Genomic DNA, 57671 nt, shown 5'->3' on the forward strand with positions numbered 1-57671 from the left:
TTTATCAAAAAGCGTTTGATGCAGCTATGACTATTTTTGAAGTATCTACACAGTTTCCCATAGAAGAAAGATATTCTCTCACTGATCAAATTCGACGATCCAGCAAGAGCCGTGTGCGCTAATTTAGCGGAAGCGTGGAGAAAGAGGAGGTATCAGGCATCATTTCTAGCTAAGTTGAATGACTTAGAATCCTCTTGAGTAAAGGTGCAAAGCATTGGCTGACATCTAACTCTCTTCTCTTTTCTCGTTTCTTTCCTTTTCTATCTTGATACCATTCTTTCTGTCTTTGTCTGACTGTATTGCTTTTTTCTCCTTTGATTTTAGCGATAAATTCTGAAACTCGGGTCAGACTACTTGAACCTGTCATCACCATGCCAAAGCTCCAAGTGGCTAAACCGATTACTTCAGGCAAAGATAAATGAGAAAAATGAGAGGAGACAATTTTTGACCAGTCTTTTAAATGTTTATTTCTTAACATAGCTCAACCAATTAACCAATTTTCTGGATGATTAATCATCTTGACTAATCCGCTTAAAATTTGATTATATGTATGATATATTTTTCTCCCTTGCTCCGTTGATATATACTCACATTTAACAGCAAATTTCAGCCAAACCTGCGTTTCAGCACTTTCGGCTTCACAATCATTTAACTTAGCCAGAAACGATGCTTTATACCTTCTTTTTCTCCACGCTTCTGCTAAGTTAGCACACACAGCACGAGATGAACGTCTAATTTGGTCAGTTAGAGAATATCTTTCTTCTAGGGGAAATTGTTTTGATATTTCAAAAATAGTCATGGCTGCATCAAACGCTTTTTGATAGATAATAAGATCTTCATGAGTTTTTATGTTTTTTTTGTCTTCTTCCTTGTCCACTTTCCCTCCAGGTCTTCCAAGTCTTACCCCCATTATACCGTCAAGGTAAAAAACCTACCCTTGTGAGTTGGGGGAGAGGGGGTTGTGGCTTAAGTTGACACGACAGGTGCAGGGACAATAATATAACCCGTACTGACATCACCCAATACCCAATTCCGCTCAATCCCCCAATACCACCAGTACGCCGCAATATAGGCACAGATTAAACTATCCAGTTTATCTTCTAGTTCCTTCAGCGTCGCCCCCGTAAATCGTTCCAAAAAACTACCATTTAAACCATCAATCCCATCAAGTTTTGGTTCTAAACTCGGCAATACCTCCCGAATTAAATGATAAAGTTTTAATAATTCCCCTTGACGTTCTGCCAGTTTTCCTTTCTTATATTTCAGAATCCGATTTAATCCAAATAAATGAACGATCGCGGGATGGGGAAAGACCTCAATTTGATAGCGTCCCAGGGTTTGAGGCGTTATCTGGGGGGCGTGAATAAATCCCCGTGCTTCCAAACTCAGACCAAACTCTATTGTGCGTTGAGCAAAAGGGCGCTGGCGATTGGCGGGATAACAACCCGCGTGGTAGCGGTGAAAATACCGATGACTAAGTTTATCCGGGAGGCGCATTCCCGTGGCATTGGGAATCAGCGTGGGGGCGTCTACGGCGATGAGGGCGGGTTCAGTGGCGGCTGTCCAATTGTCAATCCAATTCAGGATATCAACTGTGGCTTGTTGACGGTTTAATTCTAATAGCTGAAGCTGTCCATCTGACCAATTTAAGCAACATAAACCACTTGCACCCGACGTCCAACCGAGGTCAATTCCGATAAATTTCATGGGGATTGACACTGGTAATTTAACCATTCATACCAACCCTCTAGCCCAACACCTGTTTTTGCCGAAACCTGAAACACCTGCATCTGAGGATTAACCGTTCGCGCATACTCAATACAGCGTTCCACATCAAAGTCTACATAAGGCAACAGGTCAATTTTCGTCAGAATCATCACTTGGCTAGCACGGAACATATGAGGATATTTAATCGGCTTATCATCGCCCTCAGTTACCGATAAAATCGCCACCTTTGCCTGTTCCCCCAAATCAAATAAGGCGGGACAAACAAGATTTCCCACATTCTCAATCATCACCACAGAATTGAGGGGAGGATTGAGTTGAGTGCAACCCCGTTCCACCATCGCCGCTTCCAAATGACACCCGGTTCCGGTATTAATTTGGACAACCTTACACCCAGTTTGTTGAATCTTCTGGGCATCATTCGCCGTAGCTTGATCCCCTTCAATCACATTAATCGGCAATTGTGCCTGTAAATCCTGAATCGTGCGCGTCAATAACGTCGTTTTACCCGCCCCCGGAGAACTCACTAGATTTAGCGCCAAAATATTACGCCCTTTAAACCATCCCCGGTTTTGGGCAGCAATTAGATCATTTTTTCCCAGGATATCCGCTTCCAGGGAGATTTTTGTACCGTGAACCTGGGCGTGAACTTGAGAGGCTTCATCGTGGTGATTCCCCGACGAATCGTGAGTGTGAGTGTGGGTGATGACTCGACCATCGGGCAAAGTGTGAGTATGGGAGTGGCTAGATGAGGAGGAGTGCGTGACAACAGTCCCATCAGGTAATGTATGGGTATGATTTGGGTCATGATTGGAGTTAGCCATGGTAAAAACCTCCCCCGTTTCCGGATTAGTAAGCGTGGTGTCAGCACCATCAGAACAGCCGCAGGTTACACACATGGTTCGACCTCCATTTCCTTAATTTTCAGTTCTTGACCCGATATTATATCCAGTTCTACACTACCGCATTCACAGAGACCAAAAGGTTGATCGAGGGGAATTTGGGCATTACAGTGACGACAGCGACCAATACCTGGAATTTCAATGATATCGAGAGTTGCCCCTTCTAAGGGAGTGTCTTTGCTACAAACATCAAAACAAAATAGCACCGCATCCGGCATTATCGCCGCTAACTGACCAATTTCCAGGCAAACTCGTCGCACTTTTGCCCCTTTAGCATGTTCGGCAACGATATCAACGATATTTTGTGTGATTCCCAGTTCGTGCAATGGTCTATTCCGTTACAGAGGATCTCCGATTTAATTTTATCTCGTTTTTAGGTAAGAGCGTAGGTGATCAAGGGAAAGCTTCCCGAAGCCTAATTCAGATGCTCTTAGCCTGGGGAATACGTTAGGACATCAGTTAGTTCAAGAGGGAACTCTTAACAGGGAAGAGGGAACATTAAAGAATGTCCTAACCTGTCTTAGTACCGCTATACCTAATCCCTTTAAATGTACAGAAATACCTTGGTATCACTCCTCCAAAACCTGGGGCCAGTTCTGATTAGCTTGAGCAATATGTCCCGGAACATCTTTTTCCCAACGTTGCTGAATACGTCGATTGAAATTTAGGTAAAGTTTACCGTCCACAATTTTCCAAGCATTCGGATCAATCGGAGCCGTGTAGCCTTGGCTTACCGCCCAAGCACAATATCCCCCATATTGAGGAGCATATTGCTCAGGATTATTGGCAAACAAGTCACGATTTTCTGCACTGGCAAATCGCCAGGTGGCTCCTTGCCATTCATATTCAAATTCGGCACGACCGGGAAGGGGTTGTCCTTGGGTAAAGTATGCCACAGGATCGGTACCTTTTATCGCCACCCCATCCTCTACATAAAAGCTGACTAGAGTTGTCTGCTTGTTAGCAGGATTAGCCACAGGGCTAGGATTGCTTTGTTGAGTTTGGCTTTCCACGTTAGCAGAGGGAGTTGTATTGGCATTATTGCAAGCGGTTAAGCCCAGCAAGACAATAGAGGCGAAGGTTAAGTAGGTAATTTTCATTGATGCTGGTGTTTCTGGAACTGATTTTCTCACTTAATGACTAGAATACTACTGGGTTCTGAAACGGTGGTGAAAGTTAGATGAGTTAAGACTGAGTTATCCTGAGGAAGCCCTTAAGTGAAATGGTACTCAATTAAGGCGGGTGGGCAATGCCCACCCTACTGGCGTGACCCAGCTAAAATGGTGAAATAGATTTGGTTCGTAGTGAGGGCTAAAGCCCTCTCCAGCTAGGCGTTAAAGCACGCTTTGTGCTTACTACAAACAAAGTCCTATTTTAACCCGGTTACGCCACTACTGGCGTGGCACACCTTATTTGATGAATTAGAATTACGCCCCGAAACCGTAGGGGCGCAAAGACTTGCGCCCGATTCAATGATAAAATCTATTCCACAATTTTAGTTGAAACTGTTGCCTGTTGCCTGTTCCCTGTTGCCTCTCCCCACCACAACACTTATTCAGCCGCCTCTAAGTTAGTCCATTTTAATGGACTTGAGCTTTTAGCCCGGAGTTTGAACTCCGGGCTACTCCAGGTTCCGGGCGGGTTTTCTGACTTACTCACACCCTTGCTCAGAGGTTTCGCCATCGGGCATAATCACACCGCAAAGGTTTGCCCGTTTCAGGTTCACATCAGTCAAATTCGTTAATCTCAAATAAGTCCCCCTCAAATCAGCCCCTTTGAGATTCGCATCGGTCAAATCTGCCCGTCTCAAATCGGCTTCCCTGAGATCAGCCCCTCTCAAATCCGCATCTCTCAAATCAGTATCTCTCAAATCAGCGAGTCTCAAGTCTGCATCTCTCAAATTTGCTCCTTCTAAAGCACATCGGCGACAGGCTCCAGTGTCCAATAATTGGCGAACCTGATCCGCATTTTCTGCCCGGATAGGAGTCGCTAATCCTAATCCAGTCAGTAAAAAAACCATTACCAAGATTTTTGGATACATTTTTCCTTTCTTTGTCAAGTGCCCATAGATGTATTGTGCCAAACTCTACGGTAGAGATTTCTTTATATAGTCCCGAATCATCCAATCAATTCAACCTAACTGGTGAACTCTCTAGCAACTGAGTTCGTTACCCTGAAAGATAGTGACATACAGAAGCTTAACCATGAACGAACCCATTCGCACAGAAGAAAGCGTCGAAGAGATTAACGCTAACACCGTTCCTCTAGAAAATGAGTTACAGTCTATTGAACCCGACGTTGATACCACAACCCAAGTCAATGTCGAAGAATTCACCATTAGTGGCGATGACTTAGTGGGTAAAGTGAGGGAACTGATCCATCAGGGTAACATTCGCCGGATTATCGTCAAGAACGAAGAAGATCAAATCTTAATCGAAATTCCCCTAACCGTTGGCGTCGTGGGTGGAGTCGTTGGGGTGACGCTGTTTCCCGTCATCGCGGCTGTCGGTGCGATCGGGGCGCTGGTTGCTCGTTTGAAACTCGTGATTGAGCGACGAGAGTAGGCAAAGCCAATCGTTTTAAGTGTAGGGGCGGGTTTTACTACTATCATTTATTTCGCACCCATAAGTAACTAAACCCGCCCTGACTTAGTTTCCTGTCTCGCCCATCAGCGCAAAAATTCTGAAGGCAAAAGCGGTTGATTTGTTTGTTCAGTTTTCAATGTCGGCGGACGTACATTCCCAGGCGTTGGGGGTTTTGATGGAAGTTCATAGCGCTGCGTTCCCCAACCCCAATTCCTATCTTCCGGTTTAACCACAGGGGGAGTTTTTCGACCCGTTGGCAGAGGAATCCGTTGGCTTTGAGTGACTTTAACATAAGGCTGACCTTCGTTCGTAAAGCGAACCAGTTGACCTTCAAGTTCGGGTGTTTGGATGGTTTGATTTTCTACAGTCGGCAGTTGACCCTGTGGATCAAATAATGCCACAAATGATACATCAGCAGAGGGTTGCAAGGAGTCACCAATGGGCGATTGATCCAGTTGCCATGCTTCCCGGAAATGTCCATCGGGCGCTACTTGCCATAAATTTAGCGTGGCTTGCCATTTTCCGTCCTCAACTCTGACCACTTGACGATCCAGAATGGAATAAGGAGAATACGATTCATCCCGATAAACCGCCTGATCCGGAAACCGTAAATCGCGAATTGCGGCTACGGTTATTTGACTTTGATCAGGGAGATTCGTTGTGCCACTCAAGCTGTAGAGCCCAGGACGACCTGCGGCTTGGGCGTTGAGTGTTAAATTAATATCTTCTGAGTCTTGAAATGAACAGCTTGTACACCAAAGTAATAGTAGGACTATAATCGTCCAATTCCGAAAAAAAGATAGGCGGCGCATTTTATTTGTCATTTGTCATTTGTCATTTGTCATTTGTCTTCGGAGCCAAGTATTCCCCTGTAGGGGCGGGTTTAGGGACTAAAGTCAGCTATTGCTGAAATAACGGAAAAACAAAACCCGCCCTCCTCACCGATAACGGAAAAACAAAACCCGCCCTTTCTCATCGATAACTGATCAGCAAAACCCGCCCTTATTCAATTGTCGGGGTTCTGTAGAGGCGTACATAAGTTATAAATTCTAGGGGACACAATGCTTCCACGACCAATAATTGTGCTGAATTGAGATGCTTCCCTAACCGACTACGTCTGGAACAGCATCGGATTTGACGACTGATCCAATGTTATAGTAGTCCCATCGACTGACTATCATAGCAATTTTCTTTGCATACTGTGTAGGTATGTACGATCAAATCTTGGAGCTGGGATGAACGAAGGTATACTAGCTTATTTTTACGGGTTTCGATAATTGAAAAATAAAAAATAGTAATGCTTGACCTAGCCAAAATAAAACTTATAGCTCAATCCTATTCTCCTCAAGAATTATTCGCTGCCCTAGTTTGGCAACGCCGCTTCAATGAGTTTGACGGTGAGGAAGTGATTACGGATCTTGCAAAAAACTCGTCTTTATGGGCAAGTTTTATGTTCACAAAACCGATTTTTGCTCCCGACGAAAATGGTTTGAGCTTTAGCGGTGTGATTGATACGCTTCTGGCAATGGCAAACTATCGTCCAATGCCTGAAAACTGATGGCTCGATTAGAAGCTGGGGTTTCGGATCAGGAAATGCAACGCGATCGCGACGCGGTGGTGATTTCCTATTGGTGGGATTGAAAATTAACCAAAGCTGTCCTTATCCCCTACTGTACAATAATTGAACAAGCAGACCTGATAGGAATAACGCGCTGGCAGAATGCTGGCTTAGATCATGGCTGATCCAAACTGGGAAACGCTGAAGACGTTTCTCCACCAATTGTTGTTGATTACTTTACCCAGCAACGAAGATGTATCTGTGGTGCATACGTTCCTGGCAGAGAACTCTGATAAGCTGAATGAGACGTTTGCCCTGGTGCTACAGGAATGGGCGATCGCAAGGTTGGCTGAATTGGATGATCGTCACAAGCCGGATCTGGCGAGACGCCTGCGGGGAATTAGTCAATTCATTAACCAGTTTCCTGGCGGCGATCGCACGGATAATCTGGAAATTGTCCGCATTGGCTACGAAATTGCCGCTCAGGTTTTCACTCAGGCTGATGATCCCCAGGATTGGGCGCAAACTCACTATTATTTGGGGTTAATTTATTTAGAGCGGAATAAAGGCGATCGCATTCAGAACCTACGCCAAGCCATTCAACGATTGGAAGCCGCTTTAACCGTCTACACCGCCGCCTTTCCCGATCAACGAGCCGAGATAGAAACCCATCTGGAATGCGCCTACCTAGAAATTCGACAGCATGATTTAATTGAACCCAGCCATCCTCGATTATCCTCAACCCCTGCATCGTCTCCGTCAGCAACTCCCCAAGTCAGTGAAGCCGACATCGCCGCGATTCAACCCCCTGCATTTCGGGCGATCGCTCAAAGCCTACTCGACGGGGAAAAGTTAACCGCTGTAGAAATTACTCCCGCTTCCCAGGAAAAGGCGGAACCCTTACCCCAGGATTTACCCAAAGTTCTCCACTACGCCTTAAATACCATTGGCATCCACTCTCTATGGTCTCATCAGTACGCCTCATTACAGGCGTTGCGTCAAGGAGGAGATATTTTACTCTCAACCCCAACAGCCAGTGGCAAAACTCTAGCGTTTCTCCTTCCGATTCTGGAAACCTGTCTGATCGATCCCCACGCCACCGCCCTATTTATTTTTCCCTTAAAGGCGTTGGCGGTGGATCAGTTGCGGCAAATTCACGACATTATTGACCTAATCCCGAAGTTTCAGCAGATTAATGTCGTGATGCTGACGGGAGATGTTCCCATGGCGGAACGGATTAAATTATTAGAACAATCGCCGCAAATTGTTTGTATCACCCCTGACTTACTCCACCATCAACTTTTTAAAGTTTTTAAACCGCAATGGCAATCGTGGCAAGGGTTTCTGAGAAATCTGCGTTATTTGGTAATTGATGAAGCCCATACTTATCGCGGTAGTTTTGGTGCCCACTTTGCCAATCTAATGCGACGATTACGATTAGCGATCGATCAAAGTGGTGGAGATTCCACTCAATTACAACATATCTTTGCCACGGCTACGATTGGCAATCCAGAGGAATTAGCCGAAACCTTTAGTGGAAGACAGGGAAATTTATCGCTAATCGAGAACAGTGGTGCAGCAACGGCGGCGCGGACAACCCTCTGTTTAGCACCATCTAAGTATGCCAATATTGAATCTTGTGCGATTGTCTTAGCTTGGTTAGAGCAAGGATTAAAGGGGATTGTTTTTTGTAATAGTCGCATTTCCCTCAAATCTCTCTTAAATCAAATCCAAGAACATCTAGAGCAACGGGGACAAGGTTATCTTAAATCCCAAGTGAGGATATTTTATGGTTCCCTTAAATCTCATCATCGTCGCCAAATCATTCAGCAACTGAGTGCGGGAGAAATTAGTATTATTCTGGCAACCTCAGCCTTAGAAGCAGGGATTGATATTCCGGAATTGGATTGTTGCTTACTGCGCGGTTATCCCGGTTCACTGATGCAGTTACGTCAACGTCAAGGAAGGGCGGGACGGAAAAGCCCTGGTTTAGTGATTTTTCTGCCCATTGCCCAAAACGCCTTGGATTATTTTTATGGGAATAACCCGGACTTATTGTTAAGAGGTGAAGTTGAAAGTGCGGTATGTAATCCCGATTATCAAGTCTTCCTCAAACAGCATTTACTTTGTGGGGCTTGTGAGAGTGGGATTCCGTTGGAGAAATTCTATCAATATTTTGGTCAGTCCGCCGCAGACATTGCTATTCAGTTGATGAATCAACATCAGTTATCCCTTTCTCGCCACCAGCACTTGTGGACGAAACCTTATCCCCATAAAGACGTGCAAATGCGAGGAACGAACCATTTTACGGTGACATTGGTGGATCAACAGACGGGGGAAGAATTTGAGGAATTGGATGAAAAACACGCCCAGCGAGAAGTCTTTCCTGAGGCAATTTATCAGCATCAGTCACCTTGGGGCGATCGGGTTTGGTATTCTTGTCAAAGTCTGGATTTGCAGAATCAACAGGCAATTTTAAAACCTCTAGCTGAAGATCCCCAGCAGTTAACTCGTGCGGAGCAAGAAACTGAGATTGAACTCAAATCTAACTTAGCTGAACCGAAGATTTTGCCAACAAGAATTCCGGAAGGACGAATACGCCTAATTCTGGGTTGGGGAGAAATTACCGATTACGTTAATGGATATACACTCTACAGTCTAGAATACGACAAAACCTGCCAAAATTTTCAATGTCGGCGATACCATACACCTGTCAAAGAAGCTCAATGTCCAGACTGTCGGCGCAGAACACGGTTTGCTGAAATCCAGAAACGGATTAAAACGGTGAATTTTGAGCAGCCTTATTTAACTCGACTGGAAGCACCTGTACTGCAAATTGAAGTTAATCAACCGATTCAGGACTATTTGACTCAACAGGTTAAAGGAATCAAACAAAAATTGGTTCAGCAGTATGGGAAGACTATTCCTAGTGACTATACCTGTCTTTGGTCTTGTCCGCCAGAACGGATTGCGTTACATTCTATTACTCACCAAATTAATTTGGCTGTACCCTTATTAATTCTAAGTGAGACTCAGGAGGTAAATAGTCTAATCGTGAACAAACCCAACCGTCAACACACCTTACCCACAATTGGGTATTGGTTTGATACAACCCCAGGGGGAAATGGGGTATCTGAGGCTATTTTTCATCGCTTCTGGGACTTTGCGTTCAAAGCTAAGGTGTTAGCAGAAGGGTGTGACTGTGATCAGGGTTGTCCTCGCTGTTTAATGCAGCACAGTTGTCCTGAAAGTAATGCGGCGTTGAACAAGAGTTTGGGACTGTCACTATTGGAAATTATCAGTCAGATGGAGACGTTACCTCTACCTTCTGAACGTTAGGATAAAAAGGCAGAAGATTGTACATTAGACTGCAACTTGGTATAAAACAACGGATGAGGGGATGGCAAAATTAGGGTATCGACCTGTCGCCATTGATTTATTTGCAGGTGTTGGTGGGTTTTCCTTGGGAATCGAACAGGCGGGGTTTGATGTGGCGATCGCAGTGGAAAAAGACCCGATTCACGCGGCTGTCTATAAGTTTAATTTTCCCCAGACTCATGTCTTGTGCGCTGATGTGACTGAGTTGACGGGAACACATATCCAGAAAGCCTTGCGGAATTGGTGCGATCGCCAAAAACGTCCGGTTCGAGTTAGCGATCGCGACAGGATGGACATAGACTTAGTATTTGGTGGACCCCCTTGTCAGGGATTCTCTGGGATGGGGAAACGTCAGGTTTGTGACAAACGTAACCTTTTAGTCTTTGAGTTCTGTCGCTTGGTCAAAGAACTCCAGCCGCGTTATTTTCTGATGGAGAATGTTCCGGGTTTAGGGTGGAAAAAATACCAAGACTTATTGAATCGGTTGCAATGGGAGTTTAACGCCGCCGGATATGAGATAACTCAACCGATACAAGTCCTCAACGCGGTTAATTTTGGTGTACCCCAGCAGCGACAACGGTTATTTGTGTTGGGAAATCAGGTGGGAGTTAAACCTGTAACCTATCCTCAGCCTCAATTGCAATCATCCTCCGAATTTTGTACCGTTCGGGATGCGATCGCGGATTTACCGAATTTAGATGATTTTCCTGAACTCCAAACCTCAGACTGGGTAGAACTGACACTCCCCCAGTTAAAATTACTCCAGGCATTAGCCATGCCTTACGTAGAAAAACTACGAAATATCATAAGCGATCCCTTTAATTTTGCCCATCCCCGCAAATGGAATCCATTCCTCTTAACCAGTTCTAAGCGAACCCAACACAATCCAGCCTCTATTGAACGGTTTAATCAAACACCACCGGGTCAATTGGAAGCAATTAGTCGCTTACAACGCCTAGACTGGGGCAAACCCTGCTACACTCTACGGGCAGGTACTGGATATGATCGGGGTAGCTATACCTCCCCCCGTCCCATTCATCCTGAATATCCACGGGTAATTTCAGTACGAGAAGCCGCACGTTTACATTCATTTCCGGACTGGTTTCGCTTTCATGGGACGAAATGGCATGGATTTCGACAGGTAGGGAATGCTGTACCGCCACGACTCGGACGAGTCTTAGGTCATCAAATCATCGCCGCCTTGGGAGTTGAACCCTCGCCGCCAACTCTTACCCTCACCCTAAGAGACTCGCACCTATTAGAATTAGGTCAGGTCAAAGCATTTAAGTATTGGAAACAAAAGGTATAAGTAGGTGGGGACAATTAAAGTTAATGGCGGAGATTGTCATTCGTCATTTGTCATTTGTCATTTGTAAGGGTTTGAGGTCGTATTGATTGATACAGCGCTTTTCAAGTGAGGTACACAGACAGATCCCAAACTTCTTGAAGAAGTCGGGGATCTTGCTTAGAGACTGTACCTCAGTTGCATAGTCATCCCTAACATTTTGTGATTTAGATCACCTAAAAAAGACAAACTTATCATAATCCTTCCTCAGGAAGCATCACTTGGCGAATCAATACTTATCACAATTTTGGTTAAGTCATAATCACTGACAATCTGCTGATTTGATCACGTTAAAAAATCGATAAGTTCTTTAATATATTTTATACAAGGAGAGATACACCACGTTGCCAAAGACCCAATGAAATCTGCTCAAGTTTGCTTTCCCAAATTTCCCGTCCAGCAAATTGCCCATCGCATTATTGATATGCGTCAAATTAGCTGGATTGATCAACAACTATTTATGTCAGCCCTTTTATCGAAGCAATCACTCTCAATGGAAGAGGAACACTTAGTTGAACGGATTTATGAAGGTTTAAATCGAGGATGGATTCGAGTCGTTTAATAGAATTAATTTGGGCTTATCAATTAATATCTCCCCCAGCTCCCAGACGTGCCATGGCACGTCTCTACATTTGCTTCCCCCGCTCCCCCAGCTCCCCCAGCTCCCCCAGCTCCCCCAGCTTCATCCTATCTACGAAGCTGCTCAAGTATGTTCATGCCCGATGCACTAGATTCGACCACTACCAATTTTTGGTAGAACTTCCTTTGCCCATAATTCATCAGAAATTTTAATTTGCTTGTCTTCAGGAACTCTTTGATTATATTGCTCTAATAACGCTGTAATAAGTTGAATATACTCTTTCAGTAAATCCCGAATTTCTTGTCGGGCTAATAAATTATAAGAATTAGATGTATTATTTTTTGCACTGAATTGCCGAATTACAGGCGCATTGAAGACAATCCAAAGAAATGGAGAATTAATAACTTCTTCCATCAATTCAATGAGTTCAGGTTGTAAAAATAAACAATATTTTTCCATCGTGCGGTTTAAGGATTCCTTAAACTGCGAACATTCACGTAATAGATAATCTGACCAATCCGCCTCAATTGCGCCCAATACAGGGGCTGGTTTTGAAAAATCTAGAAACGCTAATTCTTCAAAAAATGTATGATCAAATAAGTCAACGACTGTTTGATAATTTTTATCGGGTTTTTCGGCAATAGCCGCCTTAAACATATTAAAAAATAAATAAAAGTGACGTCGAAGCGGTCTCCTTAGTTGCAGGAATGCCACAGCTTCTAATTTTCTGCGTTGATTTTCTTGATCGATCGCAATGACCCGATCAATCGAAAAGACGACAATTAGAATGCCAGTAATTTCTGAGGCAATATCTAAAGAAAAAGATTTGAGCCAAGGATATTGACCCGAACTGATGAAATAAATGAAAAAGCAGCAGCCCAATAAGATAGGAAGTACAACATAAGGAGTTTTGAAAGATTTTCTCATCTTATCGCCTGCTACTTTGCTTGAGCGTCCGGGTTATTGAGAAAAGATACTCTTCTATTGCAAGAAACCCTCTGCTGCTAATAATCCTACAGAAAAGAGTACGGTAGCCATTAGCGAAAAAACCATCATCATGCCAGAAGGCATAAAGCTGCGGGTGCGGAAAAGGCGAATAATAAAAACGATAAATAACACTAGAGAAATGAATGTGGCGAGTCCGAGTCCCATAATGGGGATAATCCGACAAAGCCACCAAGCCACCAACAGTCCTAAACCACTACTGATACCCGAAATTAGGGATTTTTGGCTTTTGGCTTTGACATACCCGATTACGCCACCCACCAAAACGAGTAAAGCGTAGATTAAAACAAATCCGGTAATAATTGGCAATAAGTTGTTCATGTTAGGAAAATTTTGCTGGATATCAAGACTGACGATCCACTAATTTATCGTATTAATTATACTCTAGTAGCGCTACCTGGGAGGAGGCAGAAGGGTTCTTACGGATACCTTCTCGTTTCAGCCGTAGAAAGTCTTAACCTGGAGGGCGACAAGCTATATCTGCTTTGTCGTCTCTGGTTAACTGATGAGTTACTTCCGCCGCGCTATGGTAGTAAATCAGACAAAAATGACTGCCCTTTACGGCAGCCCAATCCCCCGCCTCCCGTCTTCATTAGACGGGGGAATAGCTTTTCCATGACTCTATTAGGCTTTTACTTTGAATGAGTTTAGAAGGAAGAACCGTTAGAGTGGTCGTTGTAACGGGATTGCCCATGCCAATTCATGGTGTCAGTCATATTATCTTCTAGTTCCATGCGTTGTTCCATGCGACGCAGAAAATAGCCCGTCATCATCGCCGAAGCCAACAATCCAGCTAAGTTTTCGCGATCTGTGGTAACTTGTACATTGAAACTCTCAGATGGAAGCATGCCCACCAGTCCTTGGACATTCTGGGAAATGATTTGCTGAATTTCCGGGCTGGCAGATTTGGCAACCTGGGACAGCACATCGGGGGATTGGTGTTGGAGATAGTTCAGGAGTTGGTTGGTTGCGTCATCTTCAGGGGGAGAATTGAGGAAGTCAGAGTTAAATACCATTAGAAATTAAAAGATGTGACTTACTTGTTTCTACTCTAAACGATTGTACTAGCTACCGACTTGGTGCTTTGGTTCAACAGTCCTAGTTCTTAAGGAAGAAATTCAGGATTGTCCTTGGGGCTGAAGGATAAGATCAGATGAAGTGGTGCTTAGGATTGAGAGGATGTGCGTAGGGACGGTAGGAGGTTATCGAGTTCAAAGTGTTGATGAAATTTATTGGTGACTTGCAACCAGTAGGAACGACCATCAGTTTGTCGGCGTCTGCTGACAAATCCGAGGGAGATGAGTTCTTGAACATGTTGATACGCACCACTACCGCGTAAGTCGATCAGTTCAGTTTGAGCAATAGGTTGTTTGATTGCGATCGCCGCTAAGGTTCTCAATGCTCCTACACCTAATTCAGCAGGCACTAGACTTTGCATTAACGTAGCAAATGAAGCCCGTAACTGCAAGCTATAGCCCTTTGGTGTCTCGACGACTTCTAGGGCGCTGTCTCGATAGGCATAGTCTGACATCAGTTCAATTAAAGCATCTTCTGCCGCCGAGCGATCGCATCTGGCACACTCAGCAATTTCCGCCAGGGACAAGGGTTTGCCCTTTAAGTATAGAATCGCTTCAATTTGGGTCGCTAGACGAGGCATTGGGGATTGGGGACGTTTTGAGTGTTGAATGTGTAGGGGCGGGTTTAGGGAATTCGCTCAAGCTGTTGACGATAACTTGGGTTCAAAACCCGCCCTCTTATTGAGTTGTGAGTGTGTAGGGACGGGTTTTACTCAAACCACTAACTTAACGAAACCCGCCCCGACCAAGTCCGAGAATTTTGAGTGATTAGGGATTGGCAAGTACCGAAATGCTCATCAATCGAGTTGTCGTCCCGTCAGTTCCACAAAGATATCTTCTAAATTTGAGGGACGAACCATCATACCTGTTTTATCCGGTAAGCTGTCAAGATAGGCATTGGCATCATCTAGAGTGGGAAAGAACTTATACTCGAAGCGATCGCCAATTTGTTTCATCAGTAACCCTTCACCATGGTTAGCTTTCAGTTGTTGCAAGGTTCCCAGCTCAATTAGCTTACCACAGTCCATAATACCGATGCGTCCCGGCTGACTTGTCCCATAGGCATCACACAACACCTCCACCTCGTCCATGTAATGCGTCGTCAGCAGCATAGTCATCCCTTGGCGGTTTAAATCGCGAATAATCTCCCACAGGCGACGACGGGTTTGGGGATCAAGTCCCACCGTGGGTTCATCTAAAAATAGAATTTTGGGTTGGTGGAGTAGCGCCCTAGCAATTTGCAGGCGACGCTTCATCCCACCTGATAGGGTTTTGACGGGCGAATCCCGCCTTTGGGCTAATTCTACGTACTCCAACCACTGGTTAATCAGGGTTTGCCGTCGGGGATTGGAAATGTGGTGCAAACGTCCGTGGAGTTCCATATTCTCCCAAACGGTCAGATCGTTATCAACACTGGTTTGTTGCAACACAACACCGATATTTTGCTTGACCTCAGCCGGTTGACGCACCACATTGTAACCCGCAATCTCAATTTGCCCTTCAGTGGGTCTGGTTAAAGTGGTTAACATGCGAATCGTCGTCGATTTCCCCGCACCGTTGGGACCGAGTAGACCAAATATCTCTCCCGATTCGATAGTGAAGGAGAGGTCATTAACCACAGGAATTTTATCGTAGGTTTTTTGGACGTGTTGGACACAAACAGCAGAGGGCATTCGGTCTGACTCATAGTAGGACAACTTTACATTTGATCATATCTTGGCAGTCATCGTGGTGAGAGCGATTTCTTAACAGGGAACGAGAAACAAGAAGATATAAGGTTTTATTTAGCCGAGCTATGGATACTCCTGCTCGATAATTTTTCGGATTTCCGTATCTAACTCAGGAACTTTGCTGGTAACAACGTCCCATACAATATCGTAATCAACGCCGAAGTAGTTATGGATTAAGCGGTCACGCATTCCCGCGATCGCACGCCATTCAATTGTGGTATAGTTCTGACGTAGTGTATCAGGTAGTTGTTTAACCGCTTCGCCAATTACTTCAAGGCTACGAACATAAGCCCGTTTCAAGGTTTCGTCTTGCACAAAAGTAGTTTTATCCAGACCCCTAGAGCTTGTGATAATGTAGGTGGTTTTGTCGAGGATATGCTGTAAATACTCACGCGCTGAAACAGACAGACTCAACCTCATCTAGAATACGCGAACCGATGTAAGGACTTAACGACTCGATAGTAATCAGGTCAACGGCTCTACCAAATAGATCTTCTAGAAAAAAAGACAAGTGCATAAAGTTATCAAAAGTTTTCTGGTCTGGCTCAAATACCACCAGAATATCAACATCGCTTTTGTCGTGGATTGCATCACGAATAAATGAACCAAAAACTCCACACTGTTTTACTCCAAAACGCCGTAGCTCTTGTTGCTGTTCATGCAATATAGAGAATACTTGAGATTTTGTTTTTACAGGCATAGTTTCCTGAAACTAACAGACCTGCTGTTGAGTCTATCACAGCGCTACAGTGGCAGGATTGGGTTCATACCTTAACCTGGCTGGCGTCATCGCCGCTAAGAAACAAGGTGAAGGCTAACTTGCTACCATGAAAGTTCCCTAATTGTGAATGGTGAATCGTTATGGTCTTAAAAATACAACCCTGTCCAAACTGGTATAAACAGTTATTTGCTTGGGGAATGGCGAAAGCCAACGCAGCCGATGAAAATGCTATTCAATTAGCAAATTGCAGTAGCAATTCTACCCTAGCTCAACTCAAGCAGGCTTTATTTGCCGACTTGCAGGGGAAAGTTGTAGAAATTGGACCAGGCGCTGGGGCGAATTTGGCGTATTATCCCACTGACATTCATTGGATAGGCGTTGAACCAAATCCCTTTATGCATTCCTACCTAGAACAGGAAGCCGAACAGGTTGGGTTGAACCGGATTGATATAAAAAGTGGGTCGGCTGAACGGATTGATGTTGAGGATAATAGTGTGGATGCTGTTGTCAGTACCTACGTCCTCTGTTCCGTCAGCAATCTTACCAAAACGGTGCAAGAAATCCGGCGAGTTCTTAAGCCAGGGGGTCGCTTTTTATTTGTTGAACATGTGGCGGCTGAATGTGGCAGTTGGCAACGGCGGATTCAAGGTAGCATTGAGCCGATTTGGAAAACGGTGTTTGATGGGTGTCATCCAAATCGGGAAACAGGGCTGGCGTTAGAAAAGGCTGGATTTGAAAACCTAAATTATCAACAGTTTCAGGTTTATTTTCCAATTGTTAGCCCTCATATTTCTGGAGTGGCTACTAAAAGTAGAGATGTGTCATAACAGGAATTTTGCAAAAGCCAGTCTGGTTCGCTTGTTGCCAAATAGGGGTGGACACGAGAATTGGGAGCCAAGAAATAAATTTCTGGCTCAAAGCTCAAGTAAGCTAAAGCTTACTGAATAAGTATTTTAAACCGTTGGAGAAAGGAAAAAGAATGATGAAAATCAAAAAAATGATATCAGGATTACTCCTGGGATTCTTACTGGTTTTAATGCTGTTGAGTGGTGTATTCGTTCCTAAATCTTCCCTAGCTGCCGTAGACTCTAAGGTGACGAGTCCACCTAGCGCAGAAGTCTATACAGCAGTGGATCAGTTGCTGAATTCGCTACCACGAGATTACTACACAGTGATGCCAGTGAAGCAGTTGAAAAACAAGTTAAAAAAGGAGAAAGATGTAGTATTAGTGGATGTGCGACAACCGTCGGAATATGCTTCAGGACACATTCCTGGTGCTATTAATATTCCCGTGCGATCGCTCACCAAAAATTTGGATAAAATTCCCACGAATAAACCTGTAATTTTATACTGTTCGAGTGGGCATCGCACGGCAATTGGCATGACGGCGTTGCGGTTGTTAGGGTACACGAATGTTCGCAGTTTTCCTCCCAGTATTAATGGCTGGAAGGCGGCTGGCGAACCGTTGGAAAAATAAGCCTGTTTAATTCTTTGAATTACCCTGATAGGAATAAGAAGTATCTTAGACTACGGGAGACAGGGATCTGCCGTAGTCATTCCCTTCCCAGAGTCAGCAAGGCGAAAGAAAGCAGATACACCCTGCCTTATTCAAGACCCTATATGTAATGCAGATGACCCTCTAAACCTTTGACGAAATAACGGCTCATTTTGTGTCATTGGTGGCAATAAATTTTAAAAGGAATGGTACGCTTAAGCCTGGTTTGTCGTTGCACTTTATACCCAGTTGCAGTCTGAGGTAAAATTTGTCATGATGAGCGAAATGCCGCTACTAGGGCAGGTTCTGCCTCGCCAAAAGTATTCTCTTCTCAAAGCCTGGGAATGAGGCTAACTCTCCTCTACCCAGCTTGGGATAGGGGCTGGGGGTGAGGGCTGTTACCTCGCCAATGTCTTCACCGTCAACACCTGCGGCGGTGTGGAATCGGGTGGATAAATAAATTCGACGTTTACCTTTCGCTGTTCCCCTGGCGCTAAATTTAACGTAACTAAGGGATCAGACGGTTGTCCCCGACGCTGAACTAAATGCACATAGCGTGTCTGATTTTTCCCTTGATTATCTTCATAACTGACCCGAACCGTTCCCCTAAAAAACACCTGGTCAACGGTTGGATTCAAAAACAGTAATTTATCTGACCCTGCCTCATCTTTTAACGGTGTTTGCATCGATACCGTTACCGTTTGCGATTGACTGGTTGTATTTTTAAGAGGTAACGTTAGATTATATTCAACGCCATAATTACTATGAGCATAATACGCCGTATCCGGATAACGGGCTAACATCGGCGCACTTTGAATTTGACCTGTATTCAACGTAATCAAATGGAGTGTTCCTAAAACATAGGAAAATGCCTCACCGGGTTGGGGAATTCTTAGACTATAGGATTCTAAAGTATCCGTAATCTCTGCTAACCATTGTGTCCCTTGGGACACCCCGGCAACTCGTCCAAATACCGTCGGTTCTCTAGGCGGGTCAAGGGGGGTTGGCTTAAGATTACGGGGTTTGGCTAATTCCCCTTCGACTAATAAGGTTTGCCATTCAGCTAATGTCGGGGCGCGGTATGTACCATTCGAGTTTTGCGCTGCTTTCATGGCTAAATTGGCAACATAAACTGAACCATTACTGCTTAACCGCATCATCGTGGAACGCCCATTCGATGCAGGTGCGCGTCGGATAGGAATCGGCTGATTCATCAACAGTTGAGTTTGCCCTGCTGCTAAGACTATTTGTTCTGGAAACCCGTCCTGACGAATCCCCCGCAGTACATCATTCATCGTGCGACTACCGGGTCCCGAATAAATCTGACCATTGGGATTATCCACTATATCCGGTAAGTCAATAAATGGGGCATCGGGAGTACTTAAATAACTCGCCGCTTGCAAAACCTCAACCGTTACGGGTTTATCGGTAGGATTGTGCAGCAGTAATCCCTGATAAAGGGGACGAGTTTCTGCTTGAGTTTCTGCCCTAGCGATATGATGGGTAAAAATATCGAAACGCCCTTGAAAGGGAAAGTTCAGATGGGCAGAAGCAATGCGTTTTCCGGTTGAGGAAAACGTGGATAACAAAATTCCTTCGCTTCTGACTAATTCGGGATAATTACTATTAAATGTGGGAACAGAATTTAGTCCTCCGGGTAATGTCCGCACCTGTTGAGGATGAATTTCAACCCCAGCTATATACTCAGGCGGAACTGCATAAATATTTAACGCCCGACACAATAACGCCGCAACTTCGCCCCGCGTCGCCCGTTGATTGGGGCGAAGCTGTTTCACTGTGGGATAATTCACCACCAGAGTATTCACCGCCGCCGCCGCGATCGCATTCCTGGCGTATCCTGGAATACCAGAGGCATCTTGGAAATACTGTCCCACGGTTGCCGATGGATTACTGGGAATGCTGTAATTCTTCGCCCCCGCTAATACCCCAATCGCCTGCACACGGGGAATCGGTTGACTGGGTTGAAAAATCCGCCCCGGATAACCCGCGAAAAATTCCCGTTGATAAGCGTCTTGAATTGCCCGATATGCCCAGTGACGCTGTGGTACATCTGTAAACGTAATCCCACTGCGTTTAACTTCGGCGTCGGGAAACGCATTCAGCATCAACACCGCAAATTCTGCCCGGGTAATCGAACCATTGGGGCGAAACGTGCCATCCGGGTAACCCGTGACTAGGTTTCGAGATGCCATCTGGTTAATGCAATCCTTTGCCCAATGGCTTTGGATATCGGGGAATGCAGTAGCCTCGGTGGTAATCAGGCTACCACAGAAGGCAAGGAGAATGGATGGAGAGATAGAGACGTTGAAACCTCTAGGCATGAAATAGGCGTTCTGGGTTAATTTACCGTTGTTGAAACATTTTTGGCAGAATTTGTTTCTGCAATTGGTCATTTGTCATTCGTCATTTGTCATTCGTCATATCTCCCCCTGCTTCCCTTGCTTCCCCTGCTTCCCCTGCTTTCCCTGCTTCCCCTACACCCCCTCTCTAACCCCAAGAAAAAATTTTTTTCGGAACTGGCTTGACAAATCCATAGATCTTCGTAATAATGGAATTCGGCTCGGAAATTGGGACTGTAGTTCAATTGGTTAGAGCACCGCCCTGTCACGGCGGAAGTTGCGGGTTCGAGCCCCGTCAGTCCCGTAAAATGCTTAAAGAATTTAGGTCTAGTTGGGACAGAATGCAATGCCTACTCACTCAACCGCTACTGGGTGAGTTCTATTCGCAGTGACGTACTCCCACAGTCAACCAAAGATTAGACTGTGGGCTTCTCCTCCGAGATTTTGACTTCCCAGATTCGTGTTTTATACTGAATTACAATGTTCCAATACAATAATTTTCGATAAATTATAGGATACTCAAGGTGTCATGTTGCCATTCACGGGTTATGACTCAAGCACTTACCAAATTTTCCATGAATATCTTCAACGGTATTTTTCGGGTGCATTACCTATGGAAGATTACATGAAAAAAACTTTCCATTGTTTAAAAGCCCTGGGTTTTGAAGATGAAAATACAATGGGACTGGCAGCACTCTGTCGGGACGAAATTACTGATCCGTTACTTAATGAAGTCGTTAAATACTGGGGAAAAACCTTTAATTGTTGTAGTCTTGCTGGGTTCGTGATGATGGGAAAAACGGGTTTAGCCGCCGCAACCAACCACGTTCCGATTTTCGACGGAATACGCCGCTTTACGTTTTTAGCCATGCCTCATATTGCGATTTCTAGAGACGGAGAAATTGGCAAGGTTTATCGAGAAGGCATCCACAAGGCGTCTCATGCCTGTGGTGCATTAGAAGCGATTGTCAACGAGTTAGAATCAGGACGTATTAACCTGAAAATGGATATCGAGGATCTGGAACAATCTATTATCCGACAAAAAATACTGTCCACTATAAATTATGGAGACAAACCGAATTTAGTTGAGATGACTAAGTTGGCTTGTCAGATTATTTCTGATGATGTAGAAACCCTCCTGCATCCCTTAGATTCTTCTATATTTAAGTATGCGGTGATGACGGGTATTCAAATTCATGGTCCTATGGATACGAACTGGATCTATCCTCATAATTTTTATGTGGTAGGTGCAGATTTACCAGGAGGCAAAAAGTTTATTGAAGTGGTTTGAAAAAAAATTCGGGGATGGGTGAGGGAGTGTTTAGCACCTGATAATTAGCAAAGGTGGGTGATTCTTCCTACTTTATCCATGGGTAAATCACGTTAAGAACAGGCTCAAGTCAGCGCCAACGACAACTGAGCGCTGTTCTACGCTACAATGAATAGCTGGAAAATACTTAGCCAACCCTAACCAGAGATTGATCTTGTGACTGTTAGAGTCCGCATTGCACCGTCTCCCACCGGAAATTTACACATCGGTACCGCCAGAACCGCCGTATTTAACTGGTTATTCGCCCGACACCACGGGGGTCAGTTTATTCTACGCATCGAAGATACCGACCAGACGCGATCGCGTCCCGAATATACCCAGAATATATTGGATGGACTCACCTGGTTAGGACTCAACTGGGATGAAGAACCAGTTTTTCAATCGAAACGGTTTGACCTTTATCACCATACGATTCAAACCCTTTTAGATAACGGGTTAGCCTATTACTGTTACACCACAGAAGACGAACTCAAGGCACTCCGGGACGCCCAAAAAGCCCGGAAAGAAGCCCCTCGCTACGATAACCGTCACCGCAATCTCACCCCCGAACAACGCAGCACGTTTGAAGCGGAGGGACGACAACCCGTGATTCGGTTTAAGATTGACGATAATCGCCAGATTGTCTGGAATGACCTGGTGCGCGGTAAACTCACCTGGAAAGGGAGTGATTTAGGGGGGGATATGGTAATTGCCCGCGCTGCATCCCAAGGTGAAATTGGTCAGCCTCTCTACAATCTAGCGGTAGTGGTTGATGACATAGATATGAAAATCACTCATGTCATCCGAGGGGAAGACCATATTGCCAATACTGCCAAACAGATATTACTGTATGAAGCCCTCGGCGCAACCGTACCCGAATTTGCTCACACCCCGTTAATTCTTAATCCCCAGGGACAAAAACTGTCTAAACGCGATGGCGTAACCTCGATTTCTGAGTTTCAGAATATGGGGTTTGTACCAGAAGCCATGGCAAATTATATGACGTTACTGGGTTGGTCGCCACCGGATTCAACCCAGGAAATTTTCACCCTAGACGAAGCCGCCCAACAGTTTAGTTTTGATCGGGTGAATAAAGCGGGAGCAAAATTTGACTGGGATAAACTGGATTGGCTCAATAGTCAATATCTGCACAAAAAATCACCATCAGAATTAGTCGAGTTACTGATTCCCTATTGGCAAGAAGCTGGGTATGAGATTAACCCGGAAAATAATCGCCCTTGGTTAGAACGATTAGCAGCTGTGATTGGTCCGAGTCTGACGCGCTTACCGGATGCGGTGGAGATGACGCGGCTGTTCTTTACCGACTCGGTTGAGTTGACCCCAGATGCAATTGAGCAACTTAAAAAAGAAGGGGCTACAGATGTACTGAACGCGGTTTTGGACGCATTAGACAATACGCCGGAATTCAGTCCAGAAACCGCAGGACAAATCATCAAACAGGTAACAAAACAGCAAAAAGTTAAGAAAGGGTTAGTCATGCGATCGCTGCGTGCTGGACTCACGGGTGATGTCCATGGTCCTGATCTAATGGAGTCTTGGGTATTATTACACCAGAAAGAACAAGATAAACCCCGTTTACAGCAAGCTTTGAGTCAAGTGTGATCGTATTTAAAATTGAATTATGTCGGGATAGCCTCTGTTGAGGTTGGGGTCAAAACATTCTATAGTTTGGTATATTTTGACCCCTTTTTTCATATCTTTGTGAGAAAGCCGGGTAAACTCTTGTTTAGATAAAAAACAGCCGCTTTGTCCTGAGGATTAATTGTCACGATTTCCTGAAAAATACGTTTTGCCTCTGCAAATCTTTGTTGATAAAAAAGTAGAACACCTTGTTCAAATAAGGTTTTTGTTTGTCTCTTTAAACGCTGACTATTCGGAGAATCTCCATCAAAGACTTCAAAAACGGCTACGGCTAATTTTCTTCCCTCTACGGTAACCCGCTCTAGGAATCGATAGTTGTAGTTTTGAAAGTCTTCCAGTTTAAATAAGGTTTGTCCACTAACCAGAATATTCGCACCATAAACCTTGGTCAACCCTTCCAAACGAGATGCCAGATTGACAGCATCCGCTATCACAGTACTTTCCATCCGTTCCCGTTCGCCAATCGTCCCCAGCATTAAACTTCCAGTGTGTAAGCCAATACCAATGGCAATTGGAACATCACCCTGTTGCTGCCGATACTCATTGTAGCGGGTAACTTGGTGTTGCATCGCAATCGCACCCCGAACCGCATCATCTGCTGATTCTGGGAAAAGTGCCATAACCGCATCGCCAATGTATTTATCAATAAAGCCACGGTTTTCTCGAATCACTGGACTGACTCGACTCAAATAATCATTAATGAAGTTAAAGTTATCCTGGGGAGACATGGCTTCTGATAGGCTGGTAAATGAGCGAATATCAGAGAACATAATGGTCATTTCTTTCTGAATGTGGTCTCCCAATTGGACATCCACAATACTTTCATGACCCAGAAAGCGCAGAAAGTCATGGGGAACAAACCGACCATAGGCTTTGTTAATTTGAGTTAAACGAATATGGGTTTTGATTCTCGCAAGTAATTCTGATTTAGAAAATGGTTTGATTAAATAATCATTAGCACCGGACATAAAACCTTCTACTAAATCAGTCGGTCTATTTTTTGCCGTTAACATCACAATCGGTAATTCACTCGCCAAAAAATTGACTCTAAGCCTCTGACATACTTCATACCCAGTCATCCTGGGCATCATCACATCTAATAGAATTAAATCTGGTTTAAACCCACTCTCAATAATTTCTAAAGACTCTAAACCATTGGTCGCGTACATCAAGGAATAGTTGGCTAAAGAGAGTTGATTCTCTAAAACCTTAAGATTAATTGGTTCATCATCAACCACCAGAATTTTAAACGATTCTAGTGAACAGACTTGAGTTTCTAACGGAGTTAGGTCGTCTTCGTTTTCGTCTTCATCAATCAATGGATATTGAACTAGGACTGGAGAGTGTGAGGCTGGAGAAAAATCCTGCCTTGGCTGAGTGGAAAGCGGTAAGGAAAAGCGAAACTGTGAACCGACACCCACTGTGGATGTCACCCGAATTGTTCCCCCTTGCAACTCCACTAATTTTTTAGTTACGGCTAAACCTAAACCCGTACCGCCGTATTTGCGACTGGTCGAGCCATCGGCTTGTTCAAATGATTCAAAAATTTTCTCTAATTTATTCTCTGGTATCCCAATACCCGTGTCAGCGACGATAATGTTAGCCTGTTGGGATTCTGCTGGAGTATTGTCAATGTTCATACTCATAGAATCGCGGTTTTTCACCTGTGCTGACACCTCTATTGTCCCTTGTTCTGTAAACTTGATAGCATTGCCAATTAAGTTGTAAAAAATCTGTTGTAACCGATTTTCATCGGCATGAAGCAATGGAAAATCAGGAGGGATTGAATTAATTAACTGTAAAGGTTTTTTGCTAACCAGTGGCTGAGACGTATTCAATACAACATCAACGATGGCTCGCAAGCCGACGGGCTTAATTTGTAATTCTAGGTTGTGATGTTTGAGTTTCGAGAAATCCAGGATATCATTGACCAGATTGGACAATCGTCTGCCACTTGAGGTAATCATGGCGAGATTTTCTTGGACTTTCGTTGGTAATTGTCCGGCTGCGCCGTCTATTAAAGATTCAGCAATGCCAATAATGCCATTTAGGGGTGTGCGGAGTTCGTGGGATGTATTGGCTAAAAATTCGTCTTTGAGTTGGTCGAGATGCTGTAATTCAGTATTTTTACGCTCTAAAGCCACAAAGGATTCTTGTAACTGAAGCGCCATGCGATTAAACGCTTTCGCCAGCACTCCCACCTCATCAGAACGGTCTAGGTTTACAGTCTGGTCAAAATTCTCTTCTGACAACGCCGTAGCTGCGGCTTTGAGTTGCATAATGGGTTGGGCAATCCAACGACTGGTTAACAATCCGGCTGAGGTGGCTACGAGTAATGCAGCGATACAGAGTAATAGGGTTGTGCGAGTATTGGCATAAATTTGTTCCATGAAATCAGCTTCTGGAACCACGACAACAATCAGCCAATCTAAACCAAATTCGTCTTGAAAGGGGTGGACTTGAACAAAGTGTCGCCGACCTTCAAGCCTAAAGTCAAGTTGTTGACTACGACTAATCTGGTTTAAATTACCAAAGTAGTCGATTAAATAGTGGGCAGTCGAACGGATTAAGGGTTCATTTGATTCCCTGGCTCGTAATCGCGTGATCTCTTTATCCGTTTTTTTAAAGGGTGTTTTGGCGGTCGAACTCGCCACTAACAGTCCAGAACGTTCCATAATAAAGGTTTCACCAGAACGACCAATTTCTAGATGGCGCAAGAACTCGCTAACGTGGGAAATGTTTAAATCAACAGACAAAACACCTTGAACTTTTCCAGTCTGGTCGTAAAAGGGTTCAACAAAGGGAATTCCCAAGGTCGGATAAGCCGCATAAGCGTAGATTTCTCCCCAGATTGGCTGACCCGCTTGCACAGCATTTTTGTACCAGGGTCGGACTCTGGTGTCGTGGTGATCCTGAACGCTAATCAGTTCTAAACGCTGACCTTGATGATTGGTTGAGTAAATTTTGTAGTCCCCGGCGACAAAATTATCAGTGGCTTCAATAATCAAACTACCATCATCCAGGCGACCCGCTGACGCCAATCCACCTTGTTCATTGCCAAAGTAAATGTAGCTAACTGTATCAAAAACTTGAACTTGGTTCCAAAAGTAATGTTCTAGAGACGCTTGGTTGTCTAAACGTAATAAATTGCTGCGAATTGCCCGGGCTGTGATTTGATTGATTAGGCTGGGAATGGTAAAGTAGTTGGCGAGTTTTTGCTCAATGCGATCGCTAATTTCCTCTTGCAACTGTCCGGCGAGATCTTCTACTGCCTTTTGACCATTTTTAAAGGAAAGATAGCCAACAAGCCCGACGGCTGTAAAAATTTGCAGGACAAAGGGGACAACCAAAATAACGCGAAGCGGTATTTTTCCTGAAATCTTCAAAATGGAATGGCTTAGGGATTGCAATACCATAGTCCATAATCCCGTCATGAAGGTTAATCTTTAGTATAAGGCGACAGAGGAGCGTCACCCTGGTTTTTGGTTTACTCAATCCATCATCGGGGGTAATTAACAAGGTTTTTAAGTCAGTTGAGCTATGATTCGGGGGTAACAGATTTGCCCTGATTACCCAGTTTGTATGCATCAGTGAAATGATCTTAGATTAATGGTTTTTTCCATGTTATAGTGTGACCGATCTAAAAGGGTGGAATAGATTTTACGATTCAAAGGGACGCAAGGCTTTACGCCCCTACAGCTTCCAAACCTGTACTGATTCCCTGTACAGTATCAGAGGTAGCCAAAACCTTTCCCTATGCTCAATTCCCTTTTCTCGTTCAAACCCAATCAACGTCCTTACGGCTCTAGGTTTAATCCCAAACAACTGCTGCTGTTGTTGCTGTTGGTACTTGAAGCGCAATTCGTCACCCAACCCACCCCAGTCACGGCTCAAACGGATGCGCCGACAACGGTTGAACCCTCCCCGGATACAGCGCCGACAATTTGTCCGGCTGATCTCAAAGCTTCCATCGACGCGATCGCAAATCGTCCCGAATTTGATTATGCCCGTTGGGGTATCCTGATCCAACCCCTATTCTCAGACACACCCCTATATAGTCGTGAACGCGATCGCTATTTTATCCCCGCCTCTAATCTCAAATTATTCACCACCGCCGCCGCTTTATCCCAACTCGGTGCTAATTTTCGCATTCGCACTTCTGTTTATGGCACCCCTTCAAATGGAATGATCACCCAATTACGAGTCATTGGGCGAGGTGATCCCAGTTTAAATACGGATCAGTTAAAAGACTTAGCCCAACAGCTTCAGCGTCAGGGAATTCGCCGCGTGGATCAACTGATTGTCGAAGATCGCTATTTTAGTGAACCTAAGGTTAACCCAACCTGGGAATGGTCAGATATTCAATTTTATTATGGGACTGCTGTCAATAGTTTAATCCTCAATGAAAATGCGGTCTTACTAACCTTAACTCCTCAAAACGTCGGACAACCCCTCAATGTTACTTGGGCTGATCCCATTGCGGAAAACCAATGGCAGATTGAAAATGAAACTGTTACCGCTGAAGCCGAATCACCGGAATCAATTAACATTTCTGGGGTGCTGGGTAAACCTTTATTGCGAATTCGCGGTCAATTAGCGGCGGATGCAGGACTTTGGTTAACGGCGGTGGCAATTCCTGATCCGGCGGACTATTTTCTCCAGCATTTCCGTCGGGCGTTAGCGGATTCTGGAATTCAGGTTGAACGAGGGTTGGTGACGACTGAACCGAATTTTCAAGAAGACACTGAATTAGCGGCGGTAGACTCTCCTCCCCTGAGTGAACTGATCAGCGAAACCAATCAAAACAGTAATAATCTATATGCAGAAGCCTTATTGCGATCGCTAGGTGTGACTGACAAAGAGGCGGATGAGTCAACGGCTACGGCTGGACGGGAACAGATTAGAGCGAGTTTAGCAGAATTAGGGGTTGAACCAGAATCCTATGTCCTTGCTGATGGTTCAGGATTGTCTCGCCACAATCTGGTTAGTCCCACGGCTATTGTACAAACCCTACAGGCGATCGCACGAACTCCGATGGCACAATCCTATCGCGATTCCTTAGCCGTGGCTGGGGTAGAAGGAACACTACGACAGCGCTTTCAGAATACCCCAGCCCAAGGTCGAGTGTATGCCAAAACCGGAACCATGACGGGCGTGTCAGCACTTTCTGGTTATGTGGAGGTTCCCGATTATCAGCCGTTGGTGTTTAGTATTATGGTGAATCAATCCAATCAATCAGTGAGTACCATCCGTGAGGCAATTGATGAAATTTTGGTTTTGCTGACGCGGCTACGTTCTTGTTAAAAGAGGGAATAGGGAACAGAGGATTCTAGTGCATGACGGCAAAATTTTTTGATCATTTCCCTGCAAGCTGGGGAAGCTGGAGAGGTTTTAGCTGCTCAAGTATTTCTGCCGTGCTGTATTAGTTTTCCGCCTTTTTGCGAAATATGAACTGACCATTACATAGTTCGACTAGCTTAATACCTTTTCTTTTTCTGAACTCATCGACAGCTTGTTTTACATCACCTTTCCACCAACCACCAATGCTATAGTCATCTCCTGTGATGAAACCTCCCGATTTGGTTTTCTTGAAGGATAATTTTAAATCCTTCTTAACATACTCATATAAATGGTTTCCATCAATATATATCCAGTCAAAGTATTCATCTGGGAACTGCTCAAGAATATCTGTTGAATAACCGCGATGAACCTTTACTTGTCCAGCTTGCATTTCCTGGGAAAATCTATCACAAACTGCTGAGTAAAGTTCATCCATAGTTCTTTGCCCCTCTTTAGCCCCACCACCGTACCACGCCTCTGCGTATGTGTCCGAAGTCTGATGCTCCCAAGGATCAATCAAATGTAGTTCTTTTGGGGAAATCGAGTCAATAATTTTCTAAGAAAAATTACCTGTATGGACTCCTATTTCAGCACCTATTGATTGTTTAGGTAATATTTCTAAGAGAAAACGGCGTCCACCTGGAATAGATTTTGTAGTTAGACCTAATGCCTGAGCTAACTTTTTACTTCCGGGGATTTGCTTAATCAAATTTATAAAAATCATATTTTTTTAAGGACAACTCAACCAACTGAATGAATTATAGTTAAACTCCTCGATAACGATCCCTATCGCCTACAAAACTTTACATTCTCCCCCCTATCTCATACTTTTGGTGTGACCCAACTAAAATGGTGCAATAGGAAATTAGATCAAAACCTTGTCAGGTAATGGTTGTAAGCTGTTCGGCATTCAAACCTTAATGTCAACAATGACGAAATCCTTGTAGTGAGAGCATCTTGCTCGCTACTAATACCCAATTTAAATGCATGACAGCTTAGCTTTTTTCTAAAGTCACAATTAAGGTGGGTCACGCCACTAGTGTCATTTATCTTATGTTCTTGATCCTTACTTTAGAATTTGGCTAATCGACTGGTGGCGTAAAGATCATGATATTCGGTATAAAACTTGCCACTTCTAACTTCTCGACGTATAGGTTTACCTGTCCAAATTTCCACAGATATCCAATCGCCGCTTTGTTTAAGTTGAAAACCGTCTTCACCTGGAATCAGGTCATCAAAAATAATTGACCAGTGGGGCGGTGAAATTTCCCAGGCTTGAGGCGGAATAATGCCCTCTTGTTTGCGATTTCGATCATAAATGGGGATAATCGTTTGGGGATTGAACCCAACCCGCGTCACAATTGGATTAACACAGCGACCTTCACGAGTCACAAATTCCAGAACTGCATCCCAGTCATAGATGGGTTGACAGTCTCCGACTCCAAACTCATCTTCTGGCACACAGATAGCGCCCATTAACCAGGTTAACTTGGATAGAATCCGATTGACACGCGGGCGATCGCACTCTAGCAGATTAAGTTCTACAGGACTAAACTCGCGTAGTCTAGGTGTCCATTTGGGTGTCCATAATTCAAATGATACGGTTGGATCGATAGGGACACGGGTCAGAGTCAAGTTGGGAGTGGCTTGTCGGGGTGGCAACGCTTGGAGAAATTCTGACTGAACAAACTCTGACATCCCTCGGCTTTGTACGCTAAACATAGCAGTTTGTAACATTGTCGTTTAGTTAAGAACCTCTTTATCGACTCAACAAAAAATAATAGAACTACCCTGATCAAGGTTACGCTTCAACCTGATCGTCCGTTACCCCTCTACAGAGTTAATTTGACCTTAATTCTTTATCAAAACTTTAATATCGAAGATTTGGCGATCACTCTAAGTGATCAATCCTTAAAGGTATTAGTGATTCTTTTTGTTTAAAAATGTAATATAAATCACAGACAAGGGTCTTATGTCATTTTTTATAGCAAAATGCAGAAGTCAAAAGGGGGTTCCTGAAACAGATTGGGTATTAGATCCCCCTTCCGTCCCCGTTTTGATCCCCCTTCCGTCCCCCTTCAAAAGGGGGAGACCAGATGTTGCTTCGCTTCTATTGCATGGGGAAGTCGGCGGATGCTTCGCTTTTTTTGCATGGGGAAGACGCAGGATGCTTGGCTTTTTTATCCGGTGGAGCGAACTAATAAGCCCCCCTTTTTAAGGGGGGTTTGGGGGGATCTTCCGCTCTTAAATACATGCTTTTGAGCAGTATTGGAGCAGGTTGAGTTTAGTTATCAGTTTTTTTTGCCAACGTTGAGCGTCAGCGTTCGACTGAGCGCTCACGCCGAAGTCCGAACCGATGAATCGCCGATAAGCTAATAACCTGCCTCCTCTTCATATTCAGGGGTTTTAGTCTTTTCAGGAATATTAACGGGCGGTGCTTGATAGGGTTCGCGCTCTACAGCATCTTCCCAAGCATCACCTTCTACCTCATAATCTGCGTACTCATCTTTATGCGGCGGCTCATAAGGTTCGGGTTCAGTATAAAGGGGTTCTTCATACCGACGCGCTGCTTGAGACGAATCTTCCCATTCATCCCCCCAATTATCTTCTTCCAGTTGGGCTTCGGCATAAATTGGCTCTGCCCGTTGTTGGCGTATCGGCTCACGTATCGGTTCCGGTTCCGGTTCTTGCCAATCCTCATCCCACCGTTCCTCGACTGGCGTAGCCGTCTGGATGGGTTGAGAAATCGGGGTGCGAACGGGTATTCCTGTCCCCAATTGATTTTCTGGTCGGGTGGTGGGGGCGTAGTAGCCTTCCTCTTCTTCTCGTTCCCAAGGAGCATTGCCAATGCCCATCCGCTCTAGAATACCCACGGTGAGCTGAATCAGCCGTTCTTGAGCGCCTTCAAAGACGATGAGGCGGTCTGGACCACTGCTGACAATTTCCTCAATCGGTAATTCATAAGTACTAATCACCTGATCAGGGATTTGGGGTAATCCCAAGGAGGCAATAATCAAAGACGCCACCTTGCCATCTTCTACGCTAAACTTGAATCCTCGAACCCGACCTAAGAGTTCACCGGTTTCGGTAATCACTTCGCTATTGATCAGCGTACTGTAGGCATCAACGTCAACATCCTCAACCACATCCTCATCCTCAACCAGGATGACATCACCCACTTGTTGAATGCTGCTGAGGAGCATATACTGTGGCATTCCAGCCAGCGAGAGCAGGTTGTCTCGTAACCCTAATGCCACAACTTCGCGCCGATCAATATCTACGAGCAGCTCCTTGACGACACCAAGGCGCTTACCGTTATTGCGAGTAATCACCTGAGTATTTAAAAAATCGGAGCGCTGACGAATTAGTTCAGTTGTCATTATGTCTTGCAATCCTGAATCTCGACTCCTGCTGGAATGGTTATCAATAGTATCAAGGCTAATAATCACATATAATCTACATTCAGTCCCGTTTGGCAGACCCTAATTTCAATCCTAAGACTTGAGTATACGCTCCTCTTGCTTGGGTAACACCAATGGTGCGCTCGGCAGATTCAATCATAGGTCGGCGCAAACTAACAACGATAAATTGGGCAAGTTTAGCCTGTTGTTTGATCATTCTAGCTAATCGCTCGACATTTGCCCCATCGAGAAACATGTCAACTTCGTCAAAGGCATAGAATGGTGACGGTCGATACCGTTGTAGGGCGAAAATAAAACTCAGGGCGGTGAGAGATTTTTCGCCTCCGGACATCGACGCCAATCGTTGCACCGGCTTGCCCTTGGGGTGAGCCACCAAGTTCAGTCCGCCGTTAAAGGGATCGTCGGTGTCATCCAGTTGCAGATGCCCGTCGCCCTCGGAGAGTTCAGCAAAAATGGTTTGGAAGTTTTGATTAATCGCGTCAAAGGATTCTTTGAAGGCTCTCAATCGTAGGGTGGTAAAGTTTTCAATTCGCAGCAATAGCTCAGTCCGCTCCGCTTCTAGGGTTGCCAGTTTTTCCGACAGTTCCTGGAGACGGGCTTGGGTGTGATCGTATTCTTCCAAGGCTAACATATTCACGGGTTCCATTGCCTCAAGTCGTTTTTGACCATTGCGGATATCCCGTTGCAGCTTCTCTAATTGAACGGTGATTTGGGAAATGCTGTAGGGGCGGGTTTCACGACTATCGTTTTCTTGACTCCCAGATGGAACTAAACCCGCCTCGCCATCCTGTTGATTACCAGCCTCATCTTCCAGACATTCCGCCGGAACGTCTCTACTAGCTTCTTTATCTCCCTCATCTCCCCTATCTCCCCTATCTCCCCTATCTCCCCTATTTCCCTCATCTCCCCCATCTCCTGTCTTTACCATCAGGGGAACATCTGGCAACGGATCAGGTAATTCAGCCTGTTGAATTTCAAGTTGAGTTTGCAGGGTAGCCAGTTTTTCCTGCCGGGTTACTTGGGTTTCCTGAAGCTTTTGCCGTTGCCAAGATAGCTTTTGCTGGTTTAGGTGCTGGTTTCTGAGGATAGCCTCTACGCGATCGCGTTCTTGTTTGGCTTCCCCTAACCGTTGTTCTAGCTGGGTTAATCGGGCTTGGGTTTGTCCAATTTGCACGTCAATTGCCTCAAGCTGACGATTAATCTCGGTTTGCTGTTCTTGGATTGATTGGTGTTGGGTTTGATATTCGGCAATCCGTTGATAACTCGTCGCCAGTTGCTCATTCGTGCGCTGATGCTGATTCTCTAAGGCTTGCAGTTGTCTTTCCGCCTCTCGCAATGCCTGTTCGCGATCGCCTAACACCGCTTCCTGGGTTTTAATTTGACTCTGAATCTGTTGCCATTCCTGGGGAGTTTGCTCGGCTTCCAGTTGAGCGAGTTGTTGGCGTAAGGCTTGCAGTTGGTATTCTTGGGCGGGAAGAGCCTGATTTAACTGCTGCAACCGTTCCGCCGCCGTCTGAACTTCCTGGGTATTTTTGGCAAGGAGCGATCGCACTTGGGTTTGTTGTTCTGTTAGCGCCTGGATGTCTTTGCGGGATTGTTCTAAGCGTAATTGGGTCTGAGAGCGGGTTTCCCTAGCTTCTGTCAGGGTTTGCGTCAATTGTTTCGCCGTGGCTGATTCCCGTTCCAGCCATTCGTCACAGCGCTTTAACATGGCTTCAATATCTTGGAGACGAGATCTCAACGCCATCATCTCTGCTGATTCACTGGTATCACTAATACCAAAATGTAATCCAGACCGATAACTACTACTTCCTCCCGTCATCGCCCCACTACTTTCTAAAAGTTCTCCGTCTAATGTGACAATTCGGCATTGACCCAAATAGGGACGCGCCGTACTTAGGGTTTCAAAGACCACCGTTGAGCCAAACACATAGGCAAAAATGGTTTGGTATCGAGGTTCACAATCAATTAAATGCACCGCGTAGTCAATAAACCCTTGAGCATGGCGCAGTGCCACAATCGGCGAAAATCGAGGCGGTTTAATTTTATTTAAGGGTAAAAATGTCGCTCTCCCTGCACGTTTTTGTTTGAGCAGTTCGATCCCCACCGCCGCCACGGCGTCATCTTCGACAACGACCTGCCCCAAACGCCCACCTGCGGCGGTTTCCAGGGCAAGCTGGTAGTGGGGTTCGACGCGACCAAGTTGGGCGACTAAGCCATGAACGCCGGGGATATCCGCCTGAAGAACAATTTTAGTGGCATAAGTGCCTTGGGCTTCTTGCTGTGCCTGTGCTTGGGCTTCTAACTTATCCAGTTGACGCTGTTTATCCCGTTGTTCGGACAGGAGGCGGGTTTGGGTTTGCCGTTGAGTTTGTAACTCTTGTTCAGTAGCGGCTAAGGTTTGGGCGAGGGTTTGAATCTGCTGCGAGACGGCGTTTAATTGCCCCTCTAATTCTGCCGCTTGGGTCTGTTTGCTGGCAAGTTCGGGGGCGATGCGTTCTAATAGTTGGGTTTGTTCGTCAATTTGGCGGCTAAGTTGGTTATGCCGTTCTTGGAGTTGGGCTTGTTCAGTGCGCTGGGGATTCAGGGTTTGCAGTAGGGTTTCAATTTGGCGGGTGAGGGTGTTTTGTTGCTGTACCCAGGTTTCTGAAGCTGACGCGATCGCATCGGCTTGTTCTCGGCTAGCGTTCAGGGCGGTTTGAGCCACCTCCCGTTCTTGGCGGCGTGAGGCGATAACTTGAGTGTCGATATGGTGGCGTTCAGCCTGAAGCTGTTGCAGGCGTTGTTCCTGGTGCTGAATCTCTGTCTGGGTGGTTTGTTGGTGCGCCTCTGTATCCGTCAGGTTTTGGATCAGTTCCTGTTGGCGGCGTTGTAACTGGCGGCGTTCGGCGTCTTGGCTGGCTAGGGTAGCGGCTACGGCGACTTGTTCCTCTTCACCCAAGGCTTTGACACGGGTGTTGAGGGTTTCGAGTTGTTCCGTGCCTTGACGAATTTCGGATTCTATGGTATGCAATTGCTGGGTTAACTGTCGTTCATCCTGTTCTCCTTTCTCCATCAGAGAGGTCAGATGCGCCACCTGTAGAGTCAGCGATCGCCATTTGAGGACGAGTTCCCACTGTTGTTTTTCCTGAAGTTCCGCCCGCAGCTTTTTGTATTTCTCTGCTTTAATCCGATCCGCCGCCAAGCGATCGCGTTGCGTGATTAGCTCTTTTTCAATAATCCGACAGCGATCTTCCCGTTCTTTGACTTCATTCAGGGTATCTTTCGTCTGGGTAATTTTGCGGTCAAAGGCGGCGACTCCGGCTAATTCATCAATAATTTCCCGCCGTTCTCGCGAGTTCATGGAGATGATGCTGGTAACATCCCCTTGTAACACCACATTATAACCTTCGGGATAGACTCGCAGGCGGTTAAGCTGTTCGTGCAGTTGAGTCAGCGTGCAGGATTCACCGTTAATATAGTAGGTCGAGGTGTAGGTGTTTTGTTTAGTCACCCGCAGCCGCCTTGTCACACTCCATTCGGTTGATTGGGGAGTTAAGGGTTGGGAGTTGGGATTGTCTTCCTCTGATTCCTCTGATTCTTCTGATTCCTCTTCCTCATCTGCATCTAATTCGGAGTTTTCCGGTATCTCTTCTACCCCTAGAATATCGGGTGCGTCAGATAGGTCAAATGTCACCGTAACCCTGGCTTCAACAGTACTCCGTCGCTCTTTATTATGATTAACCAGATCAGGTAGACGTTCAGCCCGCATTCCCTTGGAACTGGATAGCCCTAGACAAAAGAGGAGAGCATCGAGGATATTGGATTTTCCTGACCCATTAGGTCCCGAAACCACAGTAAATCCGGGCAGCATCGGAATTTGAGTCGTGCCGCCAAAGGATTTAAAATTAGTGAGTTCCAGGCGCTTAACATGCACCATAGGCGTGGGTCAGTTCAGGTTCGCTGTGTGGTACGAGTGTATCAAAATAATAGTGTTGATCAGATTAACAGATATTCTCGTGTTCCAGAGAGCGCGATAGGATAAAACAAGATCAATGGAATGAACAGGGTGATTGTGTCTAAAGGGCTTTAAAGCTGTTGCTTTTGGGTTAATTGTTGTAAGGGTTGTGCCATCTGCTGTTTCCTTGGGTTTGATTGAGTGGCGCGTGAGGGTCACTGATCGATAAATGCTAGCCTGATCTGGAGAGTTTTAACCCATACCTGATCAATACCAACGGTTGCCCCGCATTGAGTTCACACAATGTAATCGTTAAGCCGGGAGAACACATTTTTAGAGGCTTGTGATCCAAAACACGTTCAAGGTAGATCCGAGTCTCATCGAGGGCGTACTCTGGGTCAAATTACGGATGTGACTGTCTTGTAAGCAACACAGGAGGGCGATCACTTCTATTTCAGGATAGAAATGATGAAATTAGAACAGCAGATGCTATCAAAACAGTCAGTGCAACGAAAGGGGAGTTGTTATGCAAGCATTAAAACAGGGGTTAGAGGAGTGCCATCTGATGGAAAGGTTGGCAGATCAACTCGAACAAGAGTGGCAACAGCGTTTAGCAAATGACTATCCAGGCTATTGTCCAACGATCAGAACCAGCATTGTCCACTGGTTACTGGGAGAAAACAGGGAACGGTTAAACCACCTACTCCCCGACAAACTCAAGATTGTCTGCCAAGCGATGGACTATCGCTATCGGATTTTACGTCAGCGCTATTTGGGGGTCACTCCAGAGCAAGCCTATCGCAATTTGACGAGTCGGTTAGCGAGTTTAATGACGTTACGGAATAAAATCCGGACGTGGGTGTCTCTGAGTCGCGATCGCCAACGCGCTGTGGTGGATGTCTTACAAGAAGTGATTCAAGAATTATTAAACAGCGATCGCTATATCCAAGGGCAGATTGGTTGGATTGCTCAATGTAGTGAAGATATTCATTTACGCGACGCCCTCTTACTCACCACCCTTGAAGAATATTGTATGCGTCCGATCCGCAATCAGCCGTTGGTTGTCTATCGATTCGTCAATTTTCTCAAGCGATCGGGACGCGGTGGAATGACGCATCTACCGGGCGGGGAAAATGTGCGATTTGTCTCCGAGTCGATTACCTCCGATGATACTGATGCTCCGGTGAGTTTATTAGATAATCAAGCGATCGCGGATTATCAAGAAACTCAAGGCTGGCAAGAGCAACAAGCGCTGCGTCTATCAGTACGCCAAGAATTTGAAACCTACCTCGACCAAAACGTTGGTGCCCAAGCCGCCCAATGGTTACGCCTGTATCTGCAAGGGAAATCTCAAGAGGAGATCGCTAAGACGTTAGGCTTGCCGATCCAAAAGGTTTATCGCTTGCGAGAAAAAATCAGTTACCATGCCATTCGCGTCTTTTCCCTTAAAGTTAAGCCGGAATTAGTCGCCAGTTGGTTAGAGGTATCCTTAAAAGAGCATAATTTAGGGTTAACCCCCGTACAGTGGCAAGACTATTGGCAAAGTCTCACCGACCAACAGCGCCAGTTGCTTCAACAATTGAGAACTGGTAAAACCCTAGATGTCATTGCCAAGGATCTAAATTGGAAGTATAACCAGGCATTGGGCGAATGGAGTAAGCTCTACTTAGCGGCTCAAGACATCCGTAGTTCTTCCTAGAACGTTAGATCATTTGCAAATTCCGTGTCTTCCCTAACCAAAGTCGTTAAAAATTGAAGTAGGGTTAACAGCTAACCTTTTTGCCAATCCCAAACCGGAAAGTCTATATCATCTGACTCCTGGGGCATCTGAACCGATTGATACTCAGGCTGGAGAAATTATTATGTTACCCTCACCACAGGACCCAGAACGAGCGGACACTCCTGTTCAGTCTAAATCATCCTCTCAAGCGTCAGAACTCTCTGGCGTGGATACTGAGCAAATGTTTCGGCTGATTGATAGTATTCTGCCCTTTGAAGCCTGTCTATTTCATCAATTCTTGCCCCTGTCTCTCGAAGGCAAGTACCTGAAGCTGGGTATAGTGGATACCCACGACTCCACGGCTCTTGATTATGTCCGTCGCATTCTGGCGTTTATGAACTGTTCTCTGAAAGTGGAACAGATTACCGCCAACACTCATACCGCGATGTTGTCTGCCTATTTAAATCAAGGTCATCGCGACACAGCACCGAAAAGGCAACGCTCTGAGCGCCAACAGTCCATTCCTCGGTCGGAACAAGCAACGCTAATTATTGATGATGCCAGTTTAGCTGAAGATGAGGTGAATCAGCCTGAGCCGTCAACCCCTTCTCCTCAAGCGGCGGCACAGAAACACAACTCTACCCCAGTAGCGTCTCAACCGCAACCGAGTGATGCTGCCCATTTAACCGAGGATGAGACAACTGAACCCCAGCCATCAACCTCCTCCGCTAACGCAGCGACAACCGATAATCCTCCGCCGACAGCCTCTCAACCTCCAACCAGCCATGAGGTGAGCCAAACTGAAAATGAGGCGGTGCAGCCAGAGGAATCAAAAGCGGCGGCGAAAACCAATAAGAATTCTCCTGCTAGGGAATCTCAACCGACACTGATTATCGATGATATCCGTCAACTCCAGGAAGAATTAAACCAATCCTCTGATGTATCTAACCACGAGGATAGCCAGCCATCGGCGGCAATGCCTCAACCGACGTCACAATCGTCTAATCACTCCCCAGCCCAACCACCGCATCCTTCTGGCAATACGGTATCGGCTCAGACGGCGCTGACGCCAGTTTTCCAAAGGTCACTCCCGACTAAGGCTCTTCTACCCTTGGATGTAAACCCTCTCTATTTATCTCGTCCGATCGCGTTTTTGGCAACCTTAGCCCCCCATCAAATTGTGGAAGAGTTGTTAGGGCGGCTGTTGCAGGGGGGAATTGGTCGGCTGTATTTCCAGCGACAATCTGAGCGGGGTCGGGTTGTTTTGCGCCAGGATAGCTCTTCCCAGTCTGTCTTGGATAAATTAAGCATATCCGTTTTTGAAGATATCATTATTGAGCTTAAGCGCTTAGTTAACCTGCCGTTGCAGCCCATTACCCAACCCAAACAGATCGAAAGTGAGCGACTCTATCAGCAAGAATCCCTCCTATTGTGTTTGCGGCTAGTACCCGGTACTCATGGGGAAGAGGCAACGCTACAACTCTTGCGAGGAGCGCCTTTAAACTTCTATCAACAACAAAAGGTGGAACGATTGGGTCAGGAGGCGATTAAACTTGCCGGACAACTCCAGCATAAGCTAAATGAAATCCGCGATCGCTCTTATCGCTATTCCATTCCTCCGGTGGATACACTACCAACCCTGAACCAACTCTTACACCATCTCGACACACAACTAGAAACCCTGATGCACAATCCCCTGGATCAGCAGGACAACTGAAATCCACCCCCATCTCCCTCTGCTTCCAGACGTAGCATGCTACGTCTCTACAGCTACCTGCTCCCAGACGCGCCATGGCACGTCTCTACATGGCTCCCACTCATTTGTAACGACATATAAAGAACTCTTACGAAAAATAGATGACATGTTTTATCAATTAGCGTTACGGTTAGGGGGAGACATTAGAGTACTTTCATGGGTAAATCATATAAAAAGACACAAGTCAGCTCCTTCAAGCTAGAGGGACAGTTTGTCAAATTTCTGGGTAAAGCGGGCAAAAAACCCAAGCTGCTGTGGGTAAATACAGAAGCAGGTGAACGATATATCAAGCTGGCTAAACCCTTACGGGAATCTCTACCTGAAATCCTCAAACCCGGAGATCCGATAGAAGTCTGTGGCAAACAGAAGTACAAACCCAAACGTGGGGAATTGAAACTCAAAGCCGAGGGGGTGACATTGAAAACCCCGTCAGCATCCCAGCAATATGAGAAACTTTTGCAACCGTCTCCCAAGAAAACCCAAGCCAGCGTTATGGTGTGTAAAAAGTCCTCCTGTCGCAAGCGTGGTGCGGCAAAAGTCCATCAAGCGATGAATAACACCTTGCGCGATCGCAACCTTGATGACCAAGTAGCGATTAAAGACACAGGCTGTATGAAACAGTGTAAAAAAGGTCCATGTATGGTAGTGATGCCAGACAAAGCCCGGTACAATAAGGTGGCTCCCGAAGACGTACCGACGCTAGTGGATAAGCACTTTGGCAGTAAACTAAAGCCAGAGGCAAATGTATCCCAACGCTCTACTGTCAGATGTGGAGGCTAATACTGGGGGATTGGGGGGTCAAGAATTCAGACAACCGAAAAAATTCTTTGATTCCCCTTGCTTTCTTAGTGTTGTTGCGAGTTAAACAAGGTGCATAATGAGAAATCTACCGCCACCCGATTCGGACTCCTCTCCACTAGGTTTGGAGGAATGGATTGGTATAATTATCGCCGTTATCACTATCGGTGCGATTTTGATTGGAGTATTGGGTCAACGGCAAAAGGGATTGAACCTACAGCAGTGGATTGGCTCACTCACCTCTGAACCAACAACGGAAGCACCAGAAGAGCCAAAAGTAACGTCTCCGATAGCGGAGGAGATTCCCTCTCGCGAAACCCTCAGCAGCGCTCCTTTGGCAACAGACTCCGCTTCACCTTCTCCAGCCGTAGCTGCTGCACCCGAATCCATTGATGAAGACGAGGCGTTTCCGGAAATAGCTAGAGCTGTTCCTCTTGCTCCGATTGTCTCAGCTCCCACGACAGAAACAGAAACACCCACAGAAACTTCGGAAGCAACACCGACACCAACCCCAACGGAAACGCCTGATGCAGCCGTGAAGTTTGCCGATGTTCCAGAGGACTATTGGGCAAGTCCTTATATTACCGCTCTGGTGCAGCGGGATGTTATGAGCGGCTTTCCAGAAGATAATACGTTTAAACCGAATAGTTCGATCACTCGGGCAGAATTTGCGGCGTTGTTAAGAAACGCTTTTGAGCAACAACCCACCTTAGAGACACCCAACTTTAAGGACGTATCTTCAGAATTTTGGGCATGGTCTGCGATTCAGGAAACCAGCAAAACTAATTTTTTGCGTGGCTATCCTAATAATACCTTTCAACCCAAGCAACCGATTCCTAAGGTACAAGTTTTAGTGGCACTAGCGAGTGGATTGGGGTTAGAAGCCAATCAATCTCCTCAGGAGGTGTTACAAACCTATCAGGATTCCGCTCAGATTCCAGAGTATGCGCGTGAAAAAGTCAGTGCGGCAACAAAAGCGGGTATTGTGGTGAATTATCCGAATACTGAGTCTCTGAATCCGACTCAAGATGCAACTCGCGCTGAGGTAGCGGCGATGGTTTATCAGGCGTTAGTCGAAGCTGGGAAAGCAGATGCTGTAACGTCTGAGTATGTGGTTAATCCTTGATTGAGAATGTTAGATAGGTAGGACTTACGCAACTCTATCTGTAGGGTGCGTTAGCGTAGCGTAACGCACCATTGCCACCTGGACGACTGGACTGACACAGCTAAAATTGTGGGATAGATTTGGCGGTGAAATCGGGCGCACGCCATGCGCCCCTACAATGCTAATCCACCAATTAAGGTGTGCCACGACACTACTGGACTGACACAGCTAAAATTGTGGATTAGATTTTATCATTGAATCAGGAAAAATGTACCATGGCGTCCCCTGCTTCCTCTGCTCCCTCTGCTCCCCCAGCCTCTCTTACCCGAACACTATGCCCCAATCCGACCATACCCAACCCTTATCTCCCCTTGATCCTAGTCTAGAAATTACTCAAAATCACTATTGGACGTATCATAATCTAGAGGCATTACTCAGTTGCAAGCGTCCACTCACCGCGTCCCAAGACGAAGACTTATTTATTGCCGTCCATCAAATTTGCGAACTCGCGTTCCATCAAATGATTCTGGATATGGAGCGCGTTTTAACCGCTTTAGGGCAAGCAATTGCCGATAATACTGATCCGATTATCGGAGATACTAGCGAAGCCTGTTACTTTTTTCCCCGGATTCTGCGCCTTTATGAAGTCATATTGACAACCATGCCCATTCTTAAAACAATGCGGGCATTTGCCGAATTTCGCACGACTATTGGTCCAACCAGTGGATTTCAGTCGTTCCAGTTTCGCCACTTAGAAATTATGAGCGGGGTGCGAAACTATTGGCAAGGAGGAACTAAAGACACCCAGGGCAATCCTCACATTGCTGAAACTGAATTTGACCGCCGCTATGGGAGTGATATTGCCCAATGGTTTGAGCGCTATCATAATCATAATCTCGCCTATTATTACGACACCCTACTGCAACGAAGTCCTGGAAACACGACAGCGGAACAAATTTCCTATCTCTTTGACCACCCTCATGCCAGTCCAGTTTTAAAGAATATGCGGACTTACGATCATTTGCAAATCCGCTTTCATCAATTCCATCTATCACTGGCGGTACAACAACTTAAAATCGTAGGTGTAGAGGTCGGAACTGGGGGGACATCATTCCGGGATTATTTGGCAAAATACCATAAACAGCAAGCGCCACTTTTTCCCGGATTAACTCAATTTGAGTAAGCTTTTGTCTTCACTATTGCCTATGAAACACCGAGCGTGTTACCGAGCGTGTTACTGAGCGAAGCCGAAGTAAGTCGAGGTAAGCGTTCGACTGAACTTCGACAGGCTCAGGGGTCCGCGCTCACGCCGAAGTCCGAGGTGTTGCCTATTGCCTGGCGCGTAGCGCTATATTACTCCCTTTTGCTAGAATACTATTCTTCTAAGGTGTCCGATATAATTTTGCTAACATTTGCTAACAATGCACTCTAAAAGACAAGCTCTTAGATAGGGGATATCTCCCAAAGCCCGTAGGAAAATCCCACGAGCGCCATTGATGTCCCTGTCCATCCGAAATCCATCACCACCAATAATGACTTTTTTTCCACCGAGATTGGAAATGATTTCACCTGTCCAACTTACGGTTTTACTGGTGTAGGCTTCATTACAATCAAGTACGACTTTGCCAGTCTCAAACGCTTTGTGCTTCAAAAACATCTCAAAGCGGTAATGCGCCCAGGACAGCATTTGCCTAACTGACTTAGATCTGAGTTTTCTTGTGGACTTAACCACCATTTGAGACACGTCAAACGTCGGAAGCAAAATGACATCAAAGTTATCGACTAAGAATCGAGCAACCTTGTGATGCATCTCATCAATTAAATGGCGAATCCTCAACCTCAATCGGTCAGCCGCCTTTTTTAATCTCCGACGTTGTTTGGCTTTAGCTTTAGTTATACGGGAAATTAAATCATCAAGGTAATAACAGAGTCGTTGGATGCGTCCAATATCTCCTGTCCCTATCCAACCAAAGCTATCTTCGGTAAACAGAGTAAGGATTGACCGAACACCGGGATCTAGTGCCACGACCCGTCCTTGATTCTCGGACTTAATTCGTGGCGCGTCATGGGGAACGCAGATGTAGTGTTGACCGTGATGGAACACCAATCGACAATCCCCAATATTATCGGGCAACTGTTCTGTGTAGCGTATCTTGCCCAGTATTGTGTGGTATATTCCCATGTCAGTTACGGCTGATTTAGGAATATAACAAGACTGAATTCTGTCTTTACGGGAACGAAACTTGACTTTTTGGATTTGTTCCGTTTTTTTGTATTTCTTCTTGGCTTCTCTTACGGCTGCACAAGCGTCCTTAATAGCTATTGACTTAATTTGATAAGGGATGCTTGAACACCACTCTGGCAAGGAGTTCAACAATTCTCCCTTGATGGCTCTCCAGTTAGCCTTGGTATCGGGTTCCTGCAAATATTCAACAGTTCTGTTAAAAACAAACCTTGATACTCCCATCCATCTTTTGACCAGGTTTCTCTGCTCAGGATTTAGGTAGATTCGGATCTTCTTTGATTTTCTTACCGTACTTTCTCCAGTCCTGCATTCGACTAGAGTTGACGTGGACAATGGAGAGTAAATCCTGGGTAAGCTCTGATTGCGGACAGTATACAGTCTGGTCGAGAACCACGATGCTTCCACCGTTTTGCTCGACCAGATACTGTATAAGCTCGAATCCAAATCGGCACAATCGGTCTTTACAGGCAACAACAATTGTGAGCTTATCCCCTCTAAGAAGTCTGTCCAGTAGGGAACGCAATCCTTTTCTTTTGAAGTTGAGTCCTGAGCCGATGTCTTTGACGATTTCGGCTTGTGGGTAGAGAGATTGCATATAGGCGACTTGTCGGGCCAGATCGTCTCGTTGTTTGCTACTGGAGACTCGACAATAACAAATAGTGGCATTTCCAGCACTTGCTCCCAGATAGGCTTCTACATCAAAAAGCCTTTGTCCGGCTGGATTGCGTATAGAGGGAATGATGCCATTATCTGCGTACTTCCTTAGCGTATTTTTATGTAATCCAAGTCGCTTAACGGCTTCTCTTAAAGGAATGTAGCCCATGTGAGTAAATGTAAGCTAATATGAGCATATAGTATCATACTAGCTATCTGTTATCAACCTCCTTCTGTTCACACTCCTCATCATCATTTTCTTCACATTCCTGTTGCGCTTCGTATTCCTTGAGCAATTGCGCCACTCGCTCTTGAATTTCCAAATGTCGGGCGACGCCTTCGTAGGTATAACGGTTGTAGCCATTTCGCTCAATTAGGGTTTCAATATTGCTAATTCGTTCCTCTGTATTGGGGTGAGTAGATAGCCATGCAAATAAGGGGCGATCGCGGTCTTCTTCATTTAAGGTAATCATGAGATTATGCAGTCCATCTGCTGCATAGCCGCCAGCGACTAAAATCTTTGTTCCTAACGCATCAGCCTGACGTTCCATGTCCCGGCTATAGTCGAGAACAATTAAATTTGTAGCGGTGCGACCAAAGGGAATATATTGGGTAACATTGGCAATCAAATTCCCCTCTGTCACCAACTGAAAACCATGGGATAATACCGCATGAGCCAGTTCATGAGCCAATAAACCCGCTAACTCCGCCTCAGAATCCGTTTTCAGAATCGCGCCAGCATTGACAAATATCTTCCCACCTGGTAATGCAAAGGCATTCAGTTGGTCATCCATGACCACATAGAACTGATACTCAAACTCATCCCGCCCCGCTACGATCGCGAGTTTGTTGCCAATTTCTCGGACATACTCTAGCACCTGTTCATCTTCAACCATGGGGAGTTGCTTTTGTACCCTTCCGGCGAAGCTTTCACCCACAGCGGATTCACCGCGCAGCATTAACGTGGTGGTTTCAATTGCCGAAATCGGACCAAAGAGATTTCCGGTAAAAATATAACCCAACGCCCCCGTAATCACATTGGCGATCGCGTTTCCTCTCAGTTCACCCCGCAAGCGCGATCGATAGCGTTCCAAATTCTCCTCCGCCAACACCTCAAATTCCGCCGCTTGGGGATGATTGAAGTTGAGCATGGCAAACTGACGGGCGGCTAGAGAAGCTTCTAACCAGCGTTTGGTGTCGGCGAGGGCGGTAACTTTGGCTTTAATTAAATCCGGCTGATTGGGATATAAGGTTGTCGCCCGTTCCAATACCTGAATCGCTTCCTCCTGGCGATCGTACTCCTGGAGGGTTTGAGCATAGCGTAGATGACCGGGAATAAATTCCGGTTGCTGTTCGACTAAAAACTGGAGGGGGACAAGAATCTTGGTTTCTAGTTCCTGTTCTAACCCTTCCTCAGACTGACGCCAATACACCGCACCCGCAGGTGAGAGTTCACTCGGCTCATAGATGGCGACGGGTTTTTCTAGGGCTGCTGCTGTATCAAAAGAGGCTTTGGCTTCCCGATAAAGCTGTTGGGCGGCGGTAAATTGACCGCTCATATAAAGGCGATCGGCTTCAATCAGCTTTTGCTGACGTTCCCGTTCTTCGGGCGTCAGTTCGGGGATTTCGGCGGTAGTTTCGCTGTCGTCTTCTGGGGTTTCTGTCGTCTCGACTTCGGTCGAGTCTTCGGCGGTGGTTTCGCTGTCGTCTTCTACGTCTGCTGAGTCGTCGCTGGCGGTTTCTGGGGTTTCTATTGTCTCGACTTCGGTCGAGTCTTCGGCGGTAGTTTCGCTGTCGTTTTCTGCATCCGCTGAGTCATCACTGACGGTTTCTGGGATTTCTATTGTCTCGACTTCGGTCGAGTCTTCAACTGTGGATGGGGGAGATTGAGTTGTGAACTCTGGTGGTGTTTCCTCAGAGGGGGTTGAGGGAATTGAAGTGGGTACAGCCTCTGGAATGACGATAGTTTCTGGCGTTTCCGAGGAATCCTCAGCGACGATAACTGAAGTGGAAGCGGCTGAGGGAGTCTCTGGAATGGCGATCGCTTTCGCCCTGTTTGTGGGTGATTGGTGTTCAACCGCGATTTGTTCAGGTAATCCGATCTGCATCGGGTGATGGAGGGAATCGGGCGTCTGAACAGTTGGCTCAATTGGGGAATCCGAAACGGTAAGATTTTGAGTAGAACGAATGGATTCAGGGGTTTTCGCAGACTCGGCTAAAACGATAGAGGTTGAAGTTGGCAGTAAGATGCCTAAGGAGAGTAAAAGGGAATTCCAGAGCAGTTTCATTAGCCGATCTCCAGGGATTGCTCAGTAGGGTGTGAGGGTTGCCATAAGGTAGTAGCACGAGTTGGCTCTACCTAGTTAATTAGGGTAGCTTAGTTCTGACTGAATGCGGGTCAATGCTTTAGATGACTCTCACGACGAGGCTGGGTTCCACTGAGGTTTGAAGTGTAACGAAGAAGCGCGATCGCGGTTTGTCTGCTCTGGGGTGAGTCAATCTCGGTCATTGGTTGTTCTATTTCCAGTAATCCAGCGACTCGCCCCTACATTCCATTCAATATTTTTTGTATTTGTAACTCCCCAATCAAGGATTACCGATAATTAGCGCTAAAGTCTTGGCGCAATAGGAGCATCCGTCAACTGAAGTCTTTGACACAATCAGTGCCTGTAACTTTAAACGATCTTGCTCATCTATAGCAATCGCCATAGCGGTTAGGACGCATCTTATGGTAAAGACGTTCCGGCGGAACGTCTGGAACAACAGTTCGGCAAGTCCTAATCGATGTGTCTACTACTATAACTCGTCAAAAAACTCTATCGAAATAATAATTAAAAGAGGTTATTTGTGATGATTATCTTGCCAGATTATGAAAATCTAGGCTATCCTTGCAAATAGAACAAGCTGAACCGAACCTTGCACTTGAAAGTAGACATGGATATTTTGCCTTTTCCTTTAGTAAGTCTGAAGGATAAAAATGAATGGGAAACAAATCCATTGACAGCGATTTTAAGACGAGCAAAATTCTTTATTGCCATTTTCAGTGCAGATAAACCGAGATTGATTTACCTCATTCAGGCTTTTCTCAGAAGAGCAAATCTAAGTAATGCCGATCTAAGGAGCGCAAATTTCAGTAAAGTCAGTCTCTTTGAAGCCCAACTCATTAAAACAAATCTCAGTCAAGCGCATTTCAATGGAGCTACGTTCAGGAGAGCCGATCTAACTCAAGCCAATCTAAGTCAGGCTCATCTCAAAGCTACGGATTTTTATGACACCAGACTCATAGAAGCAAACTTAAGTAAAGCTGATCTAACTAACGCGAATTTGACTAAAGCTCAATTGAATCTAAGTAACTTTAATCAAGCTAATCTCCGTCATGCAAAACTCATTGACGCCAAACTTGTAGGAGCGGATTTTAGTCAAGCTTGCTTAGTAAACGTCAATTTTGGTTTGGCGGTTCTGATTGGTGCAAACTTGAGTCGTGCGAATCTCAGTGGCGCTAGTTTTTTTAGAGCTAACCTCAGCGAAGCTAACCTCAAGGGCGCTAATTTGCAAGGAGTAGATTTCAGAGGCGCTGAACTCAGTGGTGCTAATCTTAGTGGTGCCAATCTCAGTGACGCTAACCTGTCTAAAGCCGATCTCAGTGGCGCGAATCTCAGTGGTGCTAATCTCAGTGACGCCAAATTAATTAGAACTCAAGCCTTAGCTGCTAACTTTGAAGAAGCAACGCTAACCGGAGCATGTATTGAAGATTGGAATATTAATGGAAAAACAAACTTAAACTGCACGAATTGCCTTTATATCTATCTACATGAATATCAACAAGATCGCCGTCCCCATGTCGGTAACTTTGCACCAAGAGAATTTACTCAACTCTTCCAGAAAGCTCTAGAAACCGTTGATCTGATTTTCCGTGATGGTGTTAACTGGAAAGCTTTTGCTTATTCCTTTGCCAATACTCAGATAGTTCATGAAGATGTTCCATTAGGTATCCAAAGTATTGAAAACAAAGGAGATGGAACGGTTTTAATAAAGGTTAGTGTTACGGCTAATACTGATAAAGGTAAGATTGACGATGACTTCTGGAGTAACTATAAGTTTGTACAGGAAGCGCTAGAAAAACAATATCAAGCTAGAATAGCGGACAAAAATGAACACATTAATCAACTTTTTGATTTCGTGAATTACTTACAAGAACAACTCGGCACTATTCCCAAACTAATGGCAGAAGCTTACACAACTAAATACGATGTTAACATCCATGGTTCTGTTGCAAGTCTTGGTCATGAATGCACACAGGGGAATGTAGCGACAGAGAACCAAGGTTGTCAAATAAACAGGCAAGATAATTATATCCGAGAGTCCCAATCACGTCTAACCGAAGCCGCCTAGTTTTTTATTACCGATAGAAAAGCCATAGCCAAAGACAGAGTTTGAATTGACCATCAACGAAAACAACTTATCCTGATCATGACAGAACCTCAACAAATCAACATCAATGGAAATGTAACCAACGCCTTTCATAAAGGATCAGTAGGTAATTTAGCGGGCAACAATTCAGGGAGACAACAAAGCATAATCAATTACAACTACGCTCCCAAAGACAAACAAACCCTAGCTGACGCCGCACAGAAAATTCAAGCCCTACTTGAACAGCTTGACAAGTCTTATGACATAAACACCAAAACAGGGAAGGAGAAATTAACAGATGAAGCCATGCAACGCATTAAAAACAATCCCACACTAGCCAATCGAATTCTCAGCGCCTTAGGCACAGGCAGTGTTAAAGCCTTTGAACAGTTCCTCAACCATCCTGCTGCCAGCTTTGTTGTCGGAGCATTAGAGGATTGGGAAAAAACGAAGAGACATCCAATAACACAGTAGTTGGTGTTTCGCTTGTGTCTTGGGAGTGAAGCTCATACTGTCCCATATAACGGGAATGATGCGTTACGCTGCGCTAACACACGATGGCGGATTGACACAGCTAAAATTGTGGAATAGATTTGACCATTGAATCGGGCGCAAGTCTTTGCGCCCCTACAGTTTCCGGGCGTAATTCTAATTCATCAAATAAGGTGTGCCACGCCACTACAGATAGAGACTGTACGTAAGTCCTAAGTAGAGACGTTGCCGATAACGTCTTTACTCATGGAATTTACTGAATTTTATTTTTTGGCGAATTATCCTGTCCGCAATTATACGCTATTTTGGGTAGATAGGCTCGACAATCTTTAAGAAAATTTGATTAAATAGGACAAAAATCATCCACATCCAGATAATCAATGGGCAATCTTATGCAATCACAGGCAGCTTCCTCCCCCAATAGTCGCCCTTGGTATGAAAAAGAGGACGGTACTTGTACTATTTTAGAACCAACCCTCGTTGACATTGGAGCCAATCAACCGCCTCACCTGATGTTCCCAGTCCACTGGGCTAAATCCCTGGAAATTTTGCCCAAAGCGAAACAGATAGCAGACGAACACCAAGCCATGTTAGTTTTACTGCTCCACGGAGAGGCATCAAACAGTGAAATTATGTCGCTAGTCTTACAATTAGCCGAGACTCAAGTTCTACCGTTATGGATTGGCGAGCAAAATCGCCGGAAAGTGGGTCAAATTATTTCCATGTTGTCCAACCAGCTTCAAGGAAATCCTAACCGGGCAGAGGGGAATGCCAGTCCGTCTTAAACGGTTCGGCATTTAAACCTTAATGTCAATAATGGCGAGCATTTTGCTCGCTACTAATACCCAATTTAAATGCATGACGGCTTAACCGAAAGTAGCTCGCTTGCCAAGATGTTGAAGTCTTGGCGATTAACTCAAATAAGCGATAAAATCGGTGTCAAGACATTGGCGACTCCCTAGGAAATCTTTTCCACCGACCAATTTTTAATCACGCGCAGTTGGGTTGGGTGTGCTGTTCCTGAAGCATTGGGTACATCCTGCTGGGCTTGTATTGCCTTGTTGAGAAATTCCATTTGCTCTTTAATCTGTTGGAATTGACTTTGCAGTTTTTCCAAGTCTGAGGGAGTCAGTGCAGGGGTCACATTCTGCGGTTGGCTTGGGGCTTTTTTGGACGCATAAGCCATGTAAGTTTGGGCAGAAGCAAACTTGGCGGCGGCGGATTGCACGGTGGCTGGAGTAGAACTCTCAGAGGGCGTCGTCGCCAGTGAAGTATTAATTACAAAGGGAGGAGACGACGGTGCAGGTGCTGGTTTTACCTCTGGCTGGGGAGTTGGTGCAGGTTCCGGTTGAGTCACTTGGGGTAGTGACAATGCAGGTTCCGGTTGACTCTGTTCAGGTGCTGGTTCTGATGCGGATTGAGCTGGCTGCTCCTCTGGAGACGGCTGGACTCCGGTTTGGAGTTCTTCATCCAAAAAGGAGGTTAAGCCAGAGGCGGTTAGTCGAGATTCTTCGGCTTTGAGAGACTCTAATAATTCATCTCGTTCTTTCAAGTTTTGCTCCAAACTGGAGAGTTGTGCTTCCGTCTCCGCAGATTTACGGGCAGACTGACGCCAACCAGTTATGGCGATACTAGAGGCTCCTGCTGTCAAGCCGAGTACAGCCGCTAAACCTAGGTAAGGCATAGCCACATTAGGATCTCGAAGTTCCCCATGAAATATAGGTTCGTCTTGGAGTTGAATGGTGACTGGCTGATCCCCAAAGATAGCCAGAGGTAATGTCAAGACACCAAAGACGGCGGTCGAGATAACGGCGGGTGTAATTAAGAATCGTTGTAGTGGAGAGCCCGTCATAATTTGTAGTTCCTAGTGACAATTTCCAGTTTTCCAGTGTTCGTCGTACTGCTAATTACTATTAAACGTTGGCGAGAGAAATTCCAATTGGCAGGAGGACTTTCAGGGGGACTGTTTTAAGGTTAATCTTTGTGACAAAAAATGTCCATATAGGTTTATAAAGTTACGATTAAGAATCAGAGGCTAATTGCGTATTTTTACGTAAACTTTATAAACCTATAATCTCTTTACAATTAAAGCTCAAAGAGAGAAAATATTACAAGAGACGAGGGAACATCAGATAGAGACTTCGGGTCAAACTCGACAGGGTGAGGAACAGTCTTGACCCAAACAAAACAAGCTCTCTCCGGTGCTGACAATTTTGGGCTCATTTCTTAACTCTAAGCCAGTTGGCTATACCCCCTAGACTTTATCTAGAATACTGAGTAGACAGGAGAGCGATCGCTTGGAGGAGTCGATTGGGATAAACGTCTGTCACAACTCCCAGGAATTGCCAAGCCAGTTTGAAATCGTCACAGTTTCTGATTCGGATATCCACAGCACTATGTTTAACGTTTTCCAAGACCTGCTCTTACCCATTAGCCACATCCCATCCCTATTGCTACGCCGGATGAAGAAGCCCTTGACCCAAGCCCAACAGCGGGCAGAAGGTAGATGGCATAAGGGATTTATCCCGATGCCAAAGGCATCAGCTTGGGCGCGATCGCCAGGAAGCAAGGATTTGTCGCCCCCCCTGCAAAACAATACCCAGGAACGAAGGCGAAAAGTCCGGGGCTTACGCCGAGGGATTTGTTTCCTTTTAGCCTTCCTTTTATCACTGGTGATGGGCGTCGATTGGGCAACAGATTTACCCGTGGCGGCGACGAACAATCCCATCATTACCGTTACCTTTCCCCTTTCGACCGAGGGAGCAAACATCGTGGATGCGACAGGTAAACCTGTCATTCTGCGAGGCGTAAACTGGTTTGGTATTGAAACCGAAATGCACGCCCCTCACGGGTTATGGAAACGGGATTATAAGGAGATGTTGGCTCAGATTAAAGCATTAGGATACAACATGATCCGACTTCCTTATGCCGTAAAATCCCTGAGATCTCCAGAGGTGACGGGTATTGACTACAGCATTGGTGCAAATGCTGAACTAGAAGGGAAATCGCCCCTACAGGTGATGGATATGATTATCCAAGAAGCCGATCGCCAAGGGTTAATGATTCTGTTGGACTCTCACCGACTCAACGATGAACGGATTCCCGAATTGTGGTATGGTGATGGCTTCACTGAAGCCGATTGGATTGACACCTGGAACGTGTTAGCCAGACGCTACAAAAATCAATTAAACGTGATTGGGGCTGACCTGAAAAACGAACCCCATGGGCGTGCCAGTTGGGGAACTGGGGATTTGGAAACCGATTGGCGACTGGCGGCGGAACGGGCTGGGAATGCGATTCTGGAGATTAACCCGGATTGGTTAATCGTGGTTGAAGGGGTAGAAAATAACGTTCCTGGTCAACAACTGGATATTCATTGGATGGGCGCGAATCTAGAGGGTGTGGAACGCTTCCCGGTGCGATTGTCCCGTCCTAATAAAGTTGTCTATTCCCCCCATGAATATGGTCCGGGCGTCTTTGATCAACCCTGGTTTTCTGAACCGAGTTTTCCCAAAAATCTCACCCGGCGCTGGGAAATCGGCTGGAATTATATTGCCAGAAAAGGAATCGCCCCCGTCTTTATCGGGGAGTTTGGCGGACGACAAGTTGATCCCCAATCCAAGGAAGGCGTTTGGCAACAGAAACTGGTTAATTTTGTCCAGAAAGAGGATTTGGGTTTTGCCTACTGGAGTTGGAATCCCAATAGTGATGATACCGGAGGACTGCTCAAAGATGACTGGCTGACGGTGCAGGAACCGAAGCAAGATTTACTGCAAGGAGTCCTAATTGCCACTCGGTTTGCCCACAAACCCGCCATGGCATTCATTCCTGATATTAAACCTAGTCCATCCCTAGGGATGAATCCCACCCTCAAACCCCGTCCCCGTCAACCGGAATTAAAAGTCACCTCAACGATGCGATCGGATTGGCAAGATGGGTTTTGTATGAGTATCGAGGTGATCAATCCCACGGATCAGGCGGTGAGGGATTGGCAAGTGCAGTTCCAGATGAATCAGGCAACAATTAGTCAGACCTGGAATGGGAACTTTAAAGCCCAGGGTTCAGAGTATGTCGGGAAACCCGTGGACTGGGGACGTGCGATCGCACCAGGAAAAAGCCGTGAGTTAGGATTTTGCGCCAATAAGCAGGGTTCGGATTACCAACTGCGAGAACTGTCAGCCGTGGCGATTAGGAGTGACGCTGAGTTTCCTCCCTCAGTCAGGATTCCCACCACTCCACCGCAATTGAAAGTCATGTCTAATCTACAATCGGATTGGCAAGAGGGATTTTGTATGAGTTTAGCCGTCATTAATCCCACGGATAACAAAGTGCGCGATTGGCAAGTGCAATTTGAGATGAATCAAGCGGCGATTAATCAGAGTTGGAATGGGAATTTTCAACAGAAAGGATCACAATATATTGTCACACCGATGGATTGGGGACGGGTTATTGAACCGGGACAAAAGCATGATTTGGGATTTTGTGCGAATAAGCAAGGTTCCGACTACCAGCCTCAGCAACTGATGGCGTCGAGTCGATAATCAGATATCAAGCCCTGAGGGGGTGACAAGGGACTTGAAGGTACTACTGGGTGTCGGGTGTCGGGTGTCGGGTGTCGGGTGTCGGGATAAATTGGCGCTTCGACTCCGCTCAGCGCCAACACCGAGCGGAGTCGAGGTGTTGAACTTTACTCAGGGAGTCACCAAAAACTCTATTGTTTATTCATTTTGACCCTGAAGTCCTTCCGGTTGACGGCGTTGGCTCGCCTGGAGAGCGCTCGCTCCTTACCCTAGTTCCTCTTCTGGGTTTTTGTATTCCTTACCGAGAAGCCCCATACCCCACACCCCATACCCCACACCCCATACCCCACACCCCACCTACCTTTGACGCGAGCTTGTCACCCCTTCAGGAATAATGCTGTACCATAAGCTGCTTCTGTGTGTCTGGGGGGTTGAATGGCAACCTGTAGCTGACGTTGGCGAATCGCTGTCCATGTCGTATTTTTAGCACCTCCTCCCGCCGTATAGACACAGGTGAGGGGAGTCGCACCGAGTTGTTGTAATAGTTGATAGCCTCGTGCTTCAATACGGGCAATGCTTTCGAGTAAACCGTGGAGAAATTCGACAGGGTTGGCAGGTTGAGGTTCTAATTTGGGAGACAGGTGAGGATCATTGATGGGAAAGCGATCGCCTCTTTTTAATAATGGATAATACTCTAGGGGACTTTCCTGCTCAGGGTTGATTTGATGGCTAAGTTCTTCAAGTTCTCTGTCGCTGAAAAATTGTCGCAGTACAGCACCTCCAGTATTAGACGCACCGCCGGTTAACCATAAATTACCGAGTCGGTGAGAATAAATTCCGTAACTCGCATCCTCGACACGGGTATGACTCAATAACTTCAAGACTAACGTAGAACCCAGAGAGGTTACCGCTTCACCGGGATGCTTGGCACCACTGGCGAGAAATGCAGCAATACTATCTGTTGTACCCGTACAAACCTGGCAATCTTGGCGTAATCCTAACCGGAAAGCAATCTCTGGAGTGACGTCACCGACTGGCGTTCTTGGAGCTAGGACTTGGGGTAATATTGGTGTGAGTGGGAGTTGTTTCATCCAACTGGGATACTCTAGTTTTTCTGGGTCATATCCCAGCTTTAAGGCATTGTGATAGTCGCTAATTCCGAGCTTACCGTGTAATAAAAAGGCTAACCAGTCGGCTTGATGGAGGAAGTAATAATTTTCCAGAGTGCCTGGTGTATGGTGAATCAACCACAAGAGTTTCGCCAGACTAGAAGTGGCACTGAGAACCACGGAATTAGCTGGAGCAATCTGCTTTAATTGTTCCATCACTTCTATCCCTCGCCCATCATTATAAAGAAGTGGCTCGGTGATTGGAGTACCTTCGCGATCGCATAGCAGTACCGTTGCCGATGTCCCATCAATGGCGATACGAGTAATCTCCTGTCGAATCGATGCCGGAATTTGTTCAATTAGCCGATACAGAGTGGTTTGCCAAATTGCGGTTAATTCAGCCAGGGGAGTCGCCGCAAAGGTATATTGCGCTTCGGCTTGAATTGCACCTGTCGCGTCAATCACAATCGCCCGTGCGCCAGATGTACCGAAATCGATCCCCAGGTAAAGGATTCTGGAGTCTGCCATAAGCCCTTGATAAATACCTCTTAAACTAATACTGACATGATTGAACTGTATCCTTATTGACATTTCAGGTTTAAATGCCGAATAGCTTACAGCGACCAGAATTTATGTCCAGGTACCTAATCAGGACGTTTTGAGTGTTGAATGTTGAATTTGTAGGGGCGGGTTTCACTATTATCGTTTCTTCCCTCACCCGGATACAAATAAACCCGCCCCAACCGCATGAGAGAGTTTTGAGTGTTTAGGGTTGAGCGCGAGAGATTAACGCTCACATCTCCTTGATCAGTGAGCTAGATTGAATTCAGTGTCTGAATCTCGAATAACCTGATGAAGAAACCATTTCTCCTAAGTGCTGCCCTTTTACTGATTACTGGATGGGGAATAACGCCGCCCTCTCCCTCTGTCAATGCTCAAACACCCTTGGTTGAAACCATTCCCGACTCAGCCGAAAGTGCGGCGGAAGCGAAATCAACCATAGTTCTGCTTGATCCAGGCGTTCAACCTCGGCAAATTTTGCGGTTTCAACCCGCCGCCAACACCAAGCAAACCACAGTCCTGACGATGAATATGGACATGACAGGGGCGGTGGATGGTCAGGTTATGCCTGATGTCAATATGCCTGCTATGCAGATGACGATTGAGTCAGAGGTGACTCAGGTTGAGGCGAATGGAGATGCTCATATTAAAGTGACTTACACTGATGTGGATGTAGTCTCGGATACAACCGCTTCGCCGGAACTGATTCAAAACCTGCGATCGCAACTGCAACAACTCCAAGATGTAACCATTGAGTTTGTGATTAATCAGCAGGGAATCACTAAAGATGTGGACGTATCGCTACCGGCGGATATTGATCCCAACCTCCAACAACTTCTACAGCAAATGTTGAGTTCCTTAGAGCAATTATCAGCCGCACCGTTTCCCCAAGCAGCAGTGGGAGTGGGCGCAACCTGGCAAGTTTCTAGCGCTGTACCCGTTTCTGGGTTGCCATTAGATCAGGTTCAAGTCTTATATGAGGTGGAAGATATTAAGGAAGATCAGGTAACGCTGAAAATGAGTATGCAACAGCAATCTCAAGAATCGAGCCAAATGAATCTTCCCGGAACACCTCCCGGTGTGAATTTTAAGATTCAGTCTTTTGCGATGCAAAGCGCGGGAACAATGACCATTGGGTTTGATCAGATCATGCCGCTTCAGGGAATGATGTCTACACTTTCTAACATGGAGTTTCTGGTTACAGAACCGGAAAGTGAGCAAGAAAGGCTGATGCGGATGAGTTCGTCTACACAAATAGAGATGGATTCTGAATAAGCGGTTTTTCGTGAGAGCCTTCCCCGGAAGCAATTACCACAACTCCTAGCAAGATCCCCGATTTCTTCAAGAAGTCGGGGATATGTAGAATAAAATAGGATAGTTTAGTTTTGATAGAATTTACCCTCGATATGATCTAACTTTTCCTCAATTTCAAAATGGTTGAGTTGTTCCCAGGCATCCGCGATCGCCAGAATTTCGCCAATTACGGAATGGGCATTTTGGGAGGGTAAAATATCGGACATTTGCCAAATACCTTGATCGATAACCGTATCCTCCAACATGATAATGTTGTGTTCAAGTTCTCTTCTAGCATCTTGGAGTAATTGACTAAGGCGTTTGGCATTGCGTTTTTTGGCTTTGAGTTGTTGACGAGTAAGTAACATAGTGATTTAGAAGGAGTCGTAATCGACTACTGATAAGGGATTCAACTGCCACTAAAATGGGGTCAGTATTTATGATTTTCTTAGCCTGTGCCAGCCGATCAGGATAATTTCTGGGGAAGCTGGGGGAACCCATGTAGAGACGTAGCATGCTACGTCTCTACATCCGGCAGTCTTGATATCATAGAGTTGGAAATCGGTTTAATCTAAATTATTGACAAAATAAATAATGTGTGTTAATGCATCTAAGCAGGTACATCAGTTCAAGGCATCCTGCTCAAAAACAAAATGCGGCGGATTATTTCTCCATAAAAGCGATAATTTCACAATTCATCATTTAGATTAATGCCAGGGTTATTGAGTTTAGATAGAATTGTCAAAAATTTAGAAACCCACGACAATTCAACGCGGATAAAAAAGTTAATGGTTTATACCTGCCAGAGTCAGTGGGAAAATGAGCCGTCAATTCTGAATCAGTATGCGTTCTCTGATTTAATCCAACAACTTCGCGCC

51 protein-coding genes, 1 tRNA gene and 1 pseudogene (1 of these 53 running past the window's edge) are annotated in these 57671 nt (G+C 45.6%); 24 read left to right on the forward strand and 29 right to left on the reverse strand.

The genetic code is table 11. From position 1 onward, the window contains the following. Positions 1 to 192, forward strand: a pseudogene (locus RIG66_RS23090) (four helix bundle protein); the annotation flags it as partial. On the opposite strand, the gene RIG66_RS23095 reads toward RIG66_RS23090, so the two are convergent. The 7 genes from RIG66_RS23095 to RIG66_RS23125 all read right to left on the reverse strand — a co-directional run bounded on the left by RIG66_RS23095 (position 170) and on the right by RIG66_RS23125 (position 4668). Beyond that, positions 170 to 478 (reverse strand): hypothetical protein, encoded by a 309-nt coding sequence (locus RIG66_RS23095; RefSeq protein ID WP_446381052.1) that lies wholly within the window; start codon positions 476 to 478, stop codon positions 170 to 172. The pseudogene RIG66_RS23090 and the gene RIG66_RS23095 overlap by 23 nt on opposite strands. A gap of 3 nt (positions 479 to 481) precedes the next feature. After that, positions 482 to 910: a four helix bundle protein gene (locus RIG66_RS23100; RefSeq protein WP_446381053.1), complete on the reverse strand. Its 429-nt coding sequence runs from the start codon at positions 908 to 910 to the stop codon at positions 482 to 484. A gap of 56 nt (positions 911 to 966) precedes the next feature. After that, positions 967 to 1707, reverse strand: coding sequence for a DUF429 domain-containing protein (locus tag RIG66_RS23105; RefSeq protein ID WP_446381129.1), 741 nt, complete (start codon positions 1705 to 1707; stop codon positions 967 to 969). Beyond that, complete coding sequence (gene hypB, locus RIG66_RS23110; RefSeq protein ID WP_446381054.1) at positions 1704 to 2624, reverse strand: hydrogenase nickel incorporation protein HypB; 921 nt, start codon at positions 2622 to 2624, stop codon at positions 1704 to 1706. The genes RIG66_RS23105 and hypB overlap by 4 nt, the downstream gene beginning before the upstream one ends. Beyond that, on the reverse strand, positions 2615 to 2953 hold the full coding sequence (locus RIG66_RS23115; protein WP_446381055.1) for a hydrogenase maturation nickel metallochaperone HypA/HybF: 339 nt from the start codon (positions 2951 to 2953) through the stop codon (positions 2615 to 2617). The genes hypB and RIG66_RS23115 overlap by 10 nt, the downstream gene beginning before the upstream one ends. A 243-nt stretch (positions 2954 to 3196) precedes the next feature. Continuing rightward, positions 3197 to 3727, reverse strand: a complete 531-nt coding sequence (locus tag RIG66_RS23120) for a YHS domain-containing (seleno)protein (RefSeq protein WP_446381056.1) — start codon at positions 3725 to 3727, stop codon at positions 3197 to 3199. Between the two features lie 551 nt (positions 3728 to 4278). Continuing rightward, positions 4279 to 4668, reverse strand: a complete 390-nt coding sequence (locus RIG66_RS23125) for a pentapeptide repeat-containing protein (protein WP_446381057.1) — start codon at positions 4666 to 4668, stop codon at positions 4279 to 4281. 163 nt (positions 4669 to 4831) lie between these two features. Between RIG66_RS23125 and RIG66_RS23130 the strand changes: the two genes are divergently transcribed. Then, on the forward strand, positions 4832 to 5191 hold the full coding sequence (locus RIG66_RS23130) for a DUF4342 domain-containing protein (RefSeq protein WP_044210663.1): 360 nt from the start codon (positions 4832 to 4834) through the stop codon (positions 5189 to 5191). Between the two features lie 104 nt (positions 5192 to 5295). Here the strand turns inward: RIG66_RS23130 and RIG66_RS23135 are convergent, their stop codons facing one another. Next, a complete protein-coding gene (locus RIG66_RS23135) occupies positions 5296 to 6036 on the reverse strand; it encodes a hypothetical protein (RefSeq protein WP_446381058.1) in 741 nt (246 codons plus the stop codon). A gap of 473 nt (positions 6037 to 6509) precedes the next feature. Here RIG66_RS23135 and RIG66_RS23140 point away from each other — a divergent pair, with 473 nt between their 5' ends. The 4 genes from RIG66_RS23140 to RIG66_RS23155 all read left to right on the forward strand — a co-directional run bounded on the left by RIG66_RS23140 (position 6510) and on the right by RIG66_RS23155 (position 12055). After that, the gene (locus tag RIG66_RS23140; protein ID WP_446381059.1) at positions 6510 to 6770 is read left to right on the forward strand and encodes a hypothetical protein; all 261 of its coding nucleotides are present in this window, start codon (positions 6510 to 6512) and stop codon (positions 6768 to 6770) included. A 177-nt stretch (positions 6771 to 6947) separates the two neighbouring features. Next, positions 6948 to 10109 (forward strand): DEAD/DEAH box helicase, encoded by a 3162-nt coding sequence (locus RIG66_RS23145; protein ID WP_446381060.1) that lies wholly within the window; start codon positions 6948 to 6950, stop codon positions 10107 to 10109. Between the two features lie 61 nt (positions 10110 to 10170). After that, entirely contained in the window at positions 10171 to 11457 is a 1287-nt protein-coding gene (locus RIG66_RS23150) for a DNA cytosine methyltransferase (RefSeq protein WP_446381061.1), read from the forward strand. Between the two features lie 394 nt (positions 11458 to 11851). Beyond that, entirely contained in the window at positions 11852 to 12055 is a 204-nt protein-coding gene (locus RIG66_RS23155; RefSeq protein ID WP_446340310.1) for a hypothetical protein, read from the forward strand. Between the two features lie 165 nt (positions 12056 to 12220). Here RIG66_RS23155 and RIG66_RS23160 read toward each other — a convergent pair whose 3' ends face one another. The 7 genes from RIG66_RS23160 to RIG66_RS23190 form a co-directional block, all read right to left on the reverse strand. Beyond that, on the reverse strand, positions 12221 to 13000 hold the full coding sequence (locus tag RIG66_RS23160; RefSeq protein ID WP_446381062.1) for a hypothetical protein: 780 nt from the start codon (positions 12998 to 13000) through the stop codon (positions 12221 to 12223). A gap of 54 nt (positions 13001 to 13054) precedes the next feature. Beyond that, positions 13055 to 13399, reverse strand: coding sequence for a TMEM14 family protein (locus tag RIG66_RS23165; RefSeq protein WP_446355357.1), 345 nt, complete (start codon positions 13397 to 13399; stop codon positions 13055 to 13057). 326 nt (positions 13400 to 13725) lie between these two features. Then, complete coding sequence (locus RIG66_RS23170) at positions 13726 to 14094, reverse strand: DUF760 domain-containing protein (RefSeq protein ID WP_446381063.1); 369 nt, start codon at positions 14092 to 14094, stop codon at positions 13726 to 13728. 149 nt (positions 14095 to 14243) lie between these two features. Further along, a complete protein-coding gene (scpB, locus tag RIG66_RS23175) occupies positions 14244 to 14735 on the reverse strand; it encodes an SMC-Scp complex subunit ScpB (RefSeq protein ID WP_446381064.1) in 492 nt (163 codons plus the stop codon). Between the two features lie 216 nt (positions 14736 to 14951). After that, a complete protein-coding gene (locus RIG66_RS23180; RefSeq protein ID WP_446381065.1) occupies positions 14952 to 15827 on the reverse strand; it encodes an ABC transporter ATP-binding protein in 876 nt (291 codons plus the stop codon). Between the two features lie 120 nt (positions 15828 to 15947). Continuing rightward, positions 15948 to 16304, reverse strand: a complete 357-nt coding sequence (locus RIG66_RS23185) for a HepT-like ribonuclease domain-containing protein (protein ID WP_446381066.1) — start codon at positions 16302 to 16304, stop codon at positions 15948 to 15950. Further along, the gene (locus RIG66_RS23190) at positions 16273 to 16584 is read right to left on the reverse strand and encodes a nucleotidyltransferase family protein (RefSeq protein ID WP_446381067.1); all 312 of its coding nucleotides are present in this window, start codon (positions 16582 to 16584) and stop codon (positions 16273 to 16275) included. Before RIG66_RS23190 ends, RIG66_RS23185 begins: the two co-directional genes overlap by 32 nt. A 161-nt stretch (positions 16585 to 16745) precedes the next feature. Between RIG66_RS23190 and RIG66_RS23195 the strand changes: the two genes are divergently transcribed. After that, positions 16746 to 17432, forward strand: a complete 687-nt coding sequence (locus RIG66_RS23195; protein WP_446381068.1) for a class I SAM-dependent methyltransferase — start codon at positions 16746 to 16748, stop codon at positions 17430 to 17432. A gap of 152 nt (positions 17433 to 17584) precedes the next feature. Further along, positions 17585 to 18082: a rhodanese-like domain-containing protein gene (locus RIG66_RS23200; RefSeq protein WP_446381069.1), complete on the forward strand. Its 498-nt coding sequence runs from the start codon at positions 17585 to 17587 to the stop codon at positions 18080 to 18082. Between the two features lie 416 nt (positions 18083 to 18498). Here the strand turns inward: RIG66_RS23200 and RIG66_RS23205 are convergent, their stop codons facing one another. Further along, positions 18499 to 20442, reverse strand: a complete 1944-nt coding sequence (locus RIG66_RS23205) for a DUF3370 family protein (RefSeq protein ID WP_446381130.1) — start codon at positions 20440 to 20442, stop codon at positions 18499 to 18501. A 248-nt stretch (positions 20443 to 20690) separates the two neighbouring features. Between RIG66_RS23205 and RIG66_RS23210 the strand changes: the two genes are divergently transcribed. From RIG66_RS23210 to gltX, 3 genes are all read left to right on the forward strand, one after another. Beyond that, positions 20691 to 20764: transfer RNA gene (locus RIG66_RS23210), tRNA-Asp, on the forward strand. Positions 20765 to 20989: 225 nt separating this feature from the next. Then, a complete protein-coding gene (locus RIG66_RS23215) occupies positions 20990 to 21751 on the forward strand; it encodes a hypothetical protein (RefSeq protein ID WP_446381070.1) in 762 nt (253 codons plus the stop codon). Between the two features lie 195 nt (positions 21752 to 21946). Next, complete coding sequence (gene gltX, locus RIG66_RS23220) at positions 21947 to 23392, forward strand: glutamate--tRNA ligase (protein ID WP_446381071.1); 1446 nt, start codon at positions 21947 to 21949, stop codon at positions 23390 to 23392. A gap of 89 nt (positions 23393 to 23481) precedes the next feature. Here gltX and RIG66_RS23225 read toward each other — a convergent pair whose 3' ends face one another. Next, entirely contained in the window at positions 23482 to 26865 is a 3384-nt protein-coding gene (locus RIG66_RS23225) for an ATP-binding protein (RefSeq protein WP_446381072.1), read from the reverse strand. A 322-nt stretch (positions 26866 to 27187) separates the two neighbouring features. Between RIG66_RS23225 and dacB the strand changes: the two genes are divergently transcribed. Further along, the gene (gene dacB / locus RIG66_RS23230; protein ID WP_446381073.1) at positions 27188 to 28735 is read left to right on the forward strand and encodes a D-alanyl-D-alanine carboxypeptidase/D-alanyl-D-alanine endopeptidase; all 1548 of its coding nucleotides are present in this window, start codon (positions 27188 to 27190) and stop codon (positions 28733 to 28735) included. A gap of 118 nt (positions 28736 to 28853) precedes the next feature. On the opposite strand, the gene RIG66_RS23235 is transcribed toward dacB, so the two are convergent. The 5 genes from RIG66_RS23235 to smc form a co-directional block, all read right to left on the reverse strand. Continuing rightward, positions 28854 to 29291, reverse strand: coding sequence for a class I SAM-dependent methyltransferase (locus tag RIG66_RS23235; RefSeq protein ID WP_446381074.1), 438 nt, complete (start codon positions 29289 to 29291; stop codon positions 28854 to 28856). A gap of 36 nt (positions 29292 to 29327) precedes the next feature. Next, positions 29328 to 29495, reverse strand: coding sequence for a hypothetical protein (locus tag RIG66_RS23240; protein ID WP_446381075.1), 168 nt, complete (start codon positions 29493 to 29495; stop codon positions 29328 to 29330). A 347-nt stretch (positions 29496 to 29842) separates the two neighbouring features. Next, positions 29843 to 30508 (reverse strand): hypothetical protein, encoded by a 666-nt coding sequence (locus tag RIG66_RS23245; RefSeq protein WP_446381076.1) that lies wholly within the window; start codon positions 30506 to 30508, stop codon positions 29843 to 29845. A gap of 635 nt (positions 30509 to 31143) precedes the next feature. Next, the gene (locus tag RIG66_RS23250; RefSeq protein WP_446381077.1) at positions 31144 to 32151 is read right to left on the reverse strand and encodes a PRC-barrel domain-containing protein; all 1008 of its coding nucleotides are present in this window, start codon (positions 32149 to 32151) and stop codon (positions 31144 to 31146) included. A gap of 82 nt (positions 32152 to 32233) precedes the next feature. Further along, complete coding sequence (gene smc / locus RIG66_RS23255) at positions 32234 to 36112, reverse strand: chromosome segregation protein SMC (protein WP_446381078.1); 3879 nt, start codon at positions 36110 to 36112, stop codon at positions 32234 to 32236. A gap of 544 nt (positions 36113 to 36656) precedes the next feature. On the opposite strand from smc, the gene RIG66_RS23260 reads away from it, so the two are divergent. From RIG66_RS23260 to RIG66_RS23280, 5 genes are all read left to right on the forward strand, one after another. Continuing rightward, a complete protein-coding gene (locus RIG66_RS23260) occupies positions 36657 to 37829 on the forward strand; it encodes a HetZ-related protein 2 (protein WP_446381079.1) in 1173 nt (390 codons plus the stop codon). Between the two features lie 163 nt (positions 37830 to 37992). Continuing rightward, positions 37993 to 39567 carry a hypothetical protein gene (locus RIG66_RS23265; RefSeq protein WP_446381080.1) on the forward strand — a complete coding sequence of 525 codons (1575 nt, stop codon included), beginning with the start codon at positions 37993 to 37995 and terminating at the stop codon, positions 39565 to 39567. 195 nt (positions 39568 to 39762) lie between these two features. Continuing rightward, entirely contained in the window at positions 39763 to 40386 is a 624-nt protein-coding gene (locus tag RIG66_RS23270) for a (2Fe-2S) ferredoxin domain-containing protein (RefSeq protein ID WP_446381081.1), read from the forward strand. 97 nt (positions 40387 to 40483) lie between these two features. Then, entirely contained in the window at positions 40484 to 41530 is a 1047-nt protein-coding gene (locus RIG66_RS23275) for an S-layer homology domain-containing protein (RefSeq protein ID WP_446381082.1), read from the forward strand. Positions 41531 to 41843: 313 nt separating this feature from the next. Next, positions 41844 to 42692 (forward strand): tryptophan 2,3-dioxygenase family protein, encoded by an 849-nt coding sequence (locus RIG66_RS23280; RefSeq protein ID WP_446381083.1) that lies wholly within the window; start codon positions 41844 to 41846, stop codon positions 42690 to 42692. A gap of 222 nt (positions 42693 to 42914) precedes the next feature. Here RIG66_RS23280 and RIG66_RS23285 read toward each other — a convergent pair whose 3' ends face one another. Genes RIG66_RS23285 through RIG66_RS23295 form a run of 3 tightly spaced genes read right to left on the reverse strand, consistent with a single transcriptional unit; the run spans position 42915 to position 46696 of the window. Then, a complete protein-coding gene (locus RIG66_RS23285) occupies positions 42915 to 44087 on the reverse strand; it encodes an RNA-guided endonuclease InsQ/TnpB family protein (protein WP_446381084.1) in 1173 nt (390 codons plus the stop codon). Further along, entirely contained in the window at positions 44002 to 44577 is a 576-nt protein-coding gene (locus tag RIG66_RS23290) for an IS607 family transposase (RefSeq protein WP_446381085.1), read from the reverse strand. The genes RIG66_RS23285 and RIG66_RS23290 overlap by 86 nt, the downstream gene beginning before the upstream one ends. Before the next feature lie 43 nt (positions 44578 to 44620). Then, on the reverse strand, positions 44621 to 46696 hold the full coding sequence (locus RIG66_RS23295; protein ID WP_446381086.1) for a M48 family metalloprotease: 2076 nt from the start codon (positions 46694 to 46696) through the stop codon (positions 44621 to 44623). A gap of 709 nt (positions 46697 to 47405) precedes the next feature. Between RIG66_RS23295 and RIG66_RS23300 the strand changes: the two genes are divergently transcribed. The 3 genes from RIG66_RS23300 (at position 47406) to RIG66_RS23310 (ending at position 50095) form a co-directional block, all read left to right on the forward strand. Further along, positions 47406 to 48800 (forward strand): pentapeptide repeat-containing protein, encoded by a 1395-nt coding sequence (locus RIG66_RS23300; RefSeq protein WP_446381087.1) that lies wholly within the window; start codon positions 47406 to 47408, stop codon positions 48798 to 48800. Between the two features lie 78 nt (positions 48801 to 48878). Continuing rightward, positions 48879 to 49292, forward strand: a complete 414-nt coding sequence (locus tag RIG66_RS23305) for a hypothetical protein (protein ID WP_446381088.1) — start codon at positions 48879 to 48881, stop codon at positions 49290 to 49292. Between the two features lie 410 nt (positions 49293 to 49702). Next, a complete protein-coding gene (locus tag RIG66_RS23310) occupies positions 49703 to 50095 on the forward strand; it encodes a hypothetical protein (protein ID WP_446381089.1) in 393 nt (130 codons plus the stop codon). Between the two features lie 173 nt (positions 50096 to 50268). Here RIG66_RS23310 and RIG66_RS23315 read toward each other — a convergent pair whose 3' ends face one another. Continuing rightward, positions 50269 to 51162, reverse strand: a complete 894-nt coding sequence (locus tag RIG66_RS23315; RefSeq protein ID WP_446381090.1) for a hypothetical protein — start codon at positions 51160 to 51162, stop codon at positions 50269 to 50271. Positions 51163 to 51571: 409 nt separating this feature from the next. Then, complete coding sequence (locus tag RIG66_RS23320) at positions 51572 to 51724, reverse strand: hypothetical protein (RefSeq protein ID WP_446381091.1); 153 nt, start codon at positions 51722 to 51724, stop codon at positions 51572 to 51574. On the opposite strand from RIG66_RS23320, the gene RIG66_RS23325 reads away from it, so the two are divergent. After that, positions 51707 to 53851, forward strand: a complete 2145-nt coding sequence (locus RIG66_RS23325) for a cellulase family glycosylhydrolase (protein ID WP_446381092.1) — start codon at positions 51707 to 51709, stop codon at positions 53849 to 53851. The two genes, RIG66_RS23320 and RIG66_RS23325, sit on opposite strands and share 18 nt — an antisense overlap. 34 nt (positions 53852 to 53885) lie before the next feature. Then, a complete protein-coding gene (locus RIG66_RS23330) occupies positions 53886 to 54041 on the forward strand; it encodes a hypothetical protein (RefSeq protein ID WP_446381093.1) in 156 nt (51 codons plus the stop codon). Between the two features lie 166 nt (positions 54042 to 54207). Here RIG66_RS23330 and RIG66_RS23335 read toward each other — a convergent pair whose 3' ends face one another. Further along, positions 54208 to 55467, reverse strand: coding sequence for an FGGY-family carbohydrate kinase (locus RIG66_RS23335; RefSeq protein WP_446381094.1), 1260 nt, complete (start codon positions 55465 to 55467; stop codon positions 54208 to 54210). 324 nt (positions 55468 to 55791) lie between these two features. Here RIG66_RS23335 and RIG66_RS23340 point away from each other — a divergent pair, with 324 nt between their 5' ends. Then, positions 55792 to 56775, forward strand: a complete 984-nt coding sequence (locus RIG66_RS23340; protein WP_446381095.1) for a hypothetical protein — start codon at positions 55792 to 55794, stop codon at positions 56773 to 56775. 104 nt (positions 56776 to 56879) lie between these two features. Here RIG66_RS23340 and RIG66_RS23345 read toward each other — a convergent pair whose 3' ends face one another. Then, positions 56880 to 57161, reverse strand: coding sequence for a hypothetical protein (locus RIG66_RS23345; protein ID WP_446381096.1), 282 nt, complete (start codon positions 57159 to 57161; stop codon positions 56880 to 56882). Between the two features lie 342 nt (positions 57162 to 57503). Here RIG66_RS23345 and RIG66_RS23350 point away from each other — a divergent pair, with 342 nt between their 5' ends. Continuing rightward, positions 57504 to 57671: the beginning of a hypothetical protein gene (locus tag RIG66_RS23350; RefSeq protein WP_446381097.1), read on the forward strand. It continues 990 nt past the right edge of the window; the window shows 168 of its 1158 coding nt (coding positions 1–168); the start codon lies at positions 57504 to 57506; its stop codon lies off the right edge, out of view.

The sequence above is a fragment of the Coleofasciculus sp. E2-BRE-01 genome (assembly GCF_040221695.1).
GTDB lineage: Bacteria > Cyanobacteriota > Cyanobacteriia > Cyanobacteriales > Coleofasciculaceae > Coleofasciculus.

Coding starts and splice junctions, on each gene's coding strand:
- RIG66_RS23315 (WP_446381090.1), bottom strand. CDS start 51,162: ATGACGGGCTCTCCACTACAACGATTCTTAATTACACCCGCCGTTATC.
- RIG66_RS23195 (WP_446381068.1), top strand. CDS start 16,746: ATGGTCTTAAAAATACAACCCTGTCCAAACTGGTATAAACAGTTATTT.
- RIG66_RS23200 (WP_446381069.1), top strand. CDS start 17,585: ATGATGAAAATCAAAAAAATGATATCAGGATTACTCCTGGGATTCTTA.
- RIG66_RS23340 (WP_446381095.1), top strand. CDS start 55,792: ATGAAGAAACCATTTCTCCTAAGTGCTGCCCTTTTACTGATTACTGGA.
- dacB (WP_446381073.1), top strand. CDS start 27,188: ATGCTCAATTCCCTTTTCTCGTTCAAACCCAATCAACGTCCTTACGGC.
- RIG66_RS23250 (WP_446381077.1), bottom strand. CDS start 32,151: ATGACAACTGAACTAATTCGTCAGCGCTCCGATTTTTTAAATACTCAG.
- RIG66_RS23120 (WP_446381056.1), bottom strand. CDS start 3,727: ATGAAAATTACCTACTTAACCTTCGCCTCTATTGTCTTGCTGGGCTTA.
- scpB (WP_446381064.1), bottom strand. CDS start 14,735: ATGCCTCGTCTAGCGACCCAAATTGAAGCGATTCTATACTTAAAGGGC.
- RIG66_RS23185 (WP_446381066.1), bottom strand. CDS start 16,304: ATGAGGTTGAGTCTGTCTGTTTCAGCGCGTGAGTATTTACAGCATATC.
- RIG66_RS23165 (WP_446355357.1), bottom strand. CDS start 13,399: ATGAACAACTTATTGCCAATTATTACCGGATTTGTTTTAATCTACGCT.
- RIG66_RS23275 (WP_446381082.1), top strand. CDS start 40,484: ATGAGAAATCTACCGCCACCCGATTCGGACTCCTCTCCACTAGGTTTG.
- RIG66_RS23150 (WP_446381061.1), top strand. CDS start 10,171: ATGGCAAAATTAGGGTATCGACCTGTCGCCATTGATTTATTTGCAGGT.
- RIG66_RS23130 (WP_044210663.1), top strand. CDS start 4,832: ATGAACGAACCCATTCGCACAGAAGAAAGCGTCGAAGAGATTAACGCT.
- RIG66_RS23205 (WP_446381130.1), bottom strand. CDS start 20,442: ATGCCTAGAGGTTTCAACGTCTCTATCTCTCCATCCATTCTCCTTGCC.
- RIG66_RS23135 (WP_446381058.1), bottom strand. CDS start 6,036: ATGACAAATAAAATGCGCCGCCTATCTTTTTTTCGGAATTGGACGATT.
- RIG66_RS23245 (WP_446381076.1), bottom strand. CDS start 30,508: ATGTTACAAACTGCTATGTTTAGCGTACAAAGCCGAGGGATGTCAGAG.
- RIG66_RS23180 (WP_446381065.1), bottom strand. CDS start 15,827: ATGCCCTCTGCTGTTTGTGTCCAACACGTCCAAAAAACCTACGATAAA.
- RIG66_RS23095 (WP_446381052.1), bottom strand. CDS start 478: ATGTTAAGAAATAAACATTTAAAAGACTGGTCAAAAATTGTCTCCTCT.
- RIG66_RS23140 (WP_446381059.1), top strand. CDS start 6,510: ATGCTTGACCTAGCCAAAATAAAACTTATAGCTCAATCCTATTCTCCT.
- RIG66_RS23280 (WP_446381083.1), top strand. CDS start 41,844: ATGCCCCAATCCGACCATACCCAACCCTTATCTCCCCTTGATCCTAGT.
- RIG66_RS23325 (WP_446381092.1), top strand. CDS start 51,707: ATGTTTAACGTTTTCCAAGACCTGCTCTTACCCATTAGCCACATCCCA.
- RIG66_RS23215 (WP_446381070.1), top strand. CDS start 20,990: ATGTTGCCATTCACGGGTTATGACTCAAGCACTTACCAAATTTTCCAT.
- RIG66_RS23160 (WP_446381062.1), bottom strand. CDS start 13,000: ATGAGAAAATCTTTCAAAACTCCTTATGTTGTACTTCCTATCTTATTG.
- RIG66_RS23345 (WP_446381096.1), bottom strand. CDS start 57,161: ATGTTACTTACTCGTCAACAACTCAAAGCCAAAAAACGCAATGCCAAA.
- RIG66_RS23125 (WP_446381057.1), bottom strand. CDS start 4,668: ATGTATCCAAAAATCTTGGTAATGGTTTTTTTACTGACTGGATTAGGA.
- smc (WP_446381078.1), bottom strand. CDS start 36,112: ATGGTGCATGTTAAGCGCCTGGAACTCACTAATTTTAAATCCTTTGGC.
- RIG66_RS23105 (WP_446381129.1), bottom strand. CDS start 1,707: ATGAAATTTATCGGAATTGACCTCGGTTGGACGTCGGGTGCAAGTGGT.
- RIG66_RS23260 (WP_446381079.1), top strand. CDS start 36,657: ATGCAAGCATTAAAACAGGGGTTAGAGGAGTGCCATCTGATGGAAAGG.
- RIG66_RS23190 (WP_446381067.1), bottom strand. CDS start 16,584: ATGCCTGTAAAAACAAAATCTCAAGTATTCTCTATATTGCATGAACAG.
- RIG66_RS23270 (WP_446381081.1), top strand. CDS start 39,763: ATGGGTAAATCATATAAAAAGACACAAGTCAGCTCCTTCAAGCTAGAG.
- RIG66_RS23310 (WP_446381089.1), top strand. CDS start 49,703: ATGCAATCACAGGCAGCTTCCTCCCCCAATAGTCGCCCTTGGTATGAA.
- RIG66_RS23240 (WP_446381075.1), bottom strand. CDS start 29,495: ATGATTTTTATAAATTTGATTAAGCAAATCCCCGGAAGTAAAAAGTTA.
- hypB (WP_446381054.1), bottom strand. CDS start 2,624: ATGTGTGTAACCTGCGGCTGTTCTGATGGTGCTGACACCACGCTTACT.
- RIG66_RS23295 (WP_446381086.1), bottom strand. CDS start 46,696: ATGAAACTGCTCTGGAATTCCCTTTTACTCTCCTTAGGCATCTTACTG.
- RIG66_RS23265 (WP_446381080.1), top strand. CDS start 37,993: ATGTTACCCTCACCACAGGACCCAGAACGAGCGGACACTCCTGTTCAG.
- RIG66_RS23305 (WP_446381088.1), top strand. CDS start 48,879: ATGACAGAACCTCAACAAATCAACATCAATGGAAATGTAACCAACGCC.
- RIG66_RS23145 (WP_446381060.1), top strand. CDS start 6,948: ATGGCTGATCCAAACTGGGAAACGCTGAAGACGTTTCTCCACCAATTG.
- RIG66_RS23155 (WP_446340310.1), top strand. CDS start 11,852: ATGAAATCTGCTCAAGTTTGCTTTCCCAAATTTCCCGTCCAGCAAATT.
- RIG66_RS23100 (WP_446381053.1), bottom strand. CDS start 910: ATGGGGGTAAGACTTGGAAGACCTGGAGGGAAAGTGGACAAGGAAGAA.
- RIG66_RS23335 (WP_446381094.1), bottom strand. CDS start 55,467: ATGGCAGACTCCAGAATCCTTTACCTGGGGATCGATTTCGGTACATCT.
- RIG66_RS23290 (WP_446381085.1), bottom strand. CDS start 44,577: ATGGGCTACATTCCTTTAAGAGAAGCCGTTAAGCGACTTGGATTACAT.
- RIG66_RS23170 (WP_446381063.1), bottom strand. CDS start 14,094: ATGGTATTTAACTCTGACTTCCTCAATTCTCCCCCTGAAGATGACGCA.
- RIG66_RS23225 (WP_446381072.1), bottom strand. CDS start 26,865: ATGACGGGATTATGGACTATGGTATTGCAATCCCTAAGCCATTCCATT.